Annotated in this window: 55 protein-coding genes (1 of these 55 only partly in view); 31 read left to right on the top strand and 24 right to left on the bottom strand. The window is 68.2% G+C overall.

Annotated features, from left to right (window positions below; genetic code table 11):
• From ACMZPQ_RS15175 to ACMZPQ_RS15165, 3 genes are all read left to right on the top strand, one after another.
• Nucleotides 1-1521 carry the 3' portion of a CHASE2 domain-containing protein gene (locus ACMZPQ_RS15175; protein WP_197580648.1) on the top strand. The gene continues 102 nt to the left of window position 1, outside the view, so the window shows 1521 of its 1623 coding nt (coding positions 103-1623); its start codon lies off the left edge, out of view; its stop codon occupies nucleotides 1519-1521.
• 166 nt (nucleotides 1522-1687) lie between these two features.
• Nucleotides 1688-2140 carry a DUF4442 domain-containing protein gene (locus tag ACMZPQ_RS15170; protein WP_197580647.1) on the top strand — a complete coding sequence of 151 codons (453 nt, stop codon included), beginning with the start codon at nucleotides 1688-1690 and terminating at the stop codon, nucleotides 2138-2140.
• A 46-nt stretch (nucleotides 2141-2186) separates the two neighbouring features.
• Nucleotides 2187-2903: a hypothetical protein gene (locus ACMZPQ_RS15165; RefSeq protein ID WP_197580646.1), complete on the top strand. Its 717-nt coding sequence runs from the start codon at nucleotides 2187-2189 to the stop codon at nucleotides 2901-2903.
• Nucleotides 2904-2911: 8 nt separating this feature from the next.
• Here ACMZPQ_RS15165 and ACMZPQ_RS15160 read toward each other — a convergent pair whose 3' ends face one another.
• Nucleotides 2912-4225 (bottom strand): hypothetical protein, encoded by a 1314-nt coding sequence (locus tag ACMZPQ_RS15160; RefSeq protein WP_197580645.1) that lies wholly within the window; start codon nucleotides 4223-4225, stop codon nucleotides 2912-2914.
• Between the two features lie 76 nt (nucleotides 4226-4301).
• Between ACMZPQ_RS15160 and ACMZPQ_RS15155 the strand changes: the two genes are divergently transcribed.
• The 9 genes from ACMZPQ_RS15155 to rnfB all read left to right on the top strand — a co-directional run bounded on the left by ACMZPQ_RS15155 (nucleotide 4302) and on the right by rnfB (nucleotide 13265).
• Nucleotides 4302-4985 (top strand): DUF502 domain-containing protein, encoded by a 684-nt coding sequence (locus ACMZPQ_RS15155; RefSeq protein ID WP_049427719.1) that lies wholly within the window; start codon nucleotides 4302-4304, stop codon nucleotides 4983-4985.
• Complete coding sequence (locus ACMZPQ_RS15150; RefSeq protein ID WP_197580644.1) at nucleotides 4982-5767, top strand: queuosine precursor transporter; 786 nt, start codon at nucleotides 4982-4984, stop codon at nucleotides 5765-5767. The genes ACMZPQ_RS15155 and ACMZPQ_RS15150 overlap by 4 nt, the downstream gene beginning before the upstream one ends.
• A gap of 94 nt (nucleotides 5768-5861) precedes the next feature.
• The gene (locus ACMZPQ_RS15145; RefSeq protein ID WP_197580643.1) at nucleotides 5862-7808 is read left to right on the top strand and encodes a DUF885 domain-containing protein; all 1947 of its coding nucleotides are present in this window, start codon (nucleotides 5862-5864) and stop codon (nucleotides 7806-7808) included.
• Between the two features lie 16 nt (nucleotides 7809-7824).
• Nucleotides 7825-8895: a serine hydrolase domain-containing protein gene (locus ACMZPQ_RS15140; protein WP_197580642.1), complete on the top strand. Its 1071-nt coding sequence runs from the start codon at nucleotides 7825-7827 to the stop codon at nucleotides 8893-8895.
• Nucleotides 8892-9296, top strand: coding sequence for an SMU1112c/YaeR family gloxylase I-like metalloprotein (gene gloA2, locus ACMZPQ_RS15135; RefSeq protein WP_197580641.1), 405 nt, complete (start codon nucleotides 8892-8894; stop codon nucleotides 9294-9296). Before ACMZPQ_RS15140 ends, gloA2 begins: the two co-directional genes overlap by 4 nt.
• 235 nt (nucleotides 9297-9531) lie before the next feature.
• Nucleotides 9532-9975 carry a DUF2147 domain-containing protein gene (locus ACMZPQ_RS15130; RefSeq protein ID WP_008268041.1) on the top strand — a complete coding sequence of 148 codons (444 nt, stop codon included), beginning with the start codon at nucleotides 9532-9534 and terminating at the stop codon, nucleotides 9973-9975.
• A gap of 101 nt (nucleotides 9976-10076) precedes the next feature.
• Nucleotides 10077-12158 (top strand): methionine--tRNA ligase, encoded by a 2082-nt coding sequence (gene metG / locus ACMZPQ_RS15125; protein ID WP_197580640.1) that lies wholly within the window; start codon nucleotides 10077-10079, stop codon nucleotides 12156-12158.
• Between the two features lie 78 nt (nucleotides 12159-12236).
• A complete protein-coding gene (locus tag ACMZPQ_RS15120; protein WP_197580650.1) occupies nucleotides 12237-12827 on the top strand; it encodes an HAD family hydrolase in 591 nt (196 codons plus the stop codon).
• 24 nt (nucleotides 12828-12851) lie between these two features.
• Nucleotides 12852-13265, top strand: coding sequence for an Rnf electron transport complex subunit RnfB (rnfB, locus tag ACMZPQ_RS15115; RefSeq protein ID WP_197580639.1), 414 nt, complete (start codon nucleotides 12852-12854; stop codon nucleotides 13263-13265).
• A 64-nt stretch (nucleotides 13266-13329) separates the two neighbouring features.
• Here rnfB and ACMZPQ_RS15110 read toward each other — a convergent pair whose 3' ends face one another.
• The gene (locus tag ACMZPQ_RS15110) at nucleotides 13330-13677 is read right to left on the bottom strand and encodes a RidA family protein (RefSeq protein WP_005418155.1); all 348 of its coding nucleotides are present in this window, start codon (nucleotides 13675-13677) and stop codon (nucleotides 13330-13332) included.
• Nucleotides 13678-13869: 192 nt separating this feature from the next.
• Between ACMZPQ_RS15110 and mprF the strand changes: the two genes are divergently transcribed.
• Nucleotides 13870-16434 carry a bifunctional lysylphosphatidylglycerol flippase/synthetase MprF gene (mprF, locus tag ACMZPQ_RS15105; protein WP_197580638.1) on the top strand — a complete coding sequence of 855 codons (2565 nt, stop codon included), beginning with the start codon at nucleotides 13870-13872 and terminating at the stop codon, nucleotides 16432-16434.
• Between the two features lie 82 nt (nucleotides 16435-16516).
• Here mprF and ACMZPQ_RS15100 read toward each other — a convergent pair whose 3' ends face one another.
• The 4 genes from ACMZPQ_RS15100 to ACMZPQ_RS15085 form a co-directional block, all read right to left on the bottom strand.
• A complete protein-coding gene (locus tag ACMZPQ_RS15100; protein WP_197580637.1) occupies nucleotides 16517-17863 on the bottom strand; it encodes a virulence factor family protein in 1347 nt (448 codons plus the stop codon).
• A 78-nt stretch (nucleotides 17864-17941) separates the two neighbouring features.
• A complete protein-coding gene (locus ACMZPQ_RS15095; protein WP_197580636.1) occupies nucleotides 17942-18559 on the bottom strand; it encodes a DUF998 domain-containing protein in 618 nt (205 codons plus the stop codon).
• Nucleotides 18556-18729 (bottom strand): oxidoreductase-like domain-containing protein, encoded by a 174-nt coding sequence (locus tag ACMZPQ_RS15090; RefSeq protein WP_197580635.1) that lies wholly within the window; start codon nucleotides 18727-18729, stop codon nucleotides 18556-18558. Before ACMZPQ_RS15090 ends, ACMZPQ_RS15095 begins: the two co-directional genes overlap by 4 nt.
• Before the next feature lie 47 nt (nucleotides 18730-18776).
• Nucleotides 18777-19379, bottom strand: a complete 603-nt coding sequence (locus ACMZPQ_RS15085) for an HD domain-containing protein (protein WP_197580634.1) — start codon at nucleotides 19377-19379, stop codon at nucleotides 18777-18779.
• A gap of 240 nt (nucleotides 19380-19619) precedes the next feature.
• On the opposite strand from ACMZPQ_RS15085, the gene ACMZPQ_RS15080 reads away from it, so the two are divergent.
• Complete coding sequence (locus ACMZPQ_RS15080) at nucleotides 19620-20771, top strand: tetratricopeptide repeat protein (RefSeq protein ID WP_197580633.1); 1152 nt, start codon at nucleotides 19620-19622, stop codon at nucleotides 20769-20771.
• Between the two features lie 21 nt (nucleotides 20772-20792).
• Here ACMZPQ_RS15080 and ACMZPQ_RS15075 read toward each other — a convergent pair whose 3' ends face one another.
• Nucleotides 20793-21128, bottom strand: a complete 336-nt coding sequence (locus ACMZPQ_RS15075) for a zinc ribbon domain-containing protein YjdM (RefSeq protein WP_014038055.1) — start codon at nucleotides 21126-21128, stop codon at nucleotides 20793-20795.
• A 189-nt stretch (nucleotides 21129-21317) separates the two neighbouring features.
• On the opposite strand from ACMZPQ_RS15075, the gene ACMZPQ_RS15070 reads away from it, so the two are divergent.
• The 3 genes from ACMZPQ_RS15070 (at nucleotide 21318) to ACMZPQ_RS15060 (ending at nucleotide 23395) form a co-directional block, all read left to right on the top strand.
• Nucleotides 21318-22679 carry an Hsp70 family protein gene (locus ACMZPQ_RS15070; RefSeq protein WP_197580632.1) on the top strand — a complete coding sequence of 454 codons (1362 nt, stop codon included), beginning with the start codon at nucleotides 21318-21320 and terminating at the stop codon, nucleotides 22677-22679.
• Nucleotides 22680-22796: 117 nt separating this feature from the next.
• Entirely contained in the window at nucleotides 22797-23201 is a 405-nt protein-coding gene (locus tag ACMZPQ_RS15065) for a YkgJ family cysteine cluster protein (RefSeq protein ID WP_495495847.1), read from the top strand.
• A gap of 11 nt (nucleotides 23202-23212) precedes the next feature.
• On the top strand, nucleotides 23213-23395 hold the full coding sequence (locus ACMZPQ_RS15060; protein ID WP_005410566.1) for a hypothetical protein: 183 nt from the start codon (nucleotides 23213-23215) through the stop codon (nucleotides 23393-23395).
• Between the two features lie 49 nt (nucleotides 23396-23444).
• On the opposite strand, the gene ACMZPQ_RS15055 is transcribed toward ACMZPQ_RS15060, so the two are convergent.
• The 3 genes from ACMZPQ_RS15055 to ACMZPQ_RS15045 are packed head-to-tail and all read right to left on the bottom strand — an operon-like array spanning nucleotide 23445 to nucleotide 25445.
• Complete coding sequence (locus ACMZPQ_RS15055) at nucleotides 23445-24326, bottom strand: DUF4097 family beta strand repeat-containing protein (protein ID WP_197580631.1); 882 nt, start codon at nucleotides 24324-24326, stop codon at nucleotides 23445-23447.
• A gap of 10 nt (nucleotides 24327-24336) precedes the next feature.
• Nucleotides 24337-24870 carry a hypothetical protein gene (locus tag ACMZPQ_RS15050; protein WP_197580630.1) on the bottom strand — a complete coding sequence of 178 codons (534 nt, stop codon included), beginning with the start codon at nucleotides 24868-24870 and terminating at the stop codon, nucleotides 24337-24339.
• Nucleotides 24867-25445, bottom strand: a complete 579-nt coding sequence (locus ACMZPQ_RS15045) for an RNA polymerase sigma factor (RefSeq protein ID WP_197580629.1) — start codon at nucleotides 25443-25445, stop codon at nucleotides 24867-24869. Before ACMZPQ_RS15045 ends, ACMZPQ_RS15050 begins: the two co-directional genes overlap by 4 nt.
• A gap of 126 nt (nucleotides 25446-25571) precedes the next feature.
• Here ACMZPQ_RS15045 and ACMZPQ_RS15040 point away from each other — a divergent pair, with 126 nt between their 5' ends.
• A complete protein-coding gene (locus tag ACMZPQ_RS15040; protein WP_197580628.1) occupies nucleotides 25572-25751 on the top strand; it encodes a hypothetical protein in 180 nt (59 codons plus the stop codon).
• A gap of 36 nt (nucleotides 25752-25787) precedes the next feature.
• Complete coding sequence (locus tag ACMZPQ_RS15035) at nucleotides 25788-26381, top strand: mechanosensitive ion channel domain-containing protein (RefSeq protein WP_197580627.1); 594 nt, start codon at nucleotides 25788-25790, stop codon at nucleotides 26379-26381.
• 433 nt (nucleotides 26382-26814) lie between these two features.
• On the opposite strand, the gene ACMZPQ_RS15030 is transcribed toward ACMZPQ_RS15035, so the two are convergent.
• Together ACMZPQ_RS15030 and ACMZPQ_RS15025 are read right to left on the bottom strand one after the other, a co-directional pair.
• Entirely contained in the window at nucleotides 26815-27081 is a 267-nt protein-coding gene (locus tag ACMZPQ_RS15030) for a DksA/TraR family C4-type zinc finger protein (RefSeq protein ID WP_197580626.1), read from the bottom strand.
• Between the two features lie 169 nt (nucleotides 27082-27250).
• Nucleotides 27251-27808, bottom strand: a complete 558-nt coding sequence (locus tag ACMZPQ_RS15025; protein ID WP_197580625.1) for a DUF2058 domain-containing protein — start codon at nucleotides 27806-27808, stop codon at nucleotides 27251-27253.
• Nucleotides 27809-27870: 62 nt separating this feature from the next.
• On the opposite strand from ACMZPQ_RS15025, the gene ACMZPQ_RS15020 reads away from it, so the two are divergent.
• The 3 genes from ACMZPQ_RS15020 to ACMZPQ_RS15010 all read left to right on the top strand — a co-directional run bounded on the left by ACMZPQ_RS15020 (nucleotide 27871) and on the right by ACMZPQ_RS15010 (nucleotide 30814).
• Nucleotides 27871-28371, top strand: a complete 501-nt coding sequence (locus tag ACMZPQ_RS15020) for a M48 metallopeptidase family protein (RefSeq protein WP_008267667.1) — start codon at nucleotides 27871-27873, stop codon at nucleotides 28369-28371.
• A gap of 56 nt (nucleotides 28372-28427) precedes the next feature.
• Entirely contained in the window at nucleotides 28428-29126 is a 699-nt protein-coding gene (locus tag ACMZPQ_RS15015) for an RNA pseudouridine synthase (RefSeq protein WP_197580624.1), read from the top strand.
• A 98-nt stretch (nucleotides 29127-29224) separates the two neighbouring features.
• Entirely contained in the window at nucleotides 29225-30814 is a 1590-nt protein-coding gene (locus ACMZPQ_RS15010) for a phospholipase D-like domain-containing protein (RefSeq protein ID WP_197580623.1), read from the top strand.
• A gap of 3 nt (nucleotides 30815-30817) precedes the next feature.
• Here the strand turns inward: ACMZPQ_RS15010 and ACMZPQ_RS15005 are convergent, their stop codons facing one another.
• Nucleotides 30818-31894, bottom strand: coding sequence for an HDOD domain-containing protein (locus ACMZPQ_RS15005; RefSeq protein ID WP_197580622.1), 1077 nt, complete (start codon nucleotides 31892-31894; stop codon nucleotides 30818-30820).
• 278 nt (nucleotides 31895-32172) lie between these two features.
• Here ACMZPQ_RS15005 and ACMZPQ_RS15000 point away from each other — a divergent pair, with 278 nt between their 5' ends.
• Nucleotides 32173-33270, top strand: a complete 1098-nt coding sequence (locus tag ACMZPQ_RS15000) for a Glu/Leu/Phe/Val dehydrogenase dimerization domain-containing protein (protein ID WP_008264553.1) — start codon at nucleotides 32173-32175, stop codon at nucleotides 33268-33270.
• Nucleotides 33271-33317: 47 nt separating this feature from the next.
• Here ACMZPQ_RS15000 and ACMZPQ_RS14995 read toward each other — a convergent pair whose 3' ends face one another.
• Nucleotides 33318-36164: a S8 family serine peptidase gene (locus ACMZPQ_RS14995; RefSeq protein WP_197580621.1), complete on the bottom strand. Its 2847-nt coding sequence runs from the start codon at nucleotides 36162-36164 to the stop codon at nucleotides 33318-33320.
• A 182-nt stretch (nucleotides 36165-36346) separates the two neighbouring features.
• Here ACMZPQ_RS14995 and ACMZPQ_RS14990 point away from each other — a divergent pair, with 182 nt between their 5' ends.
• From ACMZPQ_RS14990 to ACMZPQ_RS14980, 3 genes are all read left to right on the top strand, one after another.
• Complete coding sequence (locus tag ACMZPQ_RS14990; protein ID WP_197580620.1) at nucleotides 36347-37522, top strand: thiolase family protein; 1176 nt, start codon at nucleotides 36347-36349, stop codon at nucleotides 37520-37522.
• A 124-nt stretch (nucleotides 37523-37646) separates the two neighbouring features.
• Entirely contained in the window at nucleotides 37647-37988 is a 342-nt protein-coding gene (locus tag ACMZPQ_RS14985; RefSeq protein WP_197580619.1) for a hypothetical protein, read from the top strand.
• 157 nt (nucleotides 37989-38145) lie between these two features.
• Nucleotides 38146-38556: a hypothetical protein gene (locus ACMZPQ_RS14980; protein ID WP_197580618.1), complete on the top strand. Its 411-nt coding sequence runs from the start codon at nucleotides 38146-38148 to the stop codon at nucleotides 38554-38556.
• Between the two features lie 289 nt (nucleotides 38557-38845).
• On the opposite strand, the gene ACMZPQ_RS14975 is transcribed toward ACMZPQ_RS14980, so the two are convergent.
• Entirely contained in the window at nucleotides 38846-40483 is a 1638-nt protein-coding gene (locus ACMZPQ_RS14975) for an acyl-CoA dehydrogenase family protein (protein ID WP_197580617.1), read from the bottom strand.
• Nucleotides 40484-40596: 113 nt separating this feature from the next.
• On the opposite strand from ACMZPQ_RS14975, the gene ACMZPQ_RS14970 reads away from it, so the two are divergent.
• From ACMZPQ_RS14970 to pdeM, 4 genes are read left to right on the top strand one after another with little or no spacing between them, the layout of a single operon-like run.
• Nucleotides 40597-41595, top strand: coding sequence for a ligase-associated DNA damage response exonuclease (locus ACMZPQ_RS14970; RefSeq protein WP_197580616.1), 999 nt, complete (start codon nucleotides 40597-40599; stop codon nucleotides 41593-41595).
• Nucleotides 41592-43199 carry an ATP-dependent DNA ligase gene (locus tag ACMZPQ_RS14965; RefSeq protein ID WP_197580615.1) on the top strand — a complete coding sequence of 536 codons (1608 nt, stop codon included), beginning with the start codon at nucleotides 41592-41594 and terminating at the stop codon, nucleotides 43197-43199. Before ACMZPQ_RS14970 ends, ACMZPQ_RS14965 begins: the two co-directional genes overlap by 4 nt.
• Nucleotides 43196-45655, top strand: a complete 2460-nt coding sequence (locus tag ACMZPQ_RS14960) for a ligase-associated DNA damage response DEXH box helicase (protein WP_197580614.1) — start codon at nucleotides 43196-43198, stop codon at nucleotides 45653-45655. The genes ACMZPQ_RS14965 and ACMZPQ_RS14960 overlap by 4 nt, the downstream gene beginning before the upstream one ends.
• Nucleotides 45645-46286, top strand: a complete 642-nt coding sequence (gene pdeM, locus ACMZPQ_RS14955; protein ID WP_197580613.1) for a ligase-associated DNA damage response endonuclease PdeM — start codon at nucleotides 45645-45647, stop codon at nucleotides 46284-46286. Before ACMZPQ_RS14960 ends, pdeM begins: the two co-directional genes overlap by 11 nt.
• Here the strand turns inward: pdeM and ACMZPQ_RS14950 are convergent, their stop codons facing one another.
• The 9 genes from ACMZPQ_RS14950 to rlmD form a co-directional block, all read right to left on the bottom strand.
• A complete protein-coding gene (locus ACMZPQ_RS14950) occupies nucleotides 46287-46556 on the bottom strand; it encodes a hypothetical protein (protein ID WP_197580612.1) in 270 nt (89 codons plus the stop codon). It lies immediately after the preceding gene.
• A gap of 181 nt (nucleotides 46557-46737) precedes the next feature.
• Nucleotides 46738-48003, bottom strand: a complete 1266-nt coding sequence (locus ACMZPQ_RS14945) for an FAD-dependent monooxygenase (RefSeq protein WP_197580611.1) — start codon at nucleotides 48001-48003, stop codon at nucleotides 46738-46740.
• Nucleotides 48004-48095: 92 nt separating this feature from the next.
• Nucleotides 48096-48302 carry a cold-shock protein gene (locus tag ACMZPQ_RS14940; protein ID WP_005410590.1) on the bottom strand — a complete coding sequence of 69 codons (207 nt, stop codon included), beginning with the start codon at nucleotides 48300-48302 and terminating at the stop codon, nucleotides 48096-48098.
• Between the two features lie 88 nt (nucleotides 48303-48390).
• Nucleotides 48391-49137: an S-methyl-5'-thioinosine phosphorylase gene (locus ACMZPQ_RS14935; protein ID WP_197580610.1), complete on the bottom strand. Its 747-nt coding sequence runs from the start codon at nucleotides 49135-49137 to the stop codon at nucleotides 48391-48393.
• An 81-nt stretch (nucleotides 49138-49218) separates the two neighbouring features.
• A complete protein-coding gene (locus ACMZPQ_RS14930) occupies nucleotides 49219-49773 on the bottom strand; it encodes a hypoxanthine-guanine phosphoribosyltransferase (protein WP_006461210.1) in 555 nt (184 codons plus the stop codon).
• Entirely contained in the window at nucleotides 49773-50780 is a 1008-nt protein-coding gene (gene nagZ, locus ACMZPQ_RS14925; protein ID WP_197580609.1) for a beta-N-acetylhexosaminidase, read from the bottom strand. Before nagZ ends, ACMZPQ_RS14930 begins: the two co-directional genes overlap by 1 nt.
• A gap of 162 nt (nucleotides 50781-50942) precedes the next feature.
• The gene (locus ACMZPQ_RS14920; protein ID WP_197580608.1) at nucleotides 50943-51638 is read right to left on the bottom strand and encodes a DsbA family oxidoreductase; all 696 of its coding nucleotides are present in this window, start codon (nucleotides 51636-51638) and stop codon (nucleotides 50943-50945) included.
• 113 nt (nucleotides 51639-51751) lie between these two features.
• Nucleotides 51752-52237: a CYTH domain-containing protein gene (locus tag ACMZPQ_RS14915; protein ID WP_197580649.1), complete on the bottom strand. Its 486-nt coding sequence runs from the start codon at nucleotides 52235-52237 to the stop codon at nucleotides 51752-51754.
• Between the two features lie 33 nt (nucleotides 52238-52270).
• A complete protein-coding gene (gene rlmD, locus ACMZPQ_RS14910) occupies nucleotides 52271-53605 on the bottom strand; it encodes a 23S rRNA (uracil(1939)-C(5))-methyltransferase RlmD (protein ID WP_197580607.1) in 1335 nt (444 codons plus the stop codon).
• Nucleotides 53606-53732: 127 nt separating this feature from the next.
• Between rlmD and ACMZPQ_RS14905 the strand changes: the two genes are divergently transcribed.
• Nucleotides 53733-54461 carry a response regulator gene (locus ACMZPQ_RS14905; RefSeq protein WP_312647024.1) on the top strand — a complete coding sequence of 243 codons (729 nt, stop codon included), beginning with the start codon at nucleotides 53733-53735 and terminating at the stop codon, nucleotides 54459-54461.
• Nucleotides 54462-54618: the final 157 nt, after the last annotated feature.

Genomic DNA, 54618 nt, shown 5'->3' with positions numbered 1-54618 from the left:
GATGAAGCCGCCTATGACGCGATGGTTGGCGGCTGGGAGTACCGCCCGGACCCAAGCGTGCTGCTCGTGGCCATCGATGAAGGCAGCCTGCAGCGCATCGGCCAGTGGCCGTGGCCCCGTTCGGTGCATGCCCGATTGCTGGACCGGCTGACCGATGCCGGCGCTGAACGCGTTGCGCTGGATCTGATGCTCTCCGAGCCGGATCGCCGCGACAGCCGCCAGGACGAAGCGCTGGCCGCCGCGATACGCCGCAACGGCCGCGTGGTGCTGCCGGTGCTGGCCGCGCCTGCCGCCGGTGATCGCATGGCCGAGGAGATGCTGCCGATTCCGCAGATTGCCGCCAGTGCCGCCGCCATCGGCCACACCGATGTGGAAGTGGATGGCGATGGTGTTGCCCGGGGCGTGTACCTGCAGGCGGGGATCGGCCAGGCCCACTGGCCGGCGCTCGGCCTGGCCCTGGCCGGGCTGCCCGCCGACGCGGTACACGGCCTGCCAGACCCGGATCCGGGGGTGCGCTCGCCCTACCAGTGGCGGCGCGATGACTACGTGCGGGTACGCTACGCCGGTCCGCCCGAACGCTTGCCGCAGGTCTCCTACGCCGACGTACTCGATGGCCATGTGGACATGGCCATGCTGCATGGCCGGCGCATCGTCGTGGGCATGACCGCCAGTGGCATCGCGCCGCGACTGCTGACCCCGACCACTCGCGAGTTCTGGATGAGCGGCAGCGAGTACCAGGCCAACATCGCCTCGATGCTGTTGCAGCACAAGCAGATCAATATGCTGCCACGCCTCTGGCAGCACGCCATCAGTGCCGTGCTGGTGGCGCTGTGCGTGATCCTGCTGGGCCTGCGCCTGCCGTGGCTGGCGGCGCTGGTTTCGCTGCCGATGGCCCCTGTGTTGAGCTGGCTGCTGTTGCGTACCAGCAACCTGTGGTGGGCGCCGGCCACAGCCTTGCTGGGCGTCCTACTGGTACTGCTGGCGTGGGCGATCTGGCGGATTTCGGCCTGGCACCGGCAGGCCAACCGCGATGCACTGACCGGCCTGGGCAACCGCCTGCGCTTCGAGCAGGCGCTGCAGCAGGAATGCGACGCCGCGCGACGTGGCGGCAAGCCGCTGAGCCTGGCCCTGATCGACGTTGATCACTTCAAGCGGCACAACGACCGCCATGGCCACCAGGTGGGCGACCGCGTGCTGCGCGACGTCGCCCAGTTGATCGGAGCGCATGCGCGGCGCCCGCGCGACATGGCCGCGCGCTACGGTGGCGACGAGTTCGCGCTGGTGCTGCCCGATACCCCTGCCGAAGGCGCGCGGCAGGTGATCGAGGACCTGATCGCCTGCGTGCGGGCGCTGCCGGCCCATGGCGAGGGCAACGATGATCGGGTCACGCTCACCATCGGCGTGTTCACCCGCGTACCCGACGGCGAACTGCAACCCCATCACTTCGTCGAAGGCGCCGACACCGCGCTGTACCAGGCCAAGGCCAACGGCCGCGACGGTTACATGATCGACGGCGCATAACGGCGCCGAAGGCCATCACTCGTAGCGTCGAGCTTGCTCGACTGCATCAACGCCAAAAGCCGTCGAGCACGCTCGACGCTACATGTTGATCCGCTTCGGCCGGGAGCGTGCAACATACGCATGCGAATGGTTAGACTGGGCGCCCTGCCCTGCGCCCGGATCCCCCATGAACGCCCGCCTGTTCCGCCTCGGCATCAATCTCTGGCCGCCGTTCCTGTTCACCGGCATCCATGTCACCCGCATCACGCCCGATTACCGGCAGATCGACGTCGAACTGCGCCTGCGGCCCTGGAACCGCAACTATGTCGGCACCCACTTCGGCGGCAGCCTGTTCGCGATGACCGATCCGTTCTGGATGCTCGGCCTGCTGCACACCCTCGGCCGCGACTACTACGTGTGGGATCGCGCTGGCGCCATCGATTTCCTCAAGCCCGGCCGCGGCACCGTGCGCACCTCGTTCCGCATCGACGATGCGCTGCTGGACGAACTGCGTGCCGAGGCGGCCAGCGGCGAAAAGGTGCTGCGCTGGTTCAGCAACGACGTGGTCGATGCAAGTGGCGAGGTGGTCGCCCAGGTGCGCAAGCAGGTCTACCTCCGCCTGAAGCCACACGCGCGCTGATTGCCCCGCAGGCGCTATCCTCTGCGCCCCTGCCAAGGAGGCTCCGATGCGCCGTTACGCCCTTTCCGCACTGCTGGCTGCGCTGCCCTGCGCAGCACACGCGCTGGACCTTCCACCCACGCAGTACCCGGCGCTGCCGGCCCAGGCAGCCGATGCCGCCGGCTTCGTGCCCCAAGGCTGGACGCTGGAATCGAGCATCGAAGGCGATCTCGACCAGGACGGCCGCGCGGACCTGGTGCTGGTGCTGCGCCAGCAGGATCCGCGCAATGTCATCGAGCACGATGGCTTCGGTCCCTCGCCCTACGACAGCAACCCGCGCATCCTCGCCATCGCCTGGTCGCGTGCTTCCGGCTACGTGCTGGCGGCACAGGACCACCAGCTGATTCCGCGCCCGGACAATCCGGTGATGAGCGACCCGCTCGAAGACGGCGGCGTCAGCATCCAGCGCGGCACGCTGAAGGTGGCGCTGTTCTCGTTCTCCAGCGCAGGCAGCTGGTCGATGGGCACCACCGCGTTCACCTTCCGCTGGCAGGATGGCGCCTTCGTGCTGATCGGCTACGACCAGGACTCGGTGATGCGCAACTCCGGGCAGACCACTTCGCTGAGCGTGAATTTCTCTACGCGCAAGGTGAAGCGCGTCGAAGGCAGCATCGAGGACGACAAGGAAAGCGTGCGCTGGGAACCGCTGCGCAGCCGCCACCGCTGGACGCTCGAGACCGTGGGCGATGGCTGGAGCTTCGATCCGGTAGCCGGCACCGGCTGAGCCAGGCCTCAGTCGGCGGCGATGGTGGAACCGGCATCCACCCGCAGCGGCACCGACAACCACGCCGCTTCGTCCTGGCTGCGCGGTGGCGCACGTCGTGGCACCTGCAGGCGATGGCCGTCAGCGGACAGCTGCGGAGCACGCATCGACGAGCGCAACTGCGCCGGCAGCCGCTGCAGCGCCTCGACCGGTTCATCGGCCTGCTGCCGCAACCAGCGCTGCGCCGCCAACAAGCGCACCATCGCGGCCGCATCCTGGGGCCGCGACGCATAGGCAGGGTAGGCCGGCCCGGCGATATCGGTCAGCACGCACCCCATGTAGTTCGACAGGCAGCCGAAATCACGTTGCAGCGGTGCGGAAACCGGTAGCGGGCGATCCGTCTCCAGGGCCGCCCGTGCGACCGGCCCGCAGGCCCAACCGAGATTGCCGGCACTGCGCGCCAGGGTACTGCCGCGATCCAGTACCAGTGCCACACCGAATCCTTCCACTGAGGTCTCGATCACCGCGCGGCTCATCGCGAACTCGCCCTGCATGGCCCGGCACAGGCTCTGTTCCTCGGCCAGCATCGGTCGCATTGCCGCCTCGCATTCCGCCGGCAACGGATGATCGGCAGGCAGTTCAACCAGCATGTCGGCCAGCAGCTGCGCATTGGCCTGCACCAGACTGGCACCGATGACGCTGTCGATCAGATAGCTGCCACCCGGCAGCAGCCGGCGCCCAAGCTGCAGCCCGCGGCAGCTGCCCCGCAGGGCGCCGTCGACATCGCCCTGCACGTAGGCCAATGCGCGTGCGCTGATCGCATCCACCATCCATCCGTAAGCGGGCAGCGGCACTATGATGCCCTCGCCCTTGGGTGCGAACGGCGACACGAAGTGATCCGCGTCGGCCAGCTGGTCCAGCCGCGCGTGCAGCTGCTGGTGCCCGGCATGCGCGTCGATGAAACGCTGCGGATCGGCGCGCACCTGGGCCAGGCAGCCGCTGGCGGTCGGGCCGCAGCTGGCCGCAGCCCGCGGGTGCAGCTCGGCAGCGCGGCTGGCCGGAGGGGTCGGTGCGATGCCATTGCCCCGCAGGTCGGCATCCCAGCGCCGCACAGCCTCGGCCAGCGCCTGTTCGCGCTGGCCGGAATCGAGGTCATCAAACGCGATCGTCCACAGCAGCGCATAACCGTTGTGGCCGGTTGCCGGCAGCCGCGCCTCCAGTCGCTGCTGCGCCTGCTGCCGCGATTCCGGCACCGGCCACATGCGCGAGGCGCACCACACCACGATCGCCAGCACCAGCAGGCCCGCCACGGTCCAGCCCAGTCCACGCAGAATCTTCAACACAGCTTCCCTTCCATGTGCTGTTGCCACCGTTGATTGCCCAGCGTAATCGACCTGCGGTGAACGCTACAATGCGCGCATGTCGCTCGAAGCCCCCGCCCTGGTTCCCCGCCCCTCCCTGCAGCGCCTGTTCCTGACCGGCCTGCTGACCCTGCTGCCGATCTGGCTGACCTGGGTGGTGGTCAAGTTCGTGTTCGTGCTGCTGTCGGGCATCTCCAGCCCGCTGGTGGTGCCCCTGTCCGAGCAGATCGCCACCAGCTTCCCGCATTACCTCGGCTGGGTCCGCGCCGAGTGGATCCAGGACACCATCGCGCTGCTGGCCACCTTGCTGGTGATCCTGGCCGTGGGCGTGGCCAGCCGCCGCGTGCTCGGCCAGCGCCTGCTGCGCTGGGTGGGCGCGGTCATCAAGCGCATTCCCCTGGCCAGCATCATCTACGACAGCGCCAAGAAGCTGCTGGACATGCTGCAGACCGAACCGGGCAGCACCCAGCGCGTGGTGCTGATCGACTTCCCGCACCGCGACATGAAGTCGGTCGGCCTGGTCACCCGGGTCATCAAGGAACACGGCACCGACCGTGAGCTGGCCGCGGTGTATGTGCCGACCACCCCCAACCCCACCTCGGGCTACCTGGAGATCGTGCCGGTGGAGTTGCTGACCCCCACCGACTGGACCGTCGACCAGGCGATGAGCTTCATCATTTCCGGGGGAGCCGTGGCGCCGTCCAGCGTGCCGTTCACCCGCGCGGGCGAACGCGCCGAATGACGGCAGCGCCGATCGATCGCCCGCTGCAGGATCGCGCGGTCCTGCTGTTCATCGTGCTGGCCGCGTTCTTCTGCGGCAACGCAGTGCTGGCCGAGTTGATCGGGGTCAAGATCTTCGCCCTGGAAGACACCCTCGGCATCGATCCGCTGAACTGGAACCTGTTCGGCCAGACCGGCTCGCTCAGCTTCACCGCAGGCACCCTGCTGTGGCCGGTGGTGTTCATCATGACCGACACCATCAACGAGTTCTTCGGCAAGCGCGGCGTGCGCTTCATCTCGTGGCTGGCGGTGGTGCTGATCAGCTACGGCTTCCTGTTTGCCTTCGCCGCCATTTCGCTGGCACCGGCCAGCTGGTGGGTCACTTCGATGGACGGCCACGGCGTGCCGGATTACCAGGCCGCGTTCGCAGCGGTGTTCGGCCAGGGCATGTGGACCATCGCCGGTTCGCTGGTGGCATTCCTGCTCGGCCAGCTGATTGACGTGGCAGTGTTCCATCGCATCCGCCAGGCCACCGGCGAACGCCATGTGTGGCTGCGCGCGACCGGCTCGACCGCGATCTCGCAGGTGGTGGACAGCTTCGTGGTGATCTGGATCGCCTTCGTGCTCGGCCCGCAGCACTGGCCGACCTCGTTGTTCCTGGCCGTCAGCAGCGTCAACTACGTCTACAAGATGGGTTTTGCGATCGCGTTGATTCCGTTGCTGTACCTGATGCGACGTGCGATCACCGGCTACCTCGGTGCCGAACGCGCCGCGGCGTTGCGTGCTGCCGCGGCGGCTGACTGAAGGCACAGCAACCGGAAGCTGACTGCGCCTTCACGCTGGCCGTACGCGGCCGGATCGTGCAAGCTCCACGGTCTGTGTTCCACGGAAGCTCCTGATGCCGCATCCCACCCGCGTCCTGGCCGCCGCCATCGCCGCGTTGTTCCTGTTCAGTGCCGTACCCTCGGCCGAAGCAGCGAAGAAGAAGGCCAGCCGCCCTGCCGCCGCGCAGACCCGCCAGGCGGCCAAGCCCAAGGCCAAGCCCGCCCGCACCACTGCGCCGGCCCGCGGCAGTTCGGCGCGCCGCGCCGCGCCGCGTCCGGTCGCCCCTGCGCGTGCGGTGCCCAAGCAGGTGCAGCTCGAGCGCCTGTATGACGAATACTGGGATGCCTCGATGCGCCTGAACCCGCTGCAGGCCACCTTCCAGGGCGAACCACGCTACAACGACCAGCTGCCCAACATCCTGTCCGCCGTGTGGCGACAGCAGTCGCACGACTTCACCACCCAATGGCTGGGCAAGGTCGAGAAACTCGGCAGTGACGGCCTGCAGGGCCAGGACCTGCTCAGCTACGAGATCTTCGTGCGCGACGCGCGCGCCTCGCTGGCCGCAGAGCGCTACCCGAGCTGGATGATGCCGATCAGCCAGTACTACAACATCGGCAGCATCATGGCGATCCTCGGTTCCGGTGCCGGCGCGCAGCCGTTCAACACCGTGCAGGACTACGACACCTGGTCGCGCCGCTCGCTCGGCATTCCCGAGCTGTTCGACCAGGCCATCGACAACATGCGCCAGGGCATGAAGGCCGGCGTGGTGCAGCCGCGCGACCTGATGGAGAAGGTGCTGCCGCAGCTGGACGCGGTGATCAAGCCGACCGCCGAAGAGAGCATTTTCTGGTCGCCGATCCGCACCATGCCCAGCACCATTGCCGCCGAAGACAAGGCGCGCATCAGCGCCGAATACAAGCGCATGATCGAACTGCGCATCATGCCGGCCTACCGCGCCCTGCGCGGCTTCATCGCCACCGAGTACCTGCCGGCCACGCGCGCCAGCAGCGGCCTGGGTGCACTGCCCGATGGCCAGGCCTGGTACGCCAACCTGATCGTGCAGACCACCGCCAGCGACCAGACCGCCGCGCAGCTGCACGCATTGGGCGAGCAACGCGTGCAGGAACTGCAGGCACAGATCGCCGCGGTGATGAAGGACGCCAAGCTGCGCGGCACACCGACCAAGCTGCTGCGTAGCATGCGCAGCGATCGCCAGTTCCAGTACGGCGATGCCAACGCACTGATCAACCGCTACCGCCAGGTGCAGCTGCAGGTCAACGCGCGCCTGCCACAGATGCTCGATACGCTGCCCAGATCCGGGTTGGAAGTGCGTGCGGTGGAACCGGAGCGTGCGCTGACCGCCGCCGCCGCGGCCTACCAGCCGTCGCCAGGCGAACAACCGGGCGTGCTGTACATCAACACCCGCGACCTGCCCAGCCGCAAGCGCTGGAGCGTGCCGGTGCAGTACCTGCATGAAGCGATTCCCGGCCACCACGTGCAGCTGGGCCTGCAGCAGGAACTGGCCAAGCTGCCGCGCTTCCGCCGCCTCGGTGGCGACCTTGCGTTCGTCGAAGGCTGGGGCCTGTACGCCGAAACACTGGGCGAAGACCTCGGCATCTACACCGATCCCTACGACCGTATCGGCTACCTGTACTCGCGCCTGCTGCGCGCCGCGCGCGTGGTGGCCGACACCGGCGTCAACGCACAGGGCTGGAGCAAGCAACAGGCCGTGGCCTACCTGCAGAAGACCGTGGACATGAGCAGCGATGACGCCAACGCCGAAGTCGAACGGATCATGGCCCAGCCTGGCCAGGCACTGTCCAACGTGGCCGGCCTGACCACCATCGTTGCCTTGCGCGACAAGGCCAAGGCACGCCAGGGTGCCGCCTTCGATCTGCGCCGCTTCCACGCCGAACTGCTGAAGGATGGCTCGATGCCGCTGGACGTGCTGGACCGCAAGATGGAACGCTGGATGACGCAACCGGCCAGCCCTGCGCCCGCGCCCACGCCGTCCCCCTGATCCTTCCGGAGCTGTCATGCGCCCTGCCGTCGTCCTGATCGCCGCCGTGCTGGGCCTGCTGCCGCTGGCGACCACCGCCGCACCGGTGCTGACCCCACCGGATGCGGGCATCGATGGCCTGATGCAGGCCTATGACGGCCAGGTGCCCGGTGCCGCGGTGCTGGTCCTCCACGACGGGCAGCCGGTGTTCTGCCGCGGCTACGGCCTGGCGGTGGTGGAAGACGGCACAGCGGTGACGCCGGCCAGCAACTTCCGGCTGGCCTCGGTCAGCAAGCAGTTCACCGCTGCGGCGGTGCTGCTGCTGGTCGAAGACGGCCGGCTCGGGCTGGACCAGTCGGCCCGCCAGTGGCTGCCCGAGCTGCCGCCGGCTGCGGCGGCCATCACCCTGCGCCAACTGCTGTCGCATACCAGCGGCCTGCTCGACTACGAAGACCTGATGAACCCGGCCGACCCGCGCCAGGTACACGATGCCGACGTGTTGGCCCTGCTCGCGCGCGAAGACCGCCTGAACTTCGCGCCCGGCACGCAGTACCGATACAGCAACAGCGGCTACGCGCTGCTGGCACTGATCGTCGGTCGCGCCTCCGGACAGGATTTTGCAGCCTTCCTGCAGCGACGCATCTTCGCGCCGCTGGGCATGGCGCACACCGTGGCGCACCAGGACGGTGTCGATGCGGTGGCGGCACGTGCCTACGGCTACAGCCGGATCGACGGCCACTGGCAGCGCACCGACCAGAGCACCACCAGCGCCGTCCTTGGCGATGGCGGCATCTATTCCTCGCTGGATGATCTTGCCCGCTGGGATGCCGCGCTGTATGACGATCGCCTGCTGTCGAAGGCCTCGCGTCGCGCGATGTTCAGCCCGGCCACCACGACCACCGAACCTGACGTGCCGCACTACGGCTTTGGCTGGCGCCTGAATGGCGCGGTGCAGTGGCACAGCGGCGAGAGCATCGGCTTCCGCAACGTGATCCTGCGCCACCCGGAAAAGCACCTGACCGTGATCGTGCTGACCAACCGCAACGACCCCGAACCCTATCCGCTGGCGCTGAAGATCGCCCAGCGCTGGCTGGACACCCTGCAATGACTGCTGCTCCCGACGCCCTGCTGGGCATCCACCACGCCGCACTGATCTGCAGCGACTACGCGCGCTCGAAGGACTTCTACGTGCGCATCCTCGGCCTGCGCGTGCTGGCCGAGAACCATCGTGCCGCGCGCGATTCCTGGAAGCTGGACCTGGCCCTGCCCGACGGCGGCCAGCTGGAACTGTTCTCCTTCCCCTCGCCGCCGCCCCGGCCCAGCCGCCCCGAAGCCCAGGGCCTGCGCCACCTCGCGTTCCGGGTCGCTGCACTGGAGCCGTTCATCCAGCGCCTGGCCGCGCAGGGCGTGGACTGCGAACCGATCCGCGTGGACGAATACACCGGCCGCCGCTTCACCTTCTTCGCCGACCCCGACGACCTGCCGCTGGAACTGTACGAAGTCGGTTGAGCGCTCTGGGGGGCCGGCCCCCGGGGTCAGATCCCTTTTCCAGGGGAAAAGGGATCTGACCCCATCGCCGCCCCCGGAAGCCTCATCCACGCATGGCGTGGATCTACCGTGTCGACCAAGGTCGACACCTACCAACCCAACGGCTGCACCCCGCCCCCCTTCCCCATACCCCGCCGAATGGGTATACAGTCGACGTGTACCGGCATCGTGCCGGAATGAACCCTGGGAGGGGACCATGCGCAAGACCTTCAAGACCCTGCTGTTGGCGTTGCCGCTGTGCCTGGCCGCGCTCTCGGCACAGGCCGCCGACAGCCCGGCCGGCCGCTGGAAGACCATTGACGACAAGACCGGCAAGGTGAAATCGATCGTCGAAATCACCCAGGCTGCCAACGGCTCCCTGTCCGGCAAGGTGCTTGAAGTGCTGCAGTCGGACAAGGGCCCGAACCCGGTCTGCGACGGCTGTGAGGGTGCCAACAAGAACAAGCCGGTGAAGGGCATGACCATCCTCTGGAACCTCAAGTCCGACGGTGCCAGCAAGTGGGCCGGTGGCCAGATCCTCGACCCGGCCTCGGGCAAGGTCTACAAATCCAAGCTGGAACTGCAGCCCGGCGGCAACAAGCTGGACGTGGCCGGCTGCATCGCCTTCATCTGCCGCACCCAGACCTGGGTTCGCGACTGAGGTCCCCGCCCCCGCGTTACCCTCGTGACCCGGCCCCGGCCGGGTCACCTCGTTGCGGGCATGCGATAATCTGCGGTTCCCCTCGGCTTCACCCCGCGACCATGACCCGTACCGCGCTCGTCACCACCGCCCTGCCCTACGCCAACGGCCCGCTGCACCTGGGCCACCTGGTCGGCTACATCCAGGCCGACATCTGGGTGCGTGCGCGGCGAATGAGCGGCGGCAAGGCCTGGTTCGTCTGCGCCGACGACACCCATGGCACGCCGATCATGCTGGCTGCGGAGAAGGCCGGGGTCACTCCGGAAACCTTCATCGCCAACATCCAGGCCGGCCACGAGCGTGACTTCGCCGCCTTCGGCGTCGCCTTCGATCACTACGACTCGACCAACTCGGCGGCCAACAAGGCACTGACCGAGCAGTTCTACCTGAAGCTGGAAGCGGCCGGCCACATCAGCCGCCGTTCGGTGGCGCAGTTCTACGACCCGGCCAAGGGCATGTTCCTGCCCGACCGCTACGTCAAGGGCATCTGCCCGAACTGCGGCAGCCCCGACCAGTACGGCGACAACTGCGAAGTGTGTGGCGCCACCTACGCGCCGACCGACCTGAAGGAACCGCGTTCGGTCATCTCCGGTGCCACGCCGGAAATGCGCGATTCGGAGCACTTCTTCTTCGAGGTTGGCCATTTCGATGCCTTCCTGCGCGACTGGCTGGCCGGCGACGTCGCCCTGCCGGGCGTGAAGGCCAAGCTGGGTGAGTGGCTCAATGCCGAAGGCGGCCTGCGCGCGTGGGACATCTCGCGCGACGCGCCGTACTTCGGTTTCCAGATTCCCGGCCAGCCGGGCAAGTATTTCTACGTCTGGCTGGATGCGCCGATCGGCTACCTGTCCAGCTTTCAGACCCTGTGCGGCAAGATCGGCGAAGACTTCGAATCGCACCTGCGTGCCGGCACCAGCACCGAGCTGCACCACTTCATCGGCAAGGACATCGTCAACTTCCACGGCCTGTTCTGGCCGGCGGTGCTGCACGGTACCGGCCATCGCGCACCGACCCGCCTGCACGTCAACGGCTACCTGACCGTGGACGGCGCCAAGATGAGCAAGTCGCGCGGCACCTTCGTGATGGCCCGCACCTTCCTCGACGCTGGCCTGGAACCGGAAGCGCTGCGTTACTACTACGCGGCCAAGTCCGGCGGTGGCGTCGACGATCTCGACCTGAACCTGGGTGACTTCATCGCCCGCGTCAACGCCGACCTGGTCGGCAAGTTCGTCAACCTGGCCAGCCGCTGCGCCGGCTTCATCAGCAAGCGCTTCGACGGCCAGCTGGCCGCGCAGCTGCCCGATGCGGCGCAGTACCAGCGTTTCGTCGATGGCCTGGCGCCGATCCGCGAAGCGTACGAGCGCAACGACCCGGCTGCGGCGATCCGCCTGACCATGACCCTGGCCGACGAAGCCAACCGCTACATCGACGACGTCAAGCCGTGGGTGATCGCCAAGCAGGAAGGCGCCGACGCGCAGCTGCAGGCCGTGTGCAGCCAGGGCCTGAACCTGTTCCGCGTACTGGTCACCGCACTCAAGCCGGTGCTGCCGGCCACCGCCGCGCAGGCCGAGGCCTTCCTGGCCGCGCCGGTGAACGACTGGACCGACCTGGTGCAGCCGCTGCTGGGCCACCGCATCACCGACTACACCCCGCTGTTCACCCGTATCGACCCGAAGAAGATTGACGCCATGATCGACGCCTCCAAGGACACCCTGCAGCCGGCCGCCGCTGCCGCCCCCGCCGCCAAGGTTGAAGCCGAAAAGCCGGCAGCACCGGCACCGGCCAAGGACGACGCAAAGAGCGCCGACGCGCCGGCCTACATCGGCATCGACGATTTCGCCAAGCTCGACCTGCGCATCGGCAGGGTGCTGGTGTGCGAGTTCGTGGACGGCTCGGACAAGCTGCTGCGCTTCGAACTGGACGCCGGTGAGCTGGGCAAGCGCCAGATCTTCTCCGGCATCCGCGCCAGCTACGGCGAGCCGGAAAAGCTGGTCGGCCGCAGCGTGGTGTTCATCGCCAACCTGGCCCCGCGCAAGATGCGCTTCGGCCTGAGCGAAGGCATGATCCTGTCGGCCGGTTTCGACGGCGGCGCGCTGGCGCTGCTTGACGCCGACAGCGGCGCGCAGCCGGGCATGCCGGTCCGCTGATGCCTGCAGCGGGCGTGGTTGCGACCACGCCCGCCGGCACCACCGGCCACCGGAGGCAATGCGATGGGAGGCAACGGAATGGAACTGGCGCTGTTCGACTTCGACCACACCGTGACCACCTGCGATACCTATGGCCGGTTCCTGCGCCGCGTGGCGACCGCCGAACAGCTGGCGCAGGCGTGGTGGAAGGTCGGCCCGTGGCTGGTGGCATACAAGCTGAAGCTGATCTCAGCCGAACGCATCCGTGCACGCGTCACCCGCCTGACCTTCAGCGACCGCCACAGCGACGACATCACCACGCTGGCCGCCGGCTTCTCACGCGAATTCCTGCCCGAGGTGGTGCGGCCGGAAATGCTGGAGCAGATCCGCTGGCACAAGGAGCAGCAGCACACGGTGGTGATCGTGTCCGGCTCGCTGGACCTGTATCTGCAACCCTGGTGCGAACAGCTGGGCCTGCAGTTGATCTGCAACCGGCTGGAAATCCAGGACGGCCGCCTGACCGGCCGTTACGCCGATGGTGACTGTGGCCCGCGCAAGGTCGAGCACATCCGCCGCCGGTTCGATCTGTCGCGCTACGTGCGCATCCACGCCTACGGTGACAGTGCCGAAGACAAGCCGATGCTGGCGCTGGCCCACGAACGCTGGTTCCGTGGCAAACCCCTGAAGTAACCCAACGCGCAGCCTTCGCCACGCATGAGCCTGATCCCGCCCCTGACCGAACGCCTCGACCGATTGTTGCCGCAGACCCAATGCGGGCAATGCGGTTACGACGGCTGCCGCCCGTACGCGCAGGCGATGGCACGTGGCGAGGCCGGCGTGGACCGCTGCCCGCCCGGTGGCGACGCCGGTGCACGTGCGCTGGCACAGGTACTGGGCGTGCCGGCCATGCCGTTCGACCGTTCGCGCGGCGAACACAAGCCAGCGCAGGTCGCGTTGATCGTGGAAGCGGACTGCATCGGCTGCACCAAGTGCATCCAGGCCTGCCCGGTGGATGCCATCGTCGGCGGCGCCAAGTACATGCACACGGTGATCGCCGATCTGTGCACCGGCTGCGAGCTGTGCATTCCACCGTGCCCGGTGGACTGCATCGAAATGCTGCCCCTGTAACGGGGCCTGCAGAAGGGGTCAGATCCCTTTCCCAACGGAAAAAGGATCTGACTCCGTTCAATGATTACGGCACTGCGGCCGTCACCACGATCTCGACCTTCCACTCGGCGTGGGCCAGCTTGGCTTCAAACGTGGCGCGGGCCGGAGTCGCACCCTCGACCACCCACTCGTCCCACGCCTTGTTCATGCCGTCGAAGTCGGCGATGTCGGCCAGGAACACTTCCGCGCGCAGCACGTGCTGGCGATCACTGGCCACCAGCGCCAGCAGCTTGTCGATCTCCGCCAGCACCTGCCGGGTCTGGCCGGTGATGTCCTGGCTGGTGTCTTCCGGAATCTGGCCGGAGAGATAGGCGACCTTGTTGTACACGGTCATTTCGGACATGCGCGGTCCGACGTCGTAACGCTCCATCATGGGCGTGGCTCCTGCGGGTGATCAGGCCTGCATTGTCCTCCAAAGCGGTCAACGATGGGTGCACGCGGACGTGCCGCGCAACGCCACTACCGGGCTCCGACACACCCGCTGGTCAAATGCCCGCGACAAGCGCACGATGCCCCACGCCCGCGTTGACACCGCCCTCGCCCTCCCTGACGCACCCTTGCGCCGATGACCGAAACCACCGACCCCGCCACCGCTCCCTCCACCCCGGCATGGAAGCGGGTCCTCACCATCGTCGTCCCGCTGCTGATCCTGGCGCTGGCGTTGCACGGCCTGGCCAACGAGTTCGATGAGAACGGCTACCGCGCCATCCGCCATGCCTTCCATCAGCTCAGCGGCACGCAGATCGCGCTTACCGTCGTGCTGGGCCTGGCCAGCTACGCCTGCCTGATCGGCTTCGATGCCATCGGCCTGCGCCGCAGCGGCATCCGCGTGCATCCGGCACGCATCGGCATCACCGCGTTCCTGGCACATACGCTGGGCCAGACCGTGGGCTTTGCTGCACTGACCGGTGGCGCGGTGCGCCTGCGCGGCTACCGTACCGCCGGCCTGGACCTGGCGCAGATCGGCCAGGTCGTGCTGATGAGCACGCTCGGCTTCGTGTTCGGTGCCTGGCTGCTGATCAGCGTGGCGCTGTGCATGGAGCCTGAAGCCGCGGCGCTGGCACTGCCGCTGGATCCGGACGCGGTGCGCGTGGTCGGCATCATCGCGCTGTTCGCCTATCTGGCGATGCTGCTGCTGGTCGGCCGCGAAGGCCGTCAGTTCAGCGTGTTCGGGCATGGCCTGTGGCTGCCCGACCGCCGCACCATGATCGGCGTCACCGTGCTCAGCGTGATCGAACTGGTGCTGGCCAGTGCCGCGTTCTATGTGCTGCTGCCGGACTCGACCCCGACCGGCCTGCCCGGCTTCGTCGGCCTGTACCTGGTGGCGGTGCTGGCCGGCCTGGTCTCGACCGTGCCGGCGGGCCTGGGCGTGTTCGAGTGGAGCCTGCTGAAGCTGCTGCCGCAGGTTGCACCAGCGGCGGTGCTGGCCGCTGCGCTGATCTACCGCGTTACCTATTACGTGCTGCCGTTGGTGCTGGCCACCCTGCTCGCGCTTGCGCCCGCCCTGCGGCAACCGCTGCAGGCCAGCGCCGGCGCCACCCGTGCCGGCTGGAACGCGCTGCGCCCCTGGCTGCCGCAGATCATCGCGCTGGCGGTGTTCAGCATCGGTGCCGCGCTGGTCATCGACGGCACACTGCCCACCCCACGCCGGCATCTGGTCAACGCGTCGCTGCCAATCCTGGAAACCTCGCACCTGATCGGCAGCCTCAGCGGTGTCGCGCTGCTGCTGATCGGCCAGGGCCTGGCCCGGCGCAGCCACGCGGCGTGGATGCTGGCGATGGCGGTGTGCGTGGTCACCCCGTTGCCGCTGTGGCTGCGTGGCGGCCAATGGCTGATCGCAGTTTCCGCAGTGCTGGCGGCGATGGCCCTGTGGGCCGCCCGCCGCGAGTTCTACCGCCAGGGCGCGCTGCTGGATGAAGCGTGGTCGTGGCCGTGGCTGCGCAACCTCGGGCTGGTGCTGGTGGCGGTGACCTGGCTGCTGTTCTTCACTTACAGCCACGTCGAGTACCAGAACGAGCTGTGGTGGGAATTCGCGGTGTCCGGCAATGCTCCGCGTGCGTTGCGTGCACTGCTGGTGGTGGCCATCGCGCTGGTGATGTTCGGCCTGGCGCGATTGTTGCACAGCACGCGCAGCCCGCTGCCGGCCGCCGATGAAGCGACGCTGCAATCGCTGGCGCCGGTGCTGGCCGGCGCCACCGACACCCAGGCCTGCCTGGTGCTGACCGCCGACAAGGCGGTGCTGCGCGATGATGCGAAACAGGGCTTCGTGATGATGCAGCGCTATGGCGGTTCGCTGATCGCGATGGGCGATCCGGTCGGACCGCCGGAGGTCGCCCGCGCATTGATCTGGCGCTTCCGCGAGGAGGCCGACCGGCTGGGCCTGCGCCCGGTGTTCTACCAGGTAGGCGAGACCTACTGGCAGACCTACCTGGACCTCGGCCTGGGCCTGGTCAAGCTGGGCGAGGAAGCGATGGTGCCGCTGCACGATTTCGGCCTGGAAGGCCGCGAACGTGCCGACCTGCGCCAGGCCTGGAACCGCGGCAAGCGCAGCGGCCTGTCATTCCGGGTGGCACCGGTGGAAGAGATTCCCAGCCTGCTGCCACGCCTGCATGCCATCTCCAACGCCTGGCTGGAAGACAAGGCCGGCGATGAGAAGGGCTTCTCGCTGGGCAGCTACGATCCGGACTACCTGGCGCGCTTCCCGGTCGCTCTGGTCGAAGCCGAAGGCCAGATCGTCGCGTTCGCCAACCTGTGGCAGGCGCCGGCCGGTGCCGAGCTGTCGGTCGACCTGATGCGCCACGTCAACGAAGCACCGAAGGGCACGATGGACTTCCTCTTCATCGAGCTGTTCCTGTGGGGCCGATCGCAGGGCTACGCACGCTTCTCGCTGGGCATGGCACCGCTGTCCGGGCTGGCCCAGCATCGGCTGGCCGGGCGCTGGAACCGGTTGGCCGGCCTGCTGGCGCGGCATGGCGAACGCTTTTACGGGTTCAGTGGCCTGCGCCGCTTCAAGTCGAAGTTCGACCCGCAGTGGCGGCCACGCTATCTGGCAGCACCCGGCGGCATGCACCTGCCGGCGGCGCTGCTGGATGCAACGCGGCTGATCTCGCTGGACCCACGGCGGAACTGACGCGCCGCGTCTCGCCGGGCATGGCCCGGCGCTACCGGCTCGCTCTGGTGGGTGCGAACCGTTGGTTCGCACGCCCTCCGCTTTACGCGCCGCCCTTCAAAATCACGTCGGCCAGGCGGTCGTAATCGCCATTGAAGTGGTGGTCTCCCGGCAGCTTCACTTTCTGCACGCCATCGTTGGCCGGCAGGCCTGGACACAGCGCGTCATCGTCGTCCTGGCCATACACGCACAGCGTCTTGCCGGCCGGCAGCTTGGCCACTTCCGGTGCGATCGGCAGCCCGTCGCCACCACCGCCCAGCCAGTTGCTGACATGGAATTCGAAGTCGGCCTTCTTGCCCACCGACAGCAGCACGATGCGGTCCAGGGCCTCGCGGGAGGTCGAATCGAGCTGGTTGATGGTCGCCGGCAACACGTCGGCGCCCTGCGAGAACCCGATCAGCATCACCTTGTCGCGGTGCCACTGTTGGCGGTAGTGGTCGATGATCTTCTGCAGGTCGGCGGCGAAACCCTTCGGTGTGCGCTCGCTCCAGAAATAGCGCAGCGAATCGATGCCGACCACGGCCACGCCATGTTCGTTGAGCGACGACGCCACCTCCTTGTCCAGGCCGGCCCAACCGCCATCCCCGGAGACGAACACGGCCAGCGTATCGCCGTTGCCGGCGGCCGGCATTTCCACCACCGGCAGGCCCTTCAATGCGGCCGGCGGCGGCGCCAGGCTGACGCCCGCCTGCGCGCCGATCACCCGCGCTGCCGCGACCAGGCCGGGGGAAGCATCGCCGTGCGCGGTGCGCTTGAACTCGCGGGCCATCGCCACCTGCTGCACGAACTGGCTGGCCTGGCCAACCTTGCAGCCGTGATCGCCCGCAGCGCTCAGCCACGGGAAATTCAGTTCGGCAGGCTGCAGTTTGTTGTGCTTCACGCCGTCACCGCAGACCATGCGCTCATGGCTATGGTCCGGGCAGAAGCCGGTGGTCAGCAGGCCGGCGAACACCTGCGTGTCGGCCTGCGCGGCCAGCGTGTAGGCCATCTCGGCACCTTCGCCATCACCGCCGACCAATGGCAGGTGGTAGCCCGGCAGATGCAGCGATGCCTGCAACCAGCGCGAGAAGTTCTCCACGTCGCCGGCGCCGAACGAACAGGTGGGGTCGCCCTCGCGCTTGAGGACGCCCCGCAGGTGCGAGATATCCACCGCGGCCACCAGTGCGCCATCGGCACGCAGGGCTTCGATCGGCAGGCGGCTGGTATCACCGCCGGCAGAAGGTTCATGGAACCAGATCACTACCCGCTGCGGCGTTCCCGACGGCATATGCACCGGAATCTGTTCGAACCGCCCGTGACTGAACTGCTGCACGTTGGCCGCTGCCATTGCCGGCAGCGCGGCCAGCGCCAGTACCACACCCATTGCCCTGCCCAGCCCTGCACGCTTCATATCGCATCCCCGATGGAATGCGCACACGATACGCCGCCACCGCGTGCACGGCACGTACCGGCGCAGGCCGTTGGGGGTTCAGTGGGGCGCGGTGGGACGGCTGCGGCGGTACAGAGCCAGCGCCAGGTACAGCAGCCAGCCCACGATCACCGCGATCACCGCCTTCTGCCCCAGCCCACGCGGCGGCCCGGCGCGCCACAGCACGTGCAGCCAGAGAAGCACGAACGCCAGCCAGGCCCAGCCCCAGAGCAGGCCTGCAGCCGGCATCCAGCCCGGCTCGCGGCGCAGGTACCAGGCCTGCAGCAGCATGCCGATGCTGGCACACAGGAACGCGGTGTTGGCCGCCAGCCCATGGATGAACGGTGCCAGCAGCGGGGTCGCCTCAGGCAACCAGCTGTCGCCGATGGCGACCGTGGCCAGGCCCAGCGCGGCGACGGTGAACAACAGCGGCGCGGCGGCGCTCCGGCGCGGGCCGATGCTGCCGCGATACAGCGCAATGCCGAGGATCGCGATGGCCAGCGCCAGCAGGCAATAGGCTGCGCGCAACGCCAGCCCCCAGGGGCCGTGCAGGTAGAGACTGAGGGTGGCCCGTACCCAGTCCAGGTCGGTGCGCGCGAACTGGGTCCACAGCGCGGTGGCGACGAACAGCAGCAACGCCACCAGGGCCAGCATCGCCGCTGGACGCGCGCGGCTCATGGCGCCACGTCCGGGTGCCGCGCCTGCCATTCCGCCAGCGCCTTGCGATAACGCTGCACTTCGTCGGCATACAGGTCGAGCACGCACAGCGGGCAACCACTGCCGCAGCATTCGTTGGGGCCGGGCTCTTCAGGTGGCAACGGGCGTGGATCGGGATCGGGAACAGACACGATGGCTGGCGGTATCCGGAAAACAGGCCCCAGTGTAACGGGCCGGCTCAGCCGTCCAGCTGGCGGCGCAGGTTTTCGCGGGCCGCCGCATCCAGGCGCTGGTGGAAGAAGTCGCTGAGGAAGATGCGCGGCGCCCGCAGCAGGCCCTGCAGGAAACGGCGGCGCCCGGCGCGGTACAGGAAGCCCGGCACCACGCCCTTGTACTCCTCGGCCACACCCCGGTCGTAAGCGGCGAACACCGGTTCCGGCGCAGCCAGGATCGCCATGTCGCAGTCCAGGAACAGCGCGGCCTCGGCATCGACGTCGCCCGGGCCCAGTTCGCCATGGCGAGCGGTCAGCAGGATCAACTGCTCCACCCGCGCGGCGTCGACGCCGGCCAGTTCCGGCGCCTGCGCGATCGCCTGCAGCGCCAGCTGTGCCGAACGCGCTTCGTTGTCCTTGCGCCCGGCCTGGTAGATCGCATCGTGGTAAAGCGCGGCCAGGTACACCTCGGCCGGCTGCCGCCAGCCCGGACCGTCGGCCACGTCCTGGCAGTGCTGCAGCACCGCGCGCACGTGGCCGAAGTGGTGGTAGGCCCGTGGCGGCGTCGCATACTGGTCCTGCAGCGCCTGCCACTGCGCCGGAGCAAGCGTCAGCGGTGAAAAGTCCATGCCCGGATGATCCCGCCTGTGCTGCCCCACGGCAAGCTGGTGGTTTTTTCACCACGCACTCACAACGCTTGCTGCGCAGGGCCTGGACGCGGTTGTCCACAGCTTTGTCGAGCGCTGGTCCACACCGGTTGTGGATGAACGAGCGCACCGGCCGCGGGCCGACCAATGGTCGCCGCGCCGGTGCCTGCACGGGTCTACACTCGCCACAGGCGGGAGCGCCCGCCGCTGCCGGGAACTGTCATGTGCCGTGCTGCCGCCCGCATCCTCGTCCTGGCCCTGACCGCCTCGTTGGCCGTTCCACTCTGTGCCCAGGACCGCCCCCGCATCGATGCAACGCCTTCGGCCGGCATCATCGCGGTACCGGATATCCCATCTCCGGAACAGGTCTCCGCCATTCCGCCGGCACTGCGCGCCATGCTGCAGGCGCAGGTGATCGACCGCAGTTCATCGCGCGAGCAACGGCTGCAGGCGCTGGTGGAAATGATCTTCGGCCGCCAGGGCCTGGACCTGCAATACGACGCCGATGCGACCTACACCGTGGGCGAGGTCTGGCAGCAGCGTCGCGCCAACTGCCTGGCCTTCACCCTGTTGTTCGTGGCGCTGGCGCGCGAAGCCGGCATCCAGGCCCGCGTGCAGGAGGTCGGCCAGGTGGTGTCGTGGTACCAGGATCAGGATGCCGGCGTGGTCTACAGCGTTGGCCACGTCAATGCAGGCGTGGAAATCGCCGGGCGCTACGCCACCGTCGACCTTGATCGCAACGTGCTCTACGACCGTCACGGCCCGCAAGCGGTCAGCCGCGCGCGTGCGCTGGCCCACTTCTACAACAACCGGGGTGCGGAACGGATGGCCGAAGGGGACCTCGCTGGCGCGCGTGCATTCTTCAATGCCGCCGTGGCGCAGGACCGTGCCTTCCCCTCGGTCTGGAACAACCTCGGCGTGCTCGACAACCGCGAGGGCGATACCGATGCGGCACGGCAGGCGCTGGACCGGGCCCTGCGGCTGGACGGCCGCCAGGATGCTGCACTGACCAACGCCAGCGCGCTGTATCGGCGGCTGGGGCTGGATGCGCAGGCCAATGCGCTGGCCCGGCGCCTGGCGTCGGTGCAGCGCGAGGACCCGTTCGCGCAGTACATGCTGGGCACGCAGGCCGAACGCGCCGGAAAGCTGGAGCAGGCGATCCGCTACTACCGGCAGGCGGTGCGCCTGTACGACACCGCGCACCAGTTCCATTTCGGGCTGGCGCGGGTGTATTTCCTGACCGGCCAACTCGCGCGCGCCGACCGTGAGCTGACCCGCGCGCAGCTGCTCGGCGGTGCGCCGGAACAGGCGCGCTACCAGGCCAAGCTGGACAGCCTGGCCCGCTGGCGCGCACAACAGCAGGCCCGTCGCTGAACGCGCTCGGACCTTCCTGGATCAGGCCTTCTTGAGGAAGCAGGTCTTCAGCACCAGGCCCTTGATCTTGTCCGAGTTGCCTTCGATGTGCTCGGCGTCATCCTCGACCAAGCGGATGTTGCGGATCACCGTGCCCTGCTTGAGCGGGATCGAGGAGCCCTTGACCTTCAGGTCCTTGATCACGGTGACGGTGTCGCCGGCCTGCAGGGTATTGCCGTTGCTGTCACGCACGACCAGGGTCGAACCGGCGCCTTCCTCGGCCGTCCATTCGAAGCCGCAGTCGGCGCAGATCCACAGCGCGCCATCGGCATAGGTGTTTTCCAGGGTGCACTGCGGGCAGGCGGGGGCAGACGACATCGGCAAGTACCTCAAAATGAATCAACAGGCGCCATTGTAACCGGCGCGTCCCTGCTGCCATTTTCCCGCGTGCGGCGCGCCGCCCGGGCGATCGAGCGAGGCGCTGGCCCCAACCGAAGGCGCGGGAACTTGCAGGAAGACCCGAACTGCAGCAGAGTGCGCGGCCCCCGCCCGCCTCCGGAACTCCCCATGCGCCTCGGCATCGACTTCGGTACCAGCAACTCCGCCGCCGCCATCGTGCATGAAGGCAACCTGCAGCCGATCCGTTTCGGCAACGCCGAGCAGTTCCGCACCAGCGTGTATTTCCCCGGCGTGGTGCCCGACCCGGACGACTTCCAGCCCGACGACGGCCAGCAGTACCAGCTGCAGCAGATGATCGACAGCGCCGCCCGCGCAGCGCGCGCCGCCGGCCAGGAACGCACGCCACAGGCGCTGCGCCGCGAGGCCCTGCGCGCCCTGCGTCGCGAATGGATGGAAGCCCGCGCCGGCCAGGAGCGCAGCGCCAGCGACCTGCTGCAGAATGCGGTCTACGGCGATGAAGCGCTTGAGGCCTATTTCGAGGAACACGAAGGCAACCTGGTGCAGAGCCCGAAGTCGATGCTCGGCTACAACCTGCACCCGCGCGCGAAGCAGACCATCACCGGCATCGCCGCGCACATCCTTGAACACATCCGCCTGACCGCCAGCGCCCAGCTCGGCCAACCGCTGCGCGCGGCCCTGCTCGGCCGTCCGGTGCAGTTCCGCAGTTCGATCGGCGCGGCCGGCAACGACCAGGCGCTGGACATCCTGCGCGAGGCCGCCACCCAGGCCGGTTTCGACCAGATCGACTTCCTCGAAGAACCCGCCGCTGCGGCCATGCATTACCACGCCGAAAGCCGCGAGCGTCACCAGGCGGTGATCGTCGACATCGGCGGCGGTACCACCGATATCGCGCATGCCGAGGTCGGCGGCGACGCTGCACCGCGCATCCACCGCGCCTGGGGTATCGCCCGCGGCGGTACCGATATCGACCTGGCGCTGAGCCTGTCCAGCTACATGCCGCTGTTCGGCCGCGGCATCACCCGCGTGCCCGCCCATCACTACGTGGAAGCGGCCACCGTGCAGGACATGACCCGCCAGCGCGATTTCCGCCAGCACAACTACGACCACGTCGACGCCCCGTGGGGCCCACGCCTGCAGGCCCTGCAGGACACCGGCAACACCGCGCGGCTGTACCGCGACGTCGAACGCGCCAAGATCGCACTCAGTGCCGCCAGTGAGCACCGCAGCACGCTGGACTACATCGCCCGCGACCTGCACGCCGACAGCAGCACCGAAGGCCTGGCCGCCGCAGCGCACGGTTATCTGGAACAGATCCGCGAATTGCTGGCGCAGGTCCGCAGTGACATCGGCGGCGACCCGGATGCCGTGTTCCTGACCGGCGGCATGTCCCGCGCCGGCTACCTGCGCCAGGCCGTGGCCGAGGCCTTCCCGGGTGCCCGCATGGTCCATGGCGAACCCTCGCTGGGCGTCGTGCAAGGCCTTGCGCTGGCGGCAGCCAGCCAGGATTAACAAAACGTTACGCGGTCTAAGTTACCCTTGGTCGGCTAGAACTTCGCTGCACCTTCCACCAGCCACGCTGGTGTGTGTCTGCCGTGCAGCCCGGCCCGCCCTGCGGGCCTAGCGGCCATGCCTTCTGGCTCGTTCATGGTCCGCGTACCACCGGAGCCGCCATCGAGACCCGCTTTGGGCACCCGCCAGGCCCCTGAGGCCTTACAACCTGACGCAGCACCTGCACCCATCGACTGCCGCCGTTGTGACGCGGTCTGTTGCCGGCTGCCGGTACTGCTGCAGCCCGGCGACCAGGTGCCCGGCCAGTTCCTCTCGCGCGACGCGCACGGCCGTGCCGTGATGGCGCGCAACGAGGAAGGCTGGTGCGCGGCGATCGATCCCTATCACCTGCGCTGCACGATCTATTCGCAGCGCCCGGCGATCTGCCGCCAGTTTTCGATGGGCGGCGATGACTGCCGCCGCGAGCGGCAGGATTACCTGCGCCAGGCCGATGCCTGGGCGCTTTCCTCCCCTTCCACCTGACAGGAGCAACCATGCCCCGCAAGGCAAAGACCCCCGCGAAGGCCAGCAACAGCATCCGCAGCGAACGCAAGGGCGCGGCCGCCAGCACCGTGGTCAGCAGTGATTCGATCGCTTCTGACCTGGCTGCGTTCCGCAAGGCCGGTGGCAAGATCGAAGTCCTCGGCACCACCTGGGCGCTGAAGAAAGCCAGCTGACCCAGTACCGACCGCGGCGGCGCTGCCGCCGCGGCCTGCCTGGCCGCGCTCAGCGATCCAGGCGTACCTGCACACTGCCCGAATGCGATTGGATGCGGATGTCACCATCACCGCCGCCCAGTCGCGTATCGAGATGGCTGCCCGGCCCATAGCGCGGCCGCTCCACCTGGCCGGCATCGCTGTTGATCGATCCGCTGAAGCTGTTCACCGACAGCTGCGCCGACACCGTGCGCGGCAGCCGCAGATTGACCGAGGCACTGACCGATTCGACATTGATGCGGCCGCCCGGTGCCAGTCCGGCTGCGGCCAGATCGATGCTGCCCGACACGGTTTCCACCGCCAGCCGCTGTACCCGCCCGGCATCGACTTCGACCCGACCGGACACCGTCTGCGCATCAATATCTCCGGACACGCCGCCACCGGCCTCGATCCGGCCACTGACCGTGTTCACGTCCAGTTTCGGCGTCTGCAACCGCGCACTGACGCTGCCGCTGACCGTGTTGAGCTTGCTGTCGGCGCTGCGTCCTGCGGCGCTCAGGCTGCCACTGACCGTGTCGGCCTGCAGGCGGCGCACATCAATGCCGCTGATGTCCTGGCTGGCACTGACCGTGCTGAGCAGCAGTTCCACCGAGCGCGGCACATTCAGCACCAGCGTGGCGCCACCGTTGTTGTTGCGGCGCGGGTATTCGATCTCCCAGCGCACGCGGCTGGCACTCTTCTCCTGGCGCAGCTGCAGACCGTCGCTGAGCGTGCCGGTCAGTTGCACCTCGTTGCGGTCCCAGCCACGCACCGTCACCTTGCCGGCCACGTTGCTCAGTTCGATGCGGCCGCCGCTCGCCAGCGTGTGGCGTTCGTCGATGCGGGTGTCGGCCACGGCCACGGCGGGAACCAGCAGCAGGGCGACGCAGCAGGAAATCAGGGTTCGGGTCATGGGGGTCTCCTCAGGTGGTCAAGCCGGACTCGGCGGCATAGGCCGCCTGCCGGGTCAGTTCCAGCCGCAGCGCGTAGGTACGCTTGAGCTGGCCAAGCAGGTGCGGCGCACGCGGGTCCTGCGCCAGCGCGGCACGGATCTGCGCCGCACTTTCATCCAGTTCGTGCAGCGCCGGCCGCCATTCCGGTGCCCGTCCGTCGGGCAGCGCGGCCACGGCCTGCTGATACTGCTCGGTCATCGCCGCCGCCTGCAGCTGCAACGCGGACGGCACCGGTGCGTCCGGCTGCGCATGGCGCCACGGCGCCACCGCATACAGCGCCAGGCTGGCGGCCAGCGCGGCGCCCACCGGCAGCCACCAGCGGCGCCGCGAACGCACGGGCAGCGCCACCAGGTTGTCGCTTGGCCGAGGCCCGCTCTGCGCTTCACGTGGCGGCAGCTGCGCCGACAGGCGTGTCCAGCCATCGCTGGGTACGCTGCGTTCGCGCGGCAGTGCGCGCAGCCGTGCCTGCAGTCCGGGGTCTGAATCGTGGTCGTGTGTGGTCATGTCATGTCTCCCAGCCGTGCACGCAACAAACCGCGCGCACGATGCAACTGTGCCTTGGAACTGCCGACAGCCATCTGCAGCTGCTCGGCGATTTCCTGGTGTTTCCAGCCTTCGATATCGTGCAGTACCAGTACCGCACGCGCCCGTGGTGGCAGCGTCGACAACGCGCGCTCCAGGTCGCGCTCGGTGCCGGCGCAACGGTCATGCACGGCCAGCTCCTGCAGGCCTCCCTCGACATCGTCCAGGCTGTCGTGGTCCTGCCCGCCTGCACGCCCGCGCAGTTCCATCAGTGCGGCGTTGACGCCCAGCCGATGCAGCCAGGTTGACAGGCTGCTCTCGAAGCGGAACCCCGGAAGCGCTTTCCAGGCCTGCAGGAATGCTTCCTGCAGTGCATCTTCGGCACGCGCCTGCTGGCCGCCACACAGGCGCCACAACACAGCGAACACGCGCGGCGCATGGCGCCGGTACAGCAGTTCGTAGGCGGCGGTATCGCCTGCGGCCGCCGCCCGCACCAGGGCGGGTTCGTCGACGGTGTCGTTGGCGGCAGGCGGCGCGGGCATGGTGGTGTCGAGCATATCGCTTGGATGCGCCGACCCGGGAAAAGGTTTAGAGCCGATCGGCGATCGATGGAGTGCAACCTTTTCGACGGCCGCTGCATCCATGGAAGGTCCTTCGCGAAAACGCCTTCCGGGAGTCCTGCCATGTCCAGCCCAACCTGCGCCGCCCTGCTGGTGATCGCTGCCTGCATCGTGCTGCAGGCGCTGGGCCTGTCGCTGCAGCTGCGCCCCGACAACGGCCGTGCCTGCCTGCAGCAGCATCACCAGGAACTGGTCTGCCTGGCCTGGACACCGGCAGTCGAAACCCCGGCACGTGCCGGGTAACATCAAAGGCCGTCACTGCCACCTGTTGTCGCGCCCATGATGTTGTCGCTGAAGGATCACCTGCCAGCCTGGAGCCATCCATGGCTGAACTACGCAGGCGTCGCCCTGCAGATCGTGCTGGTACTGCTGGTGGCCTGGCTGCTGCGGGTGCTCGCCCGTCGCCTGATCCGGCGCTTCGCCGAGCACTACACGCTGCCGCCGGAAATGGTGATGGGCGCGCGGCGGATCATCAGTTTCGTGGTCTATTTCAGTGCGCTGCTGTACATCCTCAGCTTGTTGGGCGCCTCGCCGTCGGTGTTGTGGACCGCCTTCACCGGCTTCGCCGCCGTGGGCGCGGTCGCGTTCTTCGCGGCCTGGAGCGTGCTGTCCAACATCTTCTGCACGCTGCTGATCTTCACCACCCGCCCGTTCCGCCTGCACGACTACATCGAGGTACTGGAAAACGGCGAAAAACCGGGCCTGAAGGGCCGGGTGATCGACGTAAACCTGATCTACACGACGCTGCAGGAGACCGGCGACGGCCACGAAGGCACGGTGCTGCAGCTGCCGAACAACCTGTTCTTCCAGCGCACGGTGCGCCGCTGGCGCGACCCGGCGCAGGCCCCCGGCGGGATCCAGGGCGACGGCTGAGGGGGTTTTTCTTTGCAGGGCTGCGCCCTGCACCCGCCGAACCCACGTCAACCGCCAGAGCAACAACAAAAGCCGGCATTCCGTGGGTTGGCGGGGTGGGTCGACACGGTAGATCCACGCCATGCGTGGATGATTCACTCGATATCTGACAGAAAAGTCGTGTCGACCAAGGTCGACACCTACCAAAAGCCGCGCGTTCCAACGGCCGCCGTTGCCAACAGCGGCGTGAACCTGTCGAGGGTGGGACGGTGTCGGATTGCGGGGTGTCAGCCGCATGGATGCGGCTGCCAAGCCTACATGGACGTACTTGCGGCGTCCCCGCACTCCGACACCGCCCCGCCAACCCGTGGAATGCCAGCTTTTGCTGTTGCTGTTGCCGTTGCCTTGGCTTGAAGCATCTGCAGGTGCAGGGCGCAGCCCTGCCGAACACCCCTTACCTCAACTGGCTGTCCTTGCTGCCGCGCCGGTTGTAGCCGCTGTGCGCGTGTTCCTCATCATCCAGCGCCTGCTGGCACGCCACGCACAGTCGAACACCAGGCACGGCCTGGCGCCGCGCCAACGGAATCGGCGCGTCGCATTCCTCACAACGTTCCAGGCCCGGCCCCTCGCGCAGCTGGCGCCGGGCACGCGCAATCGCATCATCAACGGTGGCGTCGATCTGGTCCTGGACCGCGCCATCTCCCGCCCAACCGGTGGCCATGGCCATCCTCCGCAGGTGTGTCGCCTGATATGGGGACGATACACCCGGGCAAAAAGACCGGCCTTCATGTAGCCGAGCCTTGCTCGGCTGCTCTTCAGGAAGACGAACAGAACGCGAACGGGTTCGATCAAGCCGATTGCGGCTTGATCCCCTCCGTCCCCTCTTCTGCTTACCAGACCAGGTCGTCCGGCACCTGGAACTGCGCGTAGTAGGCGTCGTCCTCGGCGTTACCGGTGGAGATCTCAGCGGTCGAGCCCGGCTGGCCGTGGTCGACGATGATCGCCTCCGGGGCGCGCTCGCGCACCTTCTCGGCGGCGGCGCGCGGCAGCAGCGCGTAGCCGTCACCGTTGGCGACGATCACCAGCACGCCCACCGACAACGCCTTGCGCAGCTTGGGGTCGATCAGCAGGGTGCGGATCGCGGCGCCGTCGCTGAAGCGGTACTCGTCGTCGCCCTTGTGGGGCACGGCGTGGGCGCTGATGATCTGCTTGGCCTGGGCCTTCTGTTCAGCCTGGCGGGCCTGCGCGTTGCGCTCGGCGGCCAGCGCGCGGTCACGCTCGACCTTCTCGGCGCGGGCACGTTCAGCCTCGCGCTGCACCTCGGCCGAGGTCGATTCAGCCTTGCCCTGGCGGGCCTTGGCCTGCGCGCTCGCGGCGGCGCTGGCCTGCGACTTCTTGGCCAGGCCGGCCTTGAGCAATTGTTCCTGCAGCGCGTTGGGCTTTGCCATGGTCGATGCGTACCGCGTGTAATCTTGGAGGCTCCATTCTACCGACGCCCCGCCGCCCCTGCATGGCAGTGATGAAGTACCTCACCGGCTATCCCGAGCCCCTGGTCGCCCAGGTCAGCGAACTGCTGGCGCAGGGCAAGCTGGGGCCCTGGCTGCAGCAGCGCTACCCGGACCCGCACGAGGTGCGCAGCGACCGCCAACTGTACGACTACACGCAGGAGCTGAAAGACCGTTACCTGCGCAAGTCGGTGCCGCTCAACAAGGTCTGCTACGACAATACACTGGAAGTGATCAAGCACGCGCTGGGCACCCACACCGCCATCTCCCGTGTACACGGCGGCCGCCTCAAGGCCAGCCGCGAGATCCGCATCGCCACCGTGTTCCGCCAGGCGCCTGCGGCATTCCTGCGCATGATCGTGGTGCATGAGCTGGCCCACCTGAAGGAAGCCGACCACAACAAGGCTTTCTACCAGCTGTGCCAGCACATGGAGCCGGATTACCTGCAGCTGGAGTTCGATACCCGCCTGTACCTGACCGAGCTGGTCAACCGCGGCCAGCGCTGACCGGCCGCAGCAGCTACACTGCGCGCCCCCTGCCCGACCTGACCGACCTGCCCGCCATGGAACCGATCCGTCTCGACAAACGCCTGTCCGCCCTGCTCGGCATCCCGCGCGGCGAAGCCCGGCGCTACATCGAGGGCGGCTGGGTCACCGTCAATGGCGAAGTGGTGGAACAACCGCAGCGCCCGGTCGATGACAGCGCGGTGATCGTGGTGGCCGAGCAGGCCAGCGATGACAAGGCCGAACGGGTCAGCATGCTGCTGCACAAGCCGGCCGGCGTCGCCGCCGAGTCCCTGTGCGCGCTGGTCAGCAGTGACAGCCGCAGCGAGCTGGATGCCAGCGGCATCCGTCCGCTGCAGCGTCATTTCCACGGCCTGCAGCTGGCCGCCGCACTGCCTGCCAGCGACAGCGGCCTGGTGGTGGTCAGCCAGGATCCGGCCACGCTGGCCCATCTGCAGCGCAACCTGGGCCGCACCGAGCAGGAGTACCTGATCGAAGTGGCCGAGGGTGGCCCCGAGCGTGGGCCGTGGCTGATGGCACGGCTGCAGCAGGAATCCGGCGGCGCCAAGGTCAGCTGGCAGAGCGAACAGCGCCTGCGCTTTGCCGGCAAGGGGCTGACCGCCAAGGGCCTGCGCGTGGCGGTGACCGCCGCCGGGCTGCAGGTCGCAGCCGTGCGTCGCCTGCGTATCGGCCGCGTGGCACTGGGACCGCTGCCGCCGGGGCAGTGGCGTTACCTGGGCAGCGACGAGCGGTTCTGAGGTCCCGGGGTCGGATCCCTTTGCGCAGGCAAGGGCACTGACCCCATCCACGCACGTCGTGGAGCCATTGCAATGGGTCTTCCGGCTTTCATCCACGCATGGCGTGGATCTACCATCGGGGCATGAGCCCACCCAAGCCCCTGTGGCGACGCCTGCTGCGCATCGCTGCGATCATCGTCGCCGCCTTGTTGCTGCTGGTCCTGTCCGGCCTGCTGCTGGCCGACCATCTCACGCCACAGGCACAAGGCGCGCCGTCGCACGTACTGCCACTGCAGCCAGCGCAGACGCGCATCGACCGGGAGATCGCGCCACTGCAGGAGGCCCATCCCGGCAATTCCGGCGTGGCCTTCCTCAGCGATGGCATGGACGCGTTCGCGGCCCGCGCGATGATCACCACGCACGCAGGACGCAGCCTGGACCTGCAGTACTACATCTGGCACGACGATCTGGTCGGCCACCTGATGGCCAAGGCGCTGTATGACGCTGCGGAGCGGGGCGTGCGCGTGCGCATCCTGCTCGACGACATGAATGCCAAGGACAAGGACGCGCTGATGATGGCGCTCGATGCGCATCCCAACATCGAGATCCGCCTGTACAACCCGTTCCGCAACCGCAGTGGTATTGCCCGCACGCTGGAACTTGTGCAACGCGCCTTCAGCGTGAACCACCGCATGCACAACAAGAGCTGGATCGCCGATGGCCGTATCGCGATCGTCGGTGGCCGCAACATCGGCGAGGAATACTTCAGTGCGCGCGACGATGTGAACTTCCAGGATCTTGACCTGGTGGTGGCCGGGCCGGCCGTGCAGCAGGCCAACCAGATCTTCGATGGCTACTGGAACAGCAGCGCGGCCATTCCGATTTCCGCACTGGCGTCGTATACCGATGCGCAGTTGCGGCAGCTGGTGCGCCAGTCCGACCTGGATGCGCTGCATGCCAGGGCGCAGCCCTACCTGCAGCGTGTGGCCGCATCACGCAGCCTGCAGCGGCCCAGCCCAGAGCCGTTGCACTGGAGCGCGAACGTGCGCATCGCCTCCGATCCGCCGATGAAGCATCGCGACGATGATCGCCGCAACTGGCTGGTCACTACGCTCAGCGATGAGCTGGCGACCGCCCGGCGCAGCGCACTGCTGATCTCGCCCTACTTCGTGCCAGGCAGCGATGGCGTGGAGGGCCTTTCGGGACTGGCCGCGCGCGGCGTCCAGGTGGGCGTGGTCACCAACTCGCTGGCTGCCAACGACGTGGCCGCAGTGCATGGCGGCTACATGGGCTACCGCGTTCCGTTGCTGAAGGCCGGCGTGCAGCTGTACGAACTGAAGGCACATGGCCGGCCCGACACCAGCCTGTTTGGCAGCAGCGGCGCCAGCCTGCATACCAAGGCATTCGTGGTCGACGACCGGCGCGGCTTCGTCGGCTCGTTCAACCTCGACCCCCGCTCGGCCTATCTCAATACCGAGATGGGCGTGCTGTTCGACGATCCGGTGCTGGGCGCGCAGCTGCGCGATGAGTACCTGCGCCTGGCCAGCCCTGCGCACAGCTGGTGGGTGGCCCTGGACAACGGCGATGACCTGCGCTGGCTGGAACGACAGCCGCCGCCGCACTGGGTGGAGGCCGAACCTGGCGCCAGCCTTGGCAAGCGCTGGACCGCACGGGTGATCAGCTGGCTGCCGCTGGAATCGCAGCTGTAATCCTCAGGGGTCCGCCGCAGCCTCGTCCTGATCGGCCTCATCCAGGGTCTCCACGCTGCGCCCATGCAGGCGCCGCCAGATCCAGCGCAGCGCATGCGGCGGCGCCGAAGGCAGCTGCTCCAGCAGCGCCAGCATGCGGTTCTGGCTGGCATGGCCATGCCGGCACAGCAGGCTGGCCGCCGCAGCGGCGCTGGCCAGGCGCAGGCTGTCGGCCAGCGGCCCATCGGCCTCTGGTGCCAGCGCCTGGTGCACCGGTTCGGGCAGCTCCCACGCGGCGGCCACCCGCTGCGCCAGGGGCAACGACCATCGCTGCAGCAGTTGCAGGGCGAGCACCGGCTCCACGGTTTCGCCACGCGCCTGCGCTTCCTGCAGCAGCTGGCGCATCACCAGCGCCGCGCCCAGTCCCTGCACCAGGCCCAGCCACTGCGCGGCGAAGGCATCGCCGAAGGTGACCGTGCGCGCGTGATCGGCCGCTGCACGCGAGGCCAGCAATGCGTGCTCCCAGATGATCGTGCTGAACTGCGGGAACACCTCGCACTGCACCTGCATCACCGGCTGCACCAGCACCGCGCTGATGATCTGGCGCACGCCTTCGGTGCCGACCAGGGTCACCGCCCGCTGCAGGCTCTCCACCGGCCGCTCGTGCACCTTGTAAGCCGGGCTGTTGGCGATGCGCAGCAGGTTGCCGGTCAGCACCGGGTCCTGGCCGATGATCGCCGCCATCACCCGCGCCGAGGCCGCATCGTCGTTCACCGTCTGGATCAGCTGCGGCAGCAGCTGCGGACGGCGCGGCAGCTGCCGGGCCGCCCAGTCGCGGTCCTGCAGCGCGCGCGCCACCGCCTCGCCCAGCGCCGATTCCCCGGCCGCGGCCGGCTCGTCGGCCAACCGTGGGTACAGGGCCAGCGCATGCAGGCCGCGCTGCAGGTGGGCGGCGATCTCACCGGAGGGCAGCGCCTCGCCCTGCAGGCTGGCCGCGGCGGCTGCCACCGCCTGTCGCGATACGGCCGCCAAGCGTGACGGTGCCGCCCCGGTCAAGCGCGCCAGCCAGCCACGCAACGATCGCCACCAAGCCGGCGTCATCGCCGCCCGCCCTGTTGTTGTGGTGCCCTTGCCGTCACTGACCGCCCTGCCTCTTCATGCGCATCCGGCCACCCGCCGTCGTCGCAGCATCGGCCGCACTTTCATCTTCTTTAACCGCAAGGCTGCCGATGTCGACGGCAGCGACCGGGGGAATGGACTAGAATGGCGCCGCGCGACCCGTCACCCTGAACCGACGACGTCGCTTTTTTTGTTTTGGGACCCTACCGTTCACTGGCCGTTCGCTGCAGTTCGCCGCTGTTCGCGCCATCGGAGACGCCATGCTATTCGAAACCCTCGCCACCACCGGCCACGAACAGGTGGTGTTCTGCCACAACCACGATGCCGGCCTGAAGGCGATCATCGCCATCCACAACACTACCCTGGGCCCGGCCCTGGGCGGTGTGCGCATGCGCCCCTACGCCAGCACCGACGAGGCACTGGCCGATGTGCTGCGGCTGAGCCGGACGATGACCTACAAGAATGCGCTGGCCGGCCTCAACGTGGGCGGCGGCAAGGCGGTGATCATCGGCGACCCGAAGGTGGACAAGACCGAGGTGCTGTTCCGCGCCTTCGGCCGCTATGTCGATTCGCTGGGCGGACGCTACATCACCGCCGAGGACGTCGGCACCGACGTCAACGACATGGAGAACATCTACCTGGAAAGCCAGTTCGTGACCGGCGTGCACCAGGTCCATGGCGGCTCCGGCGATCCGGCGCCGTTCACCGCCTATGGTGCGCTGCAGGCGCTGATGGCGGCGATGCGCTTCAAGTTCGGCCACGAGGAAGTGGGCAAGACCAGCATCGCGGTGCAGGGCCTGGGCCACATCGGCATGGAACTGGTAAAGCTGCTGCGTGACCGTGGCGCCAAGCTGTACGTCACCGACCTGGACAGTGCGCTGGTCGACCGCGCGGTCAGCGATTTCGGCGCCGAGGCGGTCAAGCCGGACGAGATCCACGAGGTGAACGCCGATGTGTTCGCACCGTGCGCGCTGGAAGGCGCGATCAACGCCGACACCCTGCCGCGGATCAAGGCCAAGATCATCTGCGGCACCGCCAACAACCAGCTGTCGAGCCTGGAAATCGGCGACGAGCTGCATGCGCGCGGCATCCTGTATGCGCCGGACTATGCGGTCAACGCCGGTGGCGTGATGAACGTGTCGCTGGAGATCGACGGCTACAACCGCGAACGTGCGATGCGCCTGATCCGCAGCATCTACCACAACCTCACCCGCATCTTCGAACTGTCGCAGCGCGAGAACATCGCGCCGCAGCGCGCGGCCGACCGCATCGCCGAAAGCCGCATCCTGTCGATCGGCAAGCTGAAGATGCCGCTGGGCCGCAGCACCCCGCGCCTGGGCAACCTGCGCGGCGGCTGAACCTGCTGCCGCGTTCGCGCCGGGCAGCCCCCGGCGCGAACCCTCCTTCAGAAGCCGGCGCTGTAGCGCAACGCCGCCTGGCGCGCGCCCTCACCGCCAATGCGCTGGTCGAAGCCCACGCTCAGGCGGCCATTGCGGCCCCACCACGATTCCAGCGCCAGGCCGATCAGCGCACTGCCGCGCGGCGCATTCCAGCCCGCCAACGGTGCCCAGGCATCGACGCCGACGAAGCTGGCGTCCCAGGCCGCATCAGCGCCATCGAGCCGCTGCTGCCACTCGGCATGCCCGCGCACGGTCCACCGCCCCCAGCCACGCTCACCACGCAGGCCGGCCAGCATCTGGCTGCGCTGCACGCGGTTGGCATCGCCCCGCAGTCCGAAGCCGAAGCCGCCCAGTTCGCTGAACGCATCGGTGTCCACGCGCGTGGTGCTGGCACCCAGGTACGGCGTCAACGACGCGCCGGCACGGCCGAAGCGATAGCCGCTTTCAACGCTGGCGGTACTGAAACGACCACCGTAACGCGCGGAAACACCGTAGGCGCCCGCCCCCAACAGCAACTGGCGATCCAGCGCGCGGGTGAACTGACCGCTGCCGAGCTGGGCCAGCGCATAGCCACGCCCCAGGTTCCAGCCGGCATACAACTGCGCCTGTGCCTGGCGGTCACGACCGCGATCGCCGCCAAAGCTGCTGCCGCCGTTGCTGCGGGTCTCGCCGAATGCCACGCCCATCAGGCCATTGCCGCCCAATGGCAGGTCCTGGCCGGCCATCCAGCCACGGCTGTCGGCACTGTTGCCAGCGAAGCTGCCCTGCCCGGCCTCCCCCAGCGCGCTCTGCCAGCTGCCACGCAGGCGCGGAGCGGCCTGCACGCGATCGAAGCGCTCGGCAATGGCACGGCGCGACATGTCGACGCTGTCGAAGGTGGCGGCTTCTGCGCGGGCATGCGCCTGCCCGGACAGGCTCTGCAGGCTGGCGGCCAGGCCTTCGTTGCCACCACCGGTCCACTGCAGCGCGCCAGCGGCCGCACCGAACGCCGATCCCTGCAGGCCGGCATTGCTGTCGAGCGCCGAGAACGCCCCCTCCACGCGCAGCGCGGACGCCTGCGCGGAGGCACCCAGGCCACTGGCGGCGGCGGTCACGCTGACCGTGGTCAGGTTCAACCAGGCGTTGTTGCTGTCGTAGCCGTAGCTGCTCTGCAGCAGCGACAGGCCCTGCAGGCCGGTGGAGGTGGCCGGGGTACTGAAGGTGCCGCTCAGGCCGGCGCCCGCATGGATGAGGTCCTGGCGGGTGCCGTTCTGCGGCACGTAGCCGGAGACGAAGCCGTGCACGCGCACGCCACCGTTGATGGTTGCGTTGCCGGTCACCTGCAGCGGGTTGGCGCCGAGCGCGATCATCAGCTGCGCGCCTGCCTGCTGGGTGTAGTTGCCCTCGATGGTGCCGGTGGTGGCGTCGGTGGTGAGGAACACGCTGCTGCCGTTGATCACGTTGCCGACCACCCGTGGCGTGCCGGCGTTGAACTGCAGACCGGTCGAGTCCGGGTCCGGCTGGCCCAGGATGGTCACGTTCGAACGGATGACGCCACCGCTCTGCAGTGACAGGATGCCGCGCTCGATGCGGGTGGCGCCGGAATAGCTGTTGTTGCCACTCAGCACCAGCGTGCCGCCGCCCTGCTTGACAAGGCCGCCCGTGCCGACGATGTCGTTGCTCCACCTCGAACCGGTCGATGCCACGTCGACGTTGGCGACCACATCCCCCCAGTCGAAGCGACCGGGGCCGTTGACCGCACGCCCGATGTCGAGCAGGCCATAGCCGAACACCGGGTCCACGCCGGCCGCACCGATGTCCTTGGCGGTACCGAGCAGGGTCTGCCGCACCAGATCGTTGTTGAAGTAGGGGAAGCGTTGCCAGACCAGCGCGGCCGCACCGGACACCAGCGGTGCGGCGAACGAGGTGCCGGAGCCCCAGTAGTACTTGCCGCCATTGGCATCGGGATAGACCGCGCTGCCGGGTGCCGCCAGGCAGTAACGCGCGGCCTGGCCGCAGGCATTGGCATAGCTGGCCAGGGTACCCGATGCATACGGGTCCACCGCGGTCGCCACCAGCCAGCCACGCTCCAGGTCGGCGGCCGGCAGGGTGCCGGCCACGCCCTTCTGGCTGGGCAGTGCGGCCAGGCTGCTCGGCTCGCTGCGGCCCTCGTTGCCGGATGCGAACACCACCAGGCCGCCATGGTTGATCACGAACGGACGGTATTCGGCCGCCACCTGCGCAGTGGTCGGCAGGTCGGTCCAGTACAGGCCGCCCCACGAGTTGTTCATCACCTTCACGTTGTAGCTGATCAGGTCCTGGTGGACCTGGGCCACGCCCAACGGGCCGCTGAAGGCATTGCCCTGGCCACTGCCGTCGTCGGTGGGTGCCTTGTCGGAAATGATCCGCGCCGAGACGATCTGCGCGCCGGGCGCGACACCACCCGGCCAGGAACCCACCGGCGCACCGGCGGCAAGGCTGGCCACGGCGGTGCCATGGCCGACCACGTCATCGACACTCAGGTTGTTCTTGGCCGGATCGATGTAATTGAAGTTGGCCAGCACCCGCCCGTTCAGGGCCACCGCGTTGCGTTGCACGCCCGAATCGACGATGCCGATGCGCACGCCCTGCCCGGTCAGCCCACTGGCCTGTGCCGCACGCGCGTTGGTGACTGCCAGATGCGCGTCGAACGCCGGCTCCTGCGGCTTGGGCGGCGGCGGCGTCGTTGGCGGCGGCGTGGTTGGAGGTGTCGGCGTGGTCGGTGGCGGGTCGACGCGCACGTTGCTGCCACCTCCGCCGCCCCCGCCACAGGCCGTCAACGCCATCGCCAGCGCCGTTGCCAGCACGGACTTCACCTTCATCATGCGTTCCATCGATTCCTTCCCATGAACGTTGTCCTGCCATCCTCCTGGCAGGTGTACGACCGCGCCCAGCGGCGGTCCTGCGCGACCCTCTATACTGGGGCCGCCCCCCACGCAGTCTGCCGGGAAACCCGGACGCTTCCAACGTCTACGGTCTCCTTTCCGAACATTGCTTACGCATCAACGAGATTGCCATGTCCAACATCGTCATCGCCGCCGCCAAGCGCACCGCCATCGGCTCATTCCTCGGCCAGTTCAACGGCGTGCCCACCCCCACCCTCGGTGCGGCCGCCATTGCCGCTGCGCTGGAGCAGTCGGGCGTGCCGGCCAGCGACGTTTCTGAAGTCCTGATGGGCTGCGTGCTGCCGGCCAACCTTGGCCAGGCGCCCGCCCGCCAGGCGGCGATCGCCGCCGGCATCCCGCTGTCGGTGGGCGCCACCACGCTCAACAAGGTGTGCGGCTCGGGCATGAAGACCATCATGCTCGGCCATGACCTGATCAAGGCCGGCTCGGCCAGCATCGTCGTCGCCGGCGGCATGGAATCGATGTCCAACGCCCCGCACATGCTGCCGAACTCGCGTACCGGCAACCGCTTCGGCAATTTCCAGGCGGTCGACCACATGGCCCACGATGGCCTGGTCAACGCCTACGACGGCAAGGCGATGGGTGAATTCGCCGAGTGCGCGGTGGACAAGTACCAGTTCAGCCGCGAAGAACAGGACGCCTACGCCATCGAATCGGTGAAGCGTGCGCAGGCTGCGCAGGCCAGTGGTGCCTTCGCAGATGAAATCGTCGCGGTGAAGGTCGCCACCCGCAAGGGTGAGGTCGAGGTCGCCATCGACGAGCAGCCGGGTCGCTCGGACATCGCCAAGATCCCGACCCTGCGTCCGGCCTTCAAGAAGGACGGCAGCGTCACCGCCGCCAGCTCCTCCAGCATTTCCGACGGCGCCGCCGCCGTGGTCCTGATGACCGAAGAAGATGCCGCTGCACGCGGTATCACCCCGCTGGCCCGCATCGTCGGCCATGCCACCCATTCGCAGGAGCCGGAGTGGTTCACCACCGCGCCGATCGGCGCGCTGCACACGCTGCTGGGCAAGACTGGCTGGTCGCTGGACCAGGTCGACCTGTTCGAGGTCAACGAAGCCTTTGCTGTGGTGGCGATGGCGCCGATGCGCAAACTGGGCATCCCGCACGAGAAGCTCAACGTGAATGGCGGTGCCTGCGCGCTGGGCCATCCCATCGGTGCCTCCGGCGCACGCCTGGTGGTGACCCTGGTCAACGCCCTGCGCACGCGCGGTGGCAAGCGCGGCATTGCGACCCTCTGCATCGGCGGCGGCGAAGCAACCGCAATCGCCATCGAATTGATTTGAAAAGATTTAACGATGATTTCGCAAAAATGAATGCGGGATCGCTTGACACCCAATCTTGGCTTGTCATCATGTTGTCGGCGCGCAGCATGCGCGTTGCCTAATTCTAACGACGAGGATTCACACAATGAGCATCAACAAGCTGCTGGTCGCGATGTCCCTGGCCCTGGCCCTGGCCGCCTGCTCGAAGCAGGAAGCTGCCCAGGACGCCGCTGCTTCGGCCAACGAAGCCGCCACCGAAGCCCAGGCTGCTGCCGACCAGGCCGCCGCTGCTGGCGCCCAGACCGCCGACGCTGCCCAGCAGGCCGCTGACACCGCCGCCACCGCTGCCGACGCTTCGACCGACGCTGCTGCCCAGGCTGGCGCTGCTGCCACCGACGCTGCTGCCGGCGCTGCTGCTGACGCTGCCAAGGCTGCTGAAGGCACCGCTGAGAAGGCCAAGGACGCTGCTGAAGAAGCCAAGAAGTAATAACTTCTTTCTTCACGCTGTTCTGGAAAAGCCGCTGGTTCGCCAGCGGCTTTTTCTTTGCGCCGCTGCCTGCAAGGCAACGGCAGCGTCGCGACCCGGTCTTCACAACGGCATGAATAGGCTGGCGTCCCCATCCATTGCAGTACCGGAGACCGCCATGAAGATTCGTCCGATCACTACCTCCCTGCTGGCCGCCTCCCTGCTGCTGGCCCTGGCCGCCTGCAAGGGCCCGGAAGCCGAACAGGCCAAGCAGGACGCGCAGCAGGCCGCTGACAGCGCTGGCGCTGCCGCCCGCGATGCGGTCGACAAGGCCGCCGCCGCGACCCGCGAAGCCGCCGACAAGACCGCCTCTGCTTCCGAGCAGGCTGCCGCCGACACCCAGCAGGCGCTGGACAAGGCCGCTGTCGCCACCGCCAACGCCGCCGACCAGGCCAAGGACGCCGCGACCGACGCTGCAGCACACGCCAGCGATGCCACCGCCAACGCCGCGCAGAAGGTCGCCGACAAGGCGCGCGATGTCGCCAATGACGCGAAGGCCAACGCCGCCAAGGAAGAGGCCAAGCACTGACGCATACAGCGCCATTGCGCCGACCGGGCATACGCTCGGCGTAACAGGAAAAGCCGCGGCAGTGCCGCGGCTTTTCTGCTTTTCGCCCTCTGCTTTTTCTGTTGATTCCATGGTGGACGGCACGGAAACCGTCCGAGGCCGCGCGAGTGGGTTGCGCAGGGGTGTCCGCGGCATGGATGCCGCGGCCAAGCCCCCAAGGACGGGTTCACGGCGTCCCCTGCGCAATCCACTCGCGCGGCCACCGCCGATATCAGCGTCCACCACGAGGGGCTCCGCCGTTGGCCGCCGCCTACGGCAGCGCGCGCGCCAGCACCGCCGCCAGATCCAGCCCCGGCGGGAGCGTCCCGAATGCCAGCCCGTGTTCACCGTCCAGCCGGCTCCGCACGAAGGCGTCGGCCATCGGGCTACGCGCATGCAGCAGCAGCGCCGCCTGCAACAGCAGCGCAGTACGTTCGCAGAACAGCCGCGCCTGCGACTCTTCCGGCATCGGCACCGCTGCCCAGCGCTGCAACGCCGCTGCATAACGCGCATCGCGATCGGCCATCGCCGCCAACTCACCGCGCAGCGCCGCCATCGCCTCCGGCTCACGCGCCAACGCACGCAGCACGTCCAGGCACTGGATGTTGCCGCTGCCCTCCCAGATCGAGTTCAGCGGCGCCTGCCGATACAGTCGAGGCAGCATCGACTCCTCCACGTAGCCTGCACCGCCCAGGCACTCCTGTGCTTCATTGACGAACGCGGCCGCACGCTTGCACACCCAGTACTTGCCCAAGGCCGTGCCCACGCGCGCCAGTGCCGCTTCGTTGGCATCCACGCCGGCACGATCGACCGCACGCGCGACGCGCATCGCCAGCACCGTGGCCGCCTCCGACTCCAGTGCCAGGTCGGCCAGCACATTGGCCATCAGCGCATGTTCCACCAGCAGCTTGCCGAAGGTACGGCGGTGGCGCGCATGGTGCAGCGCCTGCGCCAGCGCCATGCGCATTTCTGCCGCCGCACCCAGCATGCAATCCAGGCGGGTCATCATCACCATGCCGATGATGGTGGCCACGCCGCGCCCCTCTTCGCCCACGCGCCAGGCCTGCGCACCGCAGAACTCGACCTCGCTGGATGCGTTGGCCCAGTCACCGAGCTTGTCCTTCAGCCGCATCAAGCGGAACGCGTTGCGGTCGCCATCGGCGAGCCGGCGCGGCATCAGCAGGCAGGTCACGCCGCCCGGCGCCTGCGCCAGCACCAGGAAGCCATCGCACATCGGTGCGGAGAAGAACCATTTGTGCCCGACCAGGCGGTAGCGCTCGCCATCGACCGGCTCGGCACGCGTGCTGTTGGCGCGGACATCCGAACCGCCCTGCTTCTCGGTCATGCCCATGCCCAGGGTGATGCCGGCCTTGTCCGCCACCGGCACATCACGCGGGTCATAGACCGGCGCCGCCGCCTTGCGTGCCCATTCGGCCAGGTGCGGTTGCGATTGCAGCACCGCCACCGCCGCATGGGTCATGGTCAACGGGCAACTGGTGCCGGCCTCGGCCTGGTGATGCAGGTAGCTCAAGGCGGCACGCGCCACGTGCGCGCCCGGCTGCGGTTCGTGCCAGGACAGCCCAGCCACGCCATGCGACTTCGCAACGTCCATCAACCGGTGATAGGCCGGATGGAACTCGACGGTATCGATGCGATGGCCCTGCGCATCGTGCGTGCGCAGGCGCGGGCGATCACGGTTGGCGTCAAAGCCGAGCCGGTACAGCTCGTCGCCGGCCAGCGCGCCATACACGCCCAGCCGCGGTGCGAAGCTGGCGGCGCCTTCGCGCTGCACCGCCTCCATCAATGCCACATCATCGGTCCACAACTGGCGGCCGGCGAAGGGAGGCGGCTGGTTCAGCACCACATGGGTTTCGAAGGGGGCGTTGCTGCTGAAGCCGGGTCCGCTCATCCGTTCCTTCCTGACGGCAAGAGGTGTGCGATCCGATTGTGCAGCATCCTCCGCCAAGCCCGTGTTCAGGCCGGTTCTCGCCGCCTGCACGAGGCGCACGCCACAGTGATCGCATGGCAGGCAATGACGATCTGGTGGTGCTGCGCCCGGAAGGGCTGTATTGCGCCGCCGGCGATTTCCACATCGACCCCTGGCGCCCGGTGCCGCGCGCGGTCATCACCCATGGCCACGGCGACCACGCGCGCCCGGGCATGGGGGAATACCACTGCAGCGAAGGCAGCCTGCCGATCCTGCGCTGGCGGCTGGGTGATGTCGACGTGCAGGCGCATGCCGAAGGGGTGCAGTTCCGCCTTGGGCAGGTGCAGGTATCGCTGCACCCGGCGGGCCATGTGCTCGGCTCGTCGCAGGTCCGCATCGATGACGGCGAACAGGTCTGGGTGGCGTCCGGCGATTACAAGCGCCAACCCGACCCGACCTGTACGCCCTTCGAAGTGGTGCCCTGCGATACCTTCATCACCGAGGCCACGTTCGCGCTGCCGATCTATCGCTGGCCGGACACCCCGGCGGTCGCCGCAGAGATCGTGGCCTGGCGCCGCGACTGCGAACAGCGCGGCGAAGCGGCGATCCTGCTGTGCTATGCGCTCGGCAAGGCGCAGCGGGTACTGGCCGAGCTGCTGCCGCTGGACGATCGCCCCGCCTGGCTGCATGGCGCCATCGCCAATGGGGTCGCAGTCTACCGGCAGGCCGGCGTGCCGATGCTGGAGACGCTCACCGTGGCCGAACAGGGCCGCCATCCCGATGCCGCCGGCCAGCTGATCCTGGCCCCGCCCTCGGCCGCAGGCACGCCGTGGATGCGCCGCTTCGGACCGCATCAACTGGGCTTCGCCTCGGGGTGGATGCAGCTGCGCGGCAACCGCCGCCGCCGCAATGTCGACCGCGGCTTTGTCATTTCCGATCATGCCGACTGGCCCGCGCTGCTGCAGACCATCGAACAGACCGGCGCACAGCGGGTGATCGCCACCCACGGCAATACGGATGCGTTGATCCCCTTCCTGCGCGAACGCGGCGTTGCCGCCGAGGCCTTCCGCACCGATTACGGGAGCGAGGAATGAGGGCCTTCGCCGCGCTCTACCAGCGCCTGGACCGCAGCACCGCGACGCTGGACAAGCGTGCCGCGCTGGTCGACTACTTCCGCCACGCCGCGGCGCACGATGCAGCCTGGGCGCTGTACCTGCTCAGCGGCGGCAAGGTCGGCGGTGCACGCCGCAAGATCGCCGCCAGCGGCGAGCTGCGCAGCTGGATCGCCGAAGCATCCGGCCTGCCCGCCTGGCTGGTGGAAGACAGCTACGCCCAGGTGGGTGATCTGGCCGAGACACTGACCCTGCTGCTGGATGATCCACTGCATCCGGCTGCCGACCGGCCGTTGTCGGACTGGATCGAACAGCACCTGCTGGCGGTGGCCAACCACCCGGAGCCGGAGCGGCGCGCGGCGGTGGTCGCCGGGTGGCGGCAGCTGCGCAGCGGCGAGCGCCTGGTGTTCAACAAGCTGCTGACCGGCGCGCTGCGCGTGGGTGTTTCACAGCGGCTGGTGCAACAGGCCTTGGCCGAATGGTCCGGCCTGGACATCGCGCGCATCGCCCAGCGCATGCTCGGTGAGTGGGTGCCCTCGCCCGGGCTGCTGGAGCAGCTGCTGTCGCCTGACGAGCTGCCGCTGGATCGACAGCAGCCGTACCCGTTCTTCCTTGCCTCGCCACTGGAGGGAGACCCGGGCGAACGGCTGGGACCGATCGGCGACTGGCTGCCGGAATGGAAATGGGACGGCATCCGCCTGCAGGTGCTGCGCCGGCGCGGTGAAGTGGCGCTGTGGTCACGCGGCGAGGAACGGCTGGATGGCCGCTTTCCGGAAATTGAACAGGCCGCGATGGCACTCCCCGACGGCTGCGTGCTGGACGGAGAACTGCTGGCCTGGGACGAGGCCGACAACCTGCCGCGCGCCTTCACTGCATTGCAGACCCGCATCCAGCGCCGCAAGCCCGGCGCAGCGACGTTGCGCAACACGCCGGTGCGCGTGCTCGCCTACGACCTGCTTGAACGCCACGGCGAGGATCTGCGCGGACTGCCGCTGCAACAACGGCGCACACAGTTGGCCGATGTCATCGGTGCCCTCGACGATGCGCGCATCCAGCTGTCGCCCGAGGTGCCCGCTGAAGACTGGCAGCAGGCGGCCACCTTGCGTGACGCCGCCCGCGAACGCGGCGTGGAAGGGTTGATGCTGAAACGCCGGGCATCCACCTACCAGTCGGGGCGACGCCGTGGCGACTGGTGGAAATGGAAGGTCGATCCACTGACCATCGACGCAGTGTTGCTGTACGCGCAAGCCGGGCATGGACGGCGCAGCACGCTGTACACCGACTACACTTTCGGCGTCTGGGACGGCGATGCGCTGGTGCCGGTGGCCAAGGCTTATTCGGGCCTGGACGACAAGGAGATCCTGGCCCTCGACCGTTGGATCCGCGCCAACACCCGCGAACGATTCGGCCCGGTGCGCAGCGTGCGTGCCGAACAGGTATTCGAGCTGGGCTTCGAGGCGGTCAACCGCAGCACCCGGCACAAATCCGGCATCGCCGTGCGTTTTCCGCGCATCCTGCGCTGGCGCCACGACAAGCCCGCCAGCGAGGCCGATCAGCTGGCCAGCCTGCAGGCATTGGCGCGATGACCCGCAGCCAGGCGCTGCGCCGGCTGGAGGACTGGTTCGCTGCGCGCGGCTGGCGCTCGCTGCCGTTCCAGCGCGCGATGTGGCGGCACTATCTGGCGGGCGATTCCGGGCTGTTGCACACGCCGACCGGAAGCGGCAAGACGCTGGCCATGTTCGGTGGTCCGCTGCTGCAGGCGATGCTCGACCCACCCCCGGCACCGCGCCGCGCCAGTGCGGTGCGCCCGCTGCAGGTGCTGTGGGTGACCCCGTTGCGCGCGCTGGCCAGTGACACCGCACGTGCACTGCAGACCGTCGTCGACGGGCTGGGACTGGGTTGGCGGGTGGGCCTGCGCAGCGGCGATGCCAGCAACCGCGAACGGCGGCAGGCCCGCGAGGGCCGTGTCGACGTGCTGGTGACCACCCCCGAATCGCTGGCGCTGCTGCTGAGCTATCCCGATACGCTGCCTCGCATGCGCCAGCTGCGCTGCGTGGTGGTGGACGAATGGCATGAGCTGCTGGGCAACAAGCGCGGCGTCCTGCTGCAGCTGAACCTGGCGGTGCTGCGCGATACCGCCCCATCCGTACAGCGGTGGGGATTGTCGGCCACGCTGGGCAACCTGGCCCAAGCGCGCGACGTGTTGCTGCCGGACCGGCCGGACGCACCGATCGTGCAGGGCGTACGCCCGCGCGCGATCACTGTGCGCAGCCTGCTGCCGGCACCCGGCGAGCGCTTCCCGTGGGCCGGCCACCTCGGGCTGGCACAGCTGCCACGCGTGCTGGAGGCGTTGATGGCCGCGCGCAGCAGCCTGCTGTTCACCAACACCCGCGCGCAGGCCGAGCTGTGGCACCAGGCATTGGCGTCGGTCTGGCCGGAAGCGCCGGACACGCTGGCACTGCATCACGGCTCGCTGGATCCCGCACTGCGCCAACAGGTGGAAGACGGCCTGCGCGCAGGCGCGCTGCGCTGCGTGGTGGCGACCTCCAGCCTCGACCTCGGCGTGGATTTCCCGGAGGTTGAACAGGTACTGCAGCTGGGCAGCCCCAAGGGCGTGGCGCGGCTGCGACAACGCGCCGGGCGTGCACGCCATCGCCCTGGCGCCAGTGGCGCCATCGTATGCATCCCCAGCCATGCGCTGGAACTGGCCGAGTACGCGGCCGTGCGCCGCGCGCTGCACGAGGGCGTGGTCGAAGCGCGTCGGCCGCCGACGCTGTCACTTGATGTACTGGCACAGCACGCGGTCAGCCGTGCGCTCGCGGGCGGCTTCGACAGTGATGCGCTGCTGGCGCAGGTTCGGCGCACCCACGCCTTCGCCACGCTGGGCGATGACCAATGGCGTGCGGTGCTGGATTTCATCGTGCAGGGTGGACAGGCACTGGCGCAGTACCCGGACTTCCACAAGGTCGTACGCGATGCCGATGGCAGCTACCGCATGCACGACCGCCGGCAGGCGCTGCGGCACCGCTTGTCGATCGGCACCATCAGCAGTGATGGCAGCGTGCGCGTGCAGTTCCTGCGCGGTGGCGGGCTTGGTGCGGTCGAGGAACAGTTCGCCAGCCGCCTGCGCCGCGGCGATCGCTTCCAGTTCGCCGGGCGCCTGCTGGAACTGGTGCAGCTGCGTGACATGACCGCCTTCGTGCGCCTGGCACGCGGGCGCGGTGATGGCGTGGTTCCGCGCTGGCAGGGCGGCCAGCTGCCGCTGTCGATGGCACTCGGCCGCGAACTGGAAGCGGTCCTGTCCGGTTCCGATGACAGCGCCGAATCACGCTGGCTGGCGCCGCTGCTGGCACTGCAGGCACGGTTGTCGGCGCGCCCCGGCGCGGAGCATCTGCTGGTGGAAGACGTAAGGCGCCGCGACGGCCAGTTCCTGTTCGTCTATCCCTTCGCCGGCCGTCATGTGCACGAGGCACTGGCGGCCCTGTTGGCGTTGCGCTGCACCCGCGGTCAGCGCAACAGCATCGGCTATGCGGTAAACGATCACGGCCTGGTGCTGGCGCCGGCGCAGGCCATCGAATTCGATCTGCCGCAGTGGCGCGCACTGTTCAGCAGTGATCAGTTGCTGCAGGACCTGCGCGCGGCGGTGAACCTTGGCGAACTGGCACGCCGCCAGTTCCGCGGCATCGCACGCGTGTCCGGCCTGCTGGTGCCCAGCCTGCCCGGTGGCATGCCGCGCTCGCTGCGCCAGCTGCAGGCCTCGGCAGGCCTGCTGTACGACGTGCTGCGCGAACACGATCCGGAGCATCTGCTGCTGGCACTGGCCGAACGCGAAGTGCTGCACGACAGCCTGGACCTGCCCGGCCTGCAGCAGGTGCTGTCACGCATCAGCACGCAGGCGCTGTCGGTGCAGCAACCGGCTTCGCTGACGCCTCTGGGCTTTCCCTTGTGGGCCGAGCGCCTGCGCGGGCAGTTCAGCAACGAAGACTGGCGCACCCGCGTGCAGCGTGCGGCACAGCAACTGGAACGCCGCCATGGCCGATGAATTGCCGATGCTGCTTGCCGGTGAAGCCGTGGTCCTGATCGGCGCGCGTGCGCTGTACTGGCCGGCGCGGCAGGCACTGCTGATCGCCGACCTGCACCTCGGCAAGGCCGATGTGTTCCGGCGTGCCGGCATCGCGCTGCCCAGCGGCGGCACCGCCGAGGACCTGCACCGCCTGCAGTCGTTGCTGGAAACCCATGCCTGTCGCGAGCTGTGGATCCTCGGCGACATCCTGCATGGACCGGCGCATCGCGCGGCGTGGTACCAGCAGTGGCTGGGCTGGCGCGAGCGCAATGCCGGCCTGGACCTGCATGTCGTGCGCGGAAACCATGACCTGCACCTGCCACATGCACAGCTGCAGGTGCAGATCCACGACGAGGCCCGCGTGCCGCCGTTCCTGCTTCGGCATGAACCGGTGCCGGATGCGGACCTGCACGTGATTGCCGGGCATCTGCATCCACAGATCGCATTACCGCCATTGCGGCGACGGTTCCCTGCGTTCTGGTTGCGCGAGGGCATCACGATCCTGCCGGCGTTTTCCGCGTTCACCGCGGGAATTGTGCCGGTGGCCAGCCGCGGCGAGCAGATGATCGCCTGCGTGGAGGGTGGAGTGGTGGACGTGCCGGTGCGTTGATCAGGCCGGGCGCATGCCCAGTTCCGGCATCAACTGGAAATCGGCGCTGTCATCGTGGCGCCGCCGTGGCAGTGCCTGGATCGCGGCCAGCATCTCCTGTGCGCAGGCCCGGATGCGTGCGTGATGCTCCGCGGCGGCATGGCTGATCAGGCTGCCGACATGGAACTCGAACACATCCTCCAGTACGTCGGGCTGGTCCTCGTGCAGCATCTGCAGCAATCCGCGCAGTTTGCAGATTTCCGATTCCAGCTCCTCGACCGCGAACAACATGGCGTCCTCCTCGTCAACATCAAGCGGCACATCCGGGCCGCAACAGGCCACAACGGCCGTGCCGCCCGGGCCACGCGCGATGTTGATCACGGAAAGGAAAACGGGCGACGCGGCTATCGCGTGCCTTGTTCTTCTCGCACATCCACGGTGAGGCAACCGTTAATTCACGTGACGGAATGCTTCACGCTCCCGCGGCAGCAACAGCGCCAGGGTGCTGCACCTGGCTGTGCATGGCTTCGACAAACGCAGGTTCCAGTGCCAGCGCACCGAACCAGCCATGCTGTGTACCGCTGAGCACGCGCAGCATGTGGCCACGCCCACCTGGCAGGCGTCCCATCGGGCCGAGCAGCACGTCGCGCGCCTTGGACCAGGCATCGCGATCGGACTGGAACAGCGGCGTCAGCCAGCGGCTCCAGCGCTGGTAGACCGCGACATGCGCCCTGCGTTGGGCCTGGTAGGCCTGCAACGCGTCGGCACCGCCCCCATGCGCGCGCACGGCATCGCGCAGTGCCACGGCATCGAGCAGTGCCATGTTCACGCCCTGCCCCAGCTGCGGGCTCATCGCATGCGCGGCATCACCGGCCAGCACCATGCGCCCGTGATGCCAGCGTGTCATCACCGCGTCCCGGTACACCGCGCGCGCCAGCTGGCCTGCATCGCGCAGGTGCGCGAAGCGCGCGCTGGCCTGCGGCCACAACGCATGCAGTTCTTCCAGCCAGGGCGCCATGCCATCGGCCTGCCAACGCTCGAAGTCGGCCCGTGGCAGGCTCCAGAAGAAGCTCAAGCGCGGGGTGTCATCACCGGGTCGCGTGCCGACCGGCAGCAGCCCGATCATCTTGCGCGCGGCCACGTAGCGCTGCCGCAGCTCCTGCAGGTGCGGCCAGTCTTCGGCAGGCAGCAGGCACCACAGCGCCCCCCACGGATACACGCGGTCGAGCCCGGTACCGCCTTCGATCGTGCCGCGCAGCGTGGACGCGGCACCGTCGGCGGCCACCACCAGATCGAACGGGCCGTGCATGCGCCCTTCACTGTCGCGCAGGCGGCCCTGCGTGCTGTCCACCTCGACGATGGTGGTGCCCGCATGCAGCTGCCCCGCGCCGGCGCGCGCGTCGTCCAGCAACGAGAACAACGCCCCACGCTGCATGCCGAGCCCGTGCAGGCGCGCATCCAGGCCGTCGTAGCGCATGTCCATCACCGCACGCTCGCACGGCGTATCGCCATACAGGCGGTGCACCGGCGCAGCATGCGCGCGCACCGCATCGAGCAGGCCCATCTGCCACAGCACCTGCAGGCCACTGGGCTGCAGCAGGAAACCGGCGCCAACCGGCCCGGGCGTGGGCACGCGTTCGAAAATCTCCACCTCGTGGCCATCACGGGTGAGCAGGATGGACAATGCCTGTCCAGCGGTGCCGTAGCCGATCACGGCAATGCGCAGTCGTTCCTTCATGGCCGCATTGTGCCCGAGCCGGAACGCCCACGGCCGCAGCGGCGACAAAAAAACCCCGCCGGAGCGGGGTTTTCAACGCACTGACGAGTGGATCACTCGGCCGGCGTGATGTTCGAAGCCTGGGCACCCTTCGGGCCCTGGGTCACGTCATAGGTGACACGCTGGCCTTCCTGCAGGCTGCGGAAGCCCTTGGAGTTGATGGCGGAGAAGTGCGCGAACACGTCGGCGCTGCCATCCTCCGGCGAGATGAAGCCAAATCCCTTGGCGTCGTTGAACCACTTGACGGTACCGTTCGGCATGGTGATGCGAGACCTTATGCAATGAATGGGTGGTGTACGCTGAACCCGCGCACAGGCTGAGTATGCAAAGCTTGCTCGGCGAAGACAATCACCCCCGCGCCAATTCGCCCACCAGTTCCGGAAGTCCGTTGCTGGCTGCCTGCACGTTGGCCAGCACTTCGGCCATCGTAATCTCCTCGCCATCTCCACAGCCGGCAGCCCAGTTGGCGATGATGGCCAGGCAGGCGTAATCCAGCCCCAGCTCCCGTGCCAGCGCGGCTTCCGGCATGCCGGTCATGCCCACCAGGTCGCAGCCATCGCGGCGCATGCGGGCGATTTCGGCGATGGTTTCCAGGCGCGGACCCTGCGTGGCGCCGTAGCAGCCACCGTCATGGACCGTGACACCGGTCACTTTCGCCGCCGCCAGGATCTTGCTGCGCAGCATCGAGGTGTACGGATGGCCGAAATCGACGTGGACCACGTCGGTGCCTTCTTCTTCACAGATGGTGCTGATGCGGCCCCAGGTGTAGTCGATGATCTGGTCCGGGCACGCCAGCACGCGCGGACCGAAGTCTTCGGTGATGCCCCCCACCGTGTTCAACGCCAGCACCCGCTGCGCGCCCAGCTGCTGCAGCGCGGCCAGATTGGCGCGGTAGTTGATCTTGTGCGGCGGCAGCGAGTGGCCTTCACCATGCCGCGCCAGGAACGCCACGCGGTGGCCGAGCAGTGTGCCCACGCGCACCGGGCCGGACGGGCGGCCGAAGCGGGTGTCGACCTCGTGGGTCTGCACGTCGTCGAGCTTGGCCAGGTTGTAGACACCGGTACCGCCGATCACGGCCAGGGCGATCTGTTGCATTCGAAGCACTCCATGAAAAGACGAACGCCGGCACCCGAGGATGCCGGCGTGGAAGAAGACGTGCCGCGGGCGGCGGCGGCGTTATTCCTTCATTGCGTAGATGGCCGGCACGCAGCGCAGGGTTTCGTTGACGTCCATGCCGAAGCCGAACACATAGCGGTCCGGCAGCTCGATGCCGGCGTAGTCGGCGACCACGTCCGGCAGCGCGCGGTCGTGCTTCTTCACCGTCATCGCAGCGATGCGCACATCGGTCGCGCCCTGCTCCAGGCACCAGGTGCGTACGCCCTGCAGGGTGTAGCCCTCGTCGAGGATGTCGTCGATCAGCAGCACGCGACGGCCGAACAGCGAGGTGGCCGGCTTGTGCTTCCAGACCAGGTCGCCGCCGGTGGTTTCACCGCGGTAGCGGGTGGCGTGCAGGTAATCGAACTGCACGTCCTGGCCACGCGCGCCCAGTTCCAGCGCCAGCTGGCCGGCGAACGGCAGCGCACCGTGCATGATGGACAGGAACAGCGGCACCTCGCCCTTGTAATCGCGCGCGATGGCGTCAGCGATACCGGCGATGGCCTTGTCGATGGTGGGGCGGTCGACCAGCAGGTCAGCCTGGGCCAGGGCCTGGGAAATGGTGAGGTTGGGCATCAGACGGTTCTTCCAAGGGTTTCAAGCAGACGGGATTGGGTGTCGCCATGGCGGGCATCGGCCAGCAGGCCGTCCCAGCCGAGCGCGCCGCGGCCAAGCAGGCCCAGCAGCGCAGCAGTATTGAGGGAGCGCCCCTGCACAGCGTGCAGGGCTTCATCGACCAGTTCGGGGTGGCAGACCAGCACCACGTCGCAGCCGGCATCCAGATGTGCATGCACGCGTGCCGGCACGCCACCGGCACTGTGCGAGGCGGCCATGCCGATGTCGTCGGAGAACACCACGCCACGGAAGCCGAGCTCGCCGCGCAGGATGTCCTGGATCCAGCGCGGCGAATAGCCGGCCGGTTCCGGTGCCACCTGCGGATAGATCACGTGCGCCATCATCACCGCGTCGGCGCCGGCGGCGATGCCGGCCTGGAACGGCACCAGGTCCTGCGCGCGCAGCTCGTCCAGCGCGCGCGGGTCTATCGCGGTGTCCACGTGAGTGTCTTCCAGCACCGTGCCGTGGCCGGGGAAATGCTTGAGCGTGGCCGCCATGCCAACGGCGTGCATGCCGCGCACGTAGGCGGCGGTGAACGCGGCCACCACCTGCGGGTCTTCACTGAAGGCGCGGTTGCCGATGGCGCGGTTGCCACGGCCAAGGTCGACCACCGGCGCGAAGCTCAGATCCACGCCGCTGGCGCGGACTTCACTGGCCATCAGCCAAGCGTGCTGTTCGGCCAGCGCCAACGCGCGCTGCGGATCGGTCGCGTAAAGCGCGCCGATCTCCTGCAGCGGCGGCAGCGCGCTGTAGCCTTCGCGGAAACGCTGCACGCGGCCGCCTTCCTGGTCCACGCAGATCAGCTGCGGTCGCGGGGCGGCGGCGCGGATCGCCGCACTGAGATCGGTCACCTGCTGGCGCGAGGCGAAGTTGCGCTTGAACAGCACCACCCCGGCCACGGCATCGTGCTGCAGCCAGTCACGTTCCTGGGCAGTCAGTTCGGTGCCGGCAACGCCGATCAGCAGCATGGTCGATCTCCACAACGCGCGCCCGCATGGCGCAGTGCCGCATTGTCGCAGAACCGGCCGGCAGACGCAGTGGTCAAGGCAAAAGGGACGTGTGGGGTCAGAGCCCCTGCGGGGATCCGACCCCGGGGCCGGATCCCCGCAGGGACGCTGACCCCGATCTGCTCAGACCTTGCAGCCGTCCGGGCCGCAGGCCTCGTCACCGTCAGCCGGGGCCGCAGGTGCACCCTGCTCGGCCGCGATCTGGCGCAGGGCGTTGGCGAACGCCTCCGGCGGCTGTGCGCCCGAGATGGCCCAGCGGCCGTCGATGACGAAGGTCGGCACCGAGGAAATGCCCAGTGCATGGGCTTCCTGCAACTTCGCCTCGACCTCTGCCAGGCCGCGCTCGGAGGCCAGCATCTGGGTGATCTCGCCCGCGTCCAGGCCACCGGCTACGCCCGCCTGGACCAGCACCGCCGGGTCGGCCAGGTTCTGGCCCTGCTCGAAATGGGCGCGGAACAACGCCTCGCCCACCGCATCCTGCACCCCGTGCTGGCCGGCCAGCCACAGCACCCGGTGCGCCGGCAGCGTGGTCACCCGCACCTGGCCCTGGCTGAAGTCCATCGGCAGGCCTTCGGCGCGGGCGGTGGTCTGGGTCTGGTTGAGGATCTGCTCGGTGCGCTCAACGCCGCCGAACTTGCGCACATAAGCCTCGCGCAGCGGCACCGGCTTTGCATCCGCGTCCGGGTCGAGCTGGAACGGCTGCCAGTGGATGTCGAGTTCAGGCGCATCGGCGCCCAGCAACTGCACGCCCTGCTGGAAACGATGCTTGCCGATCCAGCACCAAGGGCAGACCACGTCGGAGTAGATGTCGATTCTCATCCCCCCTACATGGGGCCCGCCTCCACCGAATAAAGGGGACGGAGGGGATCAAGTCGCTTCCCGCACAGGCCGGGTAAAGACGACTTGATTCCCTCCGTCCCCGGTTGGGGGGTTCACCACTGTGAATAGGGGTGGCTGGCGAGGGCGACGTTGTAGTAGCGGGTGTCGTCGGTCACTTCGGCACCCACCCAGTCCGGCAGCTCAATGACCTGGTCGGCGCTGTCCAGCTCGACCTCGGCCACCACCAGGCCGGCGTTGTCGCCGAGGAACTCGTCCACTTCCCAGGTCAGCCCGGCGTGCTCGACCAGATGGCGGCGCTTGTCGATCAGGCCGCCCACGCACAGGGCGAGCAGTGCCCGCGCGTCTTCCACCGGAATCGGATAATCGAACTCCTGCCGGGTATGGCCGATGGTGCGCGACTTCAGGTTCAACGCGGCGTGCTCGCCCTCGATGCGCACGCGCACCGAGGCGTTCTGGGTGCCGCGATCGAGCGCGCCCATGTCATTGATATAGCCCTGCGCCATCGGGATCACCCGGTGCGCGGCAGTGCGCCAGTCGTCGCTGCGGACGAGGAACTTGCGTTCGATTTCGATGCCCATCGCGCCATTATGCGCGATGGGCATGACAGCCCGTCAGCGCTTCTCGAACACCGCAATGCTTTCCACATGCGCGGTGTGCGGGAACATGTCCATGGCACCGGCACTGACCAGGGTGAAGCCCTGCTCATTGACCAGATAGCCGGCGTCACGCGCCAGCGAGCCCGGGTGGCAGCTGACGTAGACGATGCGCTTGAACTGCTTCAGCGGCAGCTGCTGCAGCACTTCGATCGCACCCGAACGCGGCGGGTCGAGCAGCAGCTTGTCGAAGCCCTGGCGCATCCACGCGGTGCTGCGCTGGTCCTGGGTCAGGTCGGCACTGAAGAACTGCGCGTTGGCCAGGCCGTTGCGCTCGGCATTTTCGCGGGCACGCGCGACCAGGCCGGCATCGCCTTCCACGCCGACCACTTCGCGCACGCGGCGGGCCAGTGGCAGGGTGAAGTTGCCGAGGCCGCAGAACAGGTCCAGCACGCGCTCGTCCTCACCCGGTTCCAGCAGGTCCAGGGCGTGGGCGATCATCTTCTCGTTGAGCTTGGCGTTGACCTGGATGAAGTCCAGCGGGCGGAATGCCAGCTCGACATCCCACGGCGCCAGCCGGAACGACAGCGGCACGCCCTGCCCGTCCAGCGGCTGCACGGTGTCCACGCCACCGGACTGCAGGTAGATCACAAAGCCATGCTGCTGGCCGAAGGCGGCCCAGGCCGCGCGGTCGGCATCGCTGAGCGGCTGCAGGTGCCGCACGGTCAGCACCACGGCCTGGTCACCAGCGATGAATTCGATCTGCGGGATGTCACGCTTGCCATCGAGCGATTCGATGAACAGGGACAGCGCCTCGACCTTGGTGCCGATCTCGGGGATCACGGTCAGGCACTGGCTCAGATCGGCAACGAAACGCGGGTCCTGCTCGCGGAAACCGACCAGGGTCTTGTCCTTCTTCTCGACCCGGCGTACCGAGAAGCGCCCCTTGCGGCGGTAGCCCCAGCTCTCGCCGACCAGCGGCGCCAGCACGGTGCCCGGCTTCACGTGGCCGATGCGCTCCAGGTTGTCCATCAGCACGCGCTGCTTGGCGACGATCTGCTGGTCTTCGTCCAGATGCTGCAGTACGCAACCGGCACAGGTACCGAAGTGCGGGCATTTCGGGGTGACACGCTGCGGCGAGGCCTGCAGCACTTCTACCGTGCGCGCCTCGTCGAAATGGCGGCTGCGGGCGGTCTGTTCCGCCATCACCACCTCGCCCGGCAGGGCACCGCTGATGAAGGTGACCTTGCCGCCCTCGCCTTCACGGCGGGCGACGCCGCGACCATCATGGCTGAGGTCGAGGATTTCGGTCTGGAACGGGGTACGGTCGATGCGGGAGCGGGATCGGGCCACGTGGCGACAGGCTGCGGGCAAAAATGGGGGCGTATTGTCGCAGATCCTGACCGGCAGGGCCCGGACCCGCTTGCGCCCGTGGCCGTCGTGCTTGATGATTGGACCAGCTGACATGGAGGCAGCCCTGATGCAGATGACCCCGCGGACCAGCCGGCCCCGCTTCCTGCTTGTCGAGGACGACATCATCAGCCGCGGTTTTTTCAAGGCGGCGTTGGAAACGTTACCAGCGGATGTGGACACCGCCGATTCACTGGCCAGTGCGCTGGCCAGTGCCGAGCCCGGTGCGCATGATCTGTGGCTGATCGACGTCAATCTGCCCGATGGCAATGGCGCGCAGCTGCTGCGCGAACTGCGCCGCTCACACCCCGACACCCCTGCGCTGGCGCATACCGCCGACGGCGATACCTCCATTCATGCGCGCCTGCGCGAAGCCGGCTTCAGCGACACCCTGGTCAAGCCGCTGGGCCGCGACCAGTTGTTGAAGGCGGTCCGCCGCGCCCTGGTGAACAGCCCGGCCGAGATATTCATGGCCCAGGCGCCGGCAGCCGTCGAGCTGCAGGTGCAGGACTGGGATGAGACGGCAGCCCTGGCCGCCCTCAATGGCCAGCGCAACCATTTGATCGCCCTGCGCGAGCTGTTCCTGGCCGAACTGCCGGGCGTGCGCGACGCGGTTGAGCAGGCCGTGGACCAGCACGACGAGCGCCAGCTGCGCAGCCAGTTGCACCGGCTGCAGGCCAGTTGTGGCTTCGTGGGGGCGGCACGGCTGGGCCGGGCGGTGCGCCAGCTGCATCACGCGCCGGAGTCCGGGCAGGCACAGGATGGGTTCCGCGAGGCGGTCGCTGCCCTGCTGCATTGAGGGGTGTTCGGCAGGGCTTGCAGCCCTGCACCTGCCGAAGCGACATCAAATTCAACATCAAAAGCTCGCATCCCGTGGGATGGTGGGGCGGTGTCGGAGTGCGGGGACGCCGCAAGTACGTCCCTGTAGGCTTGGCAGCCGCATCCATGCGGCTGAC

This window comes from Stenotrophomonas maltophilia (assembly GCF_047497515.2).
In the GTDB taxonomy this organism is placed as follows: domain Bacteria; phylum Pseudomonadota; class Gammaproteobacteria; order Xanthomonadales; family Xanthomonadaceae; genus Stenotrophomonas.
This window is presented reverse-complemented; position numbering and strand designations above follow the sequence as displayed.

Excerpts from the sequence above, each read along its gene's own strand:
- ACMZPQ_RS14950 (WP_197580612.1), bottom strand. The coding sequence starts at position 46,556 with ATGTTGTTCGCGGTCGAGGAGCTGGAATCGGAAATCTGCAAACTGCGC.
- ACMZPQ_RS15155 (WP_049427719.1), top strand. The coding sequence starts at position 4,302 with ATGTCGCTCGAAGCCCCCGCCCTGGTTCCCCGCCCCTCCCTGCAGCGC.
- ACMZPQ_RS15120 (WP_197580650.1), top strand. The coding sequence starts at position 12,237 with ATGGAACTGGCGCTGTTCGACTTCGACCACACCGTGACCACCTGCGAT.
- ACMZPQ_RS15100 (WP_197580637.1), bottom strand. The coding sequence starts at position 17,863 with ATGAAGCGTGCAGGGCTGGGCAGGGCAATGGGTGTGGTACTGGCGCTG.
- ACMZPQ_RS15020 (WP_008267667.1), top strand. The coding sequence starts at position 27,871 with ATGGCAGTGATGAAGTACCTCACCGGCTATCCCGAGCCCCTGGTCGCC.
- ACMZPQ_RS14940 (WP_005410590.1), bottom strand. The coding sequence starts at position 48,302 with ATGCCGAACGGTACCGTCAAGTGGTTCAACGACGCCAAGGGATTTGGC.
- ACMZPQ_RS15075 (WP_014038055.1), bottom strand. The coding sequence starts at position 21,128 with ATGTCGTCTGCCCCCGCCTGCCCGCAGTGCACCCTGGAAAACACCTAT.
- ACMZPQ_RS14945 (WP_197580611.1), bottom strand. The coding sequence starts at position 48,003 with ATGAAGGAACGACTGCGCATTGCCGTGATCGGCTACGGCACCGCTGGA.
- ACMZPQ_RS14980 (WP_197580618.1), top strand. The coding sequence starts at position 38,146 with ATGAAGATTCGTCCGATCACTACCTCCCTGCTGGCCGCCTCCCTGCTG.
- ACMZPQ_RS15035 (WP_197580627.1), top strand. The coding sequence starts at position 25,788 with ATGATGTTGTCGCTGAAGGATCACCTGCCAGCCTGGAGCCATCCATGG.
- ACMZPQ_RS14975 (WP_197580617.1), bottom strand. The coding sequence starts at position 40,483 with ATGAGCGGACCCGGCTTCAGCAGCAACGCCCCCTTCGAAACCCATGTG.
- ACMZPQ_RS15110 (WP_005418155.1), bottom strand. The coding sequence starts at position 13,677 with ATGATGGAGCGTTACGACGTCGGACCGCGCATGTCCGAAATGACCGTG.
- ACMZPQ_RS15150 (WP_197580644.1), top strand. The coding sequence starts at position 4,982 with ATGACGGCAGCGCCGATCGATCGCCCGCTGCAGGATCGCGCGGTCCTG.
- ACMZPQ_RS15025 (WP_197580625.1), bottom strand. The coding sequence starts at position 27,808 with ATGGCAAAGCCCAACGCGCTGCAGGAACAATTGCTCAAGGCCGGCCTG.
- ACMZPQ_RS15005 (WP_197580622.1), bottom strand. The coding sequence starts at position 31,894 with ATGACGCCGGCTTGGTGGCGATCGTTGCGTGGCTGGCTGGCGCGCTTG.
- ACMZPQ_RS14985 (WP_197580619.1), top strand. The coding sequence starts at position 37,647 with ATGAGCATCAACAAGCTGCTGGTCGCGATGTCCCTGGCCCTGGCCCTG.
- ACMZPQ_RS15040 (WP_197580628.1), top strand. The coding sequence starts at position 25,572 with ATGTCCAGCCCAACCTGCGCCGCCCTGCTGGTGATCGCTGCCTGCATC.
- ACMZPQ_RS14930 (WP_006461210.1), bottom strand. The coding sequence starts at position 49,773 with ATGCCCAACCTCACCATTTCCCAGGCCCTGGCCCAGGCTGACCTGCTG.
- ACMZPQ_RS15010 (WP_197580623.1), top strand. The coding sequence starts at position 29,225 with ATGGCGTGGATCTACCATCGGGGCATGAGCCCACCCAAGCCCCTGTGG.
- ACMZPQ_RS15170 (WP_197580647.1), top strand. The coding sequence starts at position 1,688 with ATGAACGCCCGCCTGTTCCGCCTCGGCATCAATCTCTGGCCGCCGTTC.
- ACMZPQ_RS14970 (WP_197580616.1), top strand. The coding sequence starts at position 40,597 with ATGGCAGGCAATGACGATCTGGTGGTGCTGCGCCCGGAAGGGCTGTAT.
- ACMZPQ_RS15130 (WP_008268041.1), top strand. The coding sequence starts at position 9,532 with ATGCGCAAGACCTTCAAGACCCTGCTGTTGGCGTTGCCGCTGTGCCTG.
- ACMZPQ_RS15085 (WP_197580634.1), bottom strand. The coding sequence starts at position 19,379 with ATGGACTTTTCACCGCTGACGCTTGCTCCGGCGCAGTGGCAGGCGCTG.
- ACMZPQ_RS15060 (WP_005410566.1), top strand. The coding sequence starts at position 23,213 with ATGCCCCGCAAGGCAAAGACCCCCGCGAAGGCCAGCAACAGCATCCGC.
- ACMZPQ_RS14920 (WP_197580608.1), bottom strand. The coding sequence starts at position 51,638 with ATGAGAATCGACATCTACTCCGACGTGGTCTGCCCTTGGTGCTGGATC.
- ACMZPQ_RS15095 (WP_197580636.1), bottom strand. The coding sequence starts at position 18,559 with ATGAGCCGCGCGCGTCCAGCGGCGATGCTGGCCCTGGTGGCGTTGCTG.
- ACMZPQ_RS15015 (WP_197580624.1), top strand. The coding sequence starts at position 28,428 with ATGGAACCGATCCGTCTCGACAAACGCCTGTCCGCCCTGCTCGGCATC.
- ACMZPQ_RS14990 (WP_197580620.1), top strand. The coding sequence starts at position 36,347 with ATGTCCAACATCGTCATCGCCGCCGCCAAGCGCACCGCCATCGGCTCA.
- nagZ (WP_197580609.1), bottom strand. The coding sequence starts at position 50,780 with ATGCTGCTGATCGGCGTTGCCGGCACCGAACTGACTGCCCAGGAACGT.
- pdeM (WP_197580613.1), top strand. The coding sequence starts at position 45,645 with ATGGCCGATGAATTGCCGATGCTGCTTGCCGGTGAAGCCGTGGTCCTG.
- ACMZPQ_RS15145 (WP_197580643.1), top strand. The coding sequence starts at position 5,862 with ATGCCGCATCCCACCCGCGTCCTGGCCGCCGCCATCGCCGCGTTGTTC.
- ACMZPQ_RS15050 (WP_197580630.1), bottom strand. The coding sequence starts at position 24,870 with ATGACCACACACGACCACGATTCAGACCCCGGACTGCAGGCACGGCTG.
- mprF (WP_197580638.1), top strand. The coding sequence starts at position 13,870 with ATGACCGAAACCACCGACCCCGCCACCGCTCCCTCCACCCCGGCATGG.
- ACMZPQ_RS14935 (WP_197580610.1), bottom strand. The coding sequence starts at position 49,137 with ATGCAACAGATCGCCCTGGCCGTGATCGGCGGTACCGGTGTCTACAAC.
- ACMZPQ_RS14960 (WP_197580614.1), top strand. The coding sequence starts at position 43,196 with ATGACCCGCAGCCAGGCGCTGCGCCGGCTGGAGGACTGGTTCGCTGCG.
- ACMZPQ_RS15055 (WP_197580631.1), bottom strand. The coding sequence starts at position 24,326 with ATGACCCGAACCCTGATTTCCTGCTGCGTCGCCCTGCTGCTGGTTCCC.
- ACMZPQ_RS15080 (WP_197580633.1), top strand. The coding sequence starts at position 19,620 with ATGTGCCGTGCTGCCGCCCGCATCCTCGTCCTGGCCCTGACCGCCTCG.
- ACMZPQ_RS14995 (WP_197580621.1), bottom strand. The coding sequence starts at position 36,164 with ATGGAACGCATGATGAAGGTGAAGTCCGTGCTGGCAACGGCGCTGGCG.
- gloA2 (WP_197580641.1), top strand. The coding sequence starts at position 8,892 with ATGACTGCTGCTCCCGACGCCCTGCTGGGCATCCACCACGCCGCACTG.
- ACMZPQ_RS15070 (WP_197580632.1), top strand. The coding sequence starts at position 21,318 with ATGCGCCTCGGCATCGACTTCGGTACCAGCAACTCCGCCGCCGCCATC.
- ACMZPQ_RS15065 (WP_495495847.1), top strand. The coding sequence starts at position 22,797 with ATGCCTTCTGGCTCGTTCATGGTCCGCGTACCACCGGAGCCGCCATCG.
- rnfB (WP_197580639.1), top strand. The coding sequence starts at position 12,852 with ATGAGCCTGATCCCGCCCCTGACCGAACGCCTCGACCGATTGTTGCCG.
- ACMZPQ_RS14905 (WP_312647024.1), top strand. The coding sequence starts at position 53,733 with ATGCAGATGACCCCGCGGACCAGCCGGCCCCGCTTCCTGCTTGTCGAG.
- metG (WP_197580640.1), top strand. The coding sequence starts at position 10,077 with ATGACCCGTACCGCGCTCGTCACCACCGCCCTGCCCTACGCCAACGGC.
- ACMZPQ_RS15000 (WP_008264553.1), top strand. The coding sequence starts at position 32,173 with ATGCTATTCGAAACCCTCGCCACCACCGGCCACGAACAGGTGGTGTTC.
- ACMZPQ_RS15030 (WP_197580626.1), bottom strand. The coding sequence starts at position 27,081 with ATGGCCACCGGTTGGGCGGGAGATGGCGCGGTCCAGGACCAGATCGAC.
- ACMZPQ_RS14965 (WP_197580615.1), top strand. The coding sequence starts at position 41,592 with ATGAGGGCCTTCGCCGCGCTCTACCAGCGCCTGGACCGCAGCACCGCG.
- ACMZPQ_RS15165 (WP_197580646.1), top strand. The coding sequence starts at position 2,187 with ATGCGCCGTTACGCCCTTTCCGCACTGCTGGCTGCGCTGCCCTGCGCA.
- ACMZPQ_RS14915 (WP_197580649.1), bottom strand. The coding sequence starts at position 52,237 with ATGGGCATCGAAATCGAACGCAAGTTCCTCGTCCGCAGCGACGACTGG.
- ACMZPQ_RS15045 (WP_197580629.1), bottom strand. The coding sequence starts at position 25,445 with ATGCTCGACACCACCATGCCCGCGCCGCCTGCCGCCAACGACACCGTC.
- ACMZPQ_RS15140 (WP_197580642.1), top strand. The coding sequence starts at position 7,825 with ATGCGCCCTGCCGTCGTCCTGATCGCCGCCGTGCTGGGCCTGCTGCCG.